General features: G+C 62.2%; 56 protein-coding genes and 1 pseudogene (1 of these 57 only partly in view). 25 read left to right on the top strand and 32 right to left on the bottom strand.

Translation table 11 applies throughout. The features are described from left to right. The coding region (locus QZ409_RS08545; RefSeq protein ID WP_296709395.1) for a hypothetical protein at nt 1–300 on the top strand (300 nt) is incomplete at its 5' end. 10 nt (nt 301–310) lie between these two features. Continuing rightward, entirely contained in the window at nt 311–760 is a 450-nt protein-coding gene (locus tag QZ409_RS08550; protein ID WP_296709398.1) for a MarR family transcriptional regulator, read from the top strand. Between the two features lie 149 nt (nt 761–909). Here QZ409_RS08550 and QZ409_RS08555 read toward each other — a convergent pair whose 3' ends face one another. The 3 genes from QZ409_RS08555 to QZ409_RS08565 all read right to left on the bottom strand — a co-directional run bounded on the left by QZ409_RS08555 (nt 910) and on the right by QZ409_RS08565 (nt 4,202). Beyond that, the gene (locus QZ409_RS08555; protein ID WP_296709400.1) at nt 910–2,271 is read right to left on the bottom strand and encodes a chloride channel protein; all 1,362 of its coding nucleotides are present in this window, start codon (nt 2,269–2,271) and stop codon (nt 910–912) included. A 75-nt stretch (nt 2,272–2,346) separates the two neighbouring features. Beyond that, complete coding sequence (locus QZ409_RS08560; protein ID WP_296709402.1) at nt 2,347–2,586, bottom strand: CDGSH iron-sulfur domain-containing protein; 240 nt, start codon at nt 2,584–2,586, stop codon at nt 2,347–2,349. A 14-nt stretch (nt 2,587–2,600) separates the two neighbouring features. Beyond that, entirely contained in the window at nt 2,601–4,202 is a 1,602-nt protein-coding gene (locus QZ409_RS08565) for an NAD(P)H-hydrate dehydratase (RefSeq protein ID WP_296709405.1), read from the bottom strand. Between the two features lie 88 nt (nt 4,203–4,290). On the opposite strand from QZ409_RS08565, the gene QZ409_RS08570 reads away from it, so the two are divergent. The 5 genes from QZ409_RS08570 (at nt 4,291) to QZ409_RS08590 (ending at nt 9,091) form a co-directional block, all read left to right on the top strand. Beyond that, nucleotides 4,291–5,337 (top strand): CoA ester lyase, encoded by a 1,047-nt coding sequence (locus tag QZ409_RS08570; protein ID WP_296709408.1) that lies wholly within the window; start codon nt 4,291–4,293, stop codon nt 5,335–5,337. 117 nt (nt 5,338–5,454) lie between these two features. Beyond that, the gene (hspQ, locus tag QZ409_RS08575) at nt 5,455–5,784 is read left to right on the top strand and encodes a heat shock protein HspQ (protein WP_283365481.1); all 330 of its coding nucleotides are present in this window, start codon (nt 5,455–5,457) and stop codon (nt 5,782–5,784) included. A 192-nt stretch (nt 5,785–5,976) separates the two neighbouring features. Further along, nucleotides 5,977–7,716, top strand: a complete 1,740-nt coding sequence (locus QZ409_RS08580) for a hypothetical protein (protein WP_296709415.1) — start codon at nt 5,977–5,979, stop codon at nt 7,714–7,716. A gap of 11 nt (nt 7,717–7,727) precedes the next feature. Further along, on the top strand, nt 7,728–7,940 hold the full coding sequence (locus QZ409_RS08585; protein WP_296709418.1) for a hypothetical protein: 213 nt from the start codon (nt 7,728–7,730) through the stop codon (nt 7,938–7,940). Nucleotides 7,941–8,278: 338 nt separating this feature from the next. After that, nucleotides 8,279–9,091 carry a sulfite exporter TauE/SafE family protein gene (locus QZ409_RS08590; protein ID WP_296709420.1) on the top strand — a complete coding sequence of 271 codons (813 nt, stop codon included), beginning with the start codon at nt 8,279–8,281 and terminating at the stop codon, nt 9,089–9,091. Nucleotides 9,092–9,131: 40 nt separating this feature from the next. On the opposite strand, the gene QZ409_RS08595 is transcribed toward QZ409_RS08590, so the two are convergent. Both QZ409_RS08595 and QZ409_RS08600 read right to left on the bottom strand, forming a co-directional pair. After that, nucleotides 9,132–9,338: a hypothetical protein gene (locus tag QZ409_RS08595; protein WP_296709423.1), complete on the bottom strand. Its 207-nt coding sequence runs from the start codon at nt 9,336–9,338 to the stop codon at nt 9,132–9,134. Nucleotides 9,339–9,644: 306 nt separating this feature from the next. Next, complete coding sequence (locus QZ409_RS08600) at nt 9,645–9,827, bottom strand: hypothetical protein (protein WP_296709426.1); 183 nt, start codon at nt 9,825–9,827, stop codon at nt 9,645–9,647. 176 nt (nt 9,828–10,003) lie between these two features. On the opposite strand from QZ409_RS08600, the gene QZ409_RS08605 reads away from it, so the two are divergent. Further along, on the top strand, nt 10,004–10,291 hold the full coding sequence (locus QZ409_RS08605) for a hypothetical protein (RefSeq protein WP_296709427.1): 288 nt from the start codon (nt 10,004–10,006) through the stop codon (nt 10,289–10,291). A gap of 174 nt (nt 10,292–10,465) precedes the next feature. On the opposite strand, the gene QZ409_RS08610 is transcribed toward QZ409_RS08605, so the two are convergent. After that, nucleotides 10,466–11,206 (bottom strand): invasion associated locus B family protein, encoded by a 741-nt coding sequence (locus QZ409_RS08610; RefSeq protein ID WP_296709429.1) that lies wholly within the window; start codon nt 11,204–11,206, stop codon nt 10,466–10,468. Nucleotides 11,207–11,447: 241 nt separating this feature from the next. Between QZ409_RS08610 and QZ409_RS08615 the strand changes: the two genes are divergently transcribed. The 5 genes from QZ409_RS08615 to QZ409_RS08635 all read left to right on the top strand — a co-directional run bounded on the left by QZ409_RS08615 (nt 11,448) and on the right by QZ409_RS08635 (nt 16,601). Then, nucleotides 11,448–13,319 carry an extracellular solute-binding protein gene (locus tag QZ409_RS08615; RefSeq protein WP_296709432.1) on the top strand — a complete coding sequence of 624 codons (1,872 nt, stop codon included), beginning with the start codon at nt 11,448–11,450 and terminating at the stop codon, nt 13,317–13,319. Nucleotides 13,320–13,800: 481 nt separating this feature from the next. Then, nucleotides 13,801–13,929, top strand: a complete 129-nt coding sequence (locus tag QZ409_RS08620) for a hypothetical protein (protein WP_296709435.1) — start codon at nt 13,801–13,803, stop codon at nt 13,927–13,929. Nucleotides 13,930–14,193: 264 nt separating this feature from the next. Beyond that, nucleotides 14,194–15,186 (top strand): patatin-like phospholipase family protein, encoded by a 993-nt coding sequence (locus QZ409_RS08625; protein WP_296709440.1) that lies wholly within the window; start codon nt 14,194–14,196, stop codon nt 15,184–15,186. Nucleotides 15,187–15,226: 40 nt separating this feature from the next. Further along, nucleotides 15,227–15,784 (top strand): NADPH-dependent FMN reductase, encoded by a 558-nt coding sequence (locus tag QZ409_RS08630; protein WP_296709442.1) that lies wholly within the window; start codon nt 15,227–15,229, stop codon nt 15,782–15,784. Nucleotides 15,785–15,851: 67 nt separating this feature from the next. Beyond that, complete coding sequence (locus tag QZ409_RS08635) at nt 15,852–16,601, top strand: haloacid dehalogenase type II (protein ID WP_296709445.1); 750 nt, start codon at nt 15,852–15,854, stop codon at nt 16,599–16,601. A gap of 70 nt (nt 16,602–16,671) precedes the next feature. On the opposite strand, the gene QZ409_RS08640 is transcribed toward QZ409_RS08635, so the two are convergent. The 3 genes from QZ409_RS08640 to QZ409_RS08650 form a co-directional block, all read right to left on the bottom strand. Beyond that, nucleotides 16,672–16,890, bottom strand: coding sequence for a type II toxin-antitoxin system HicB family antitoxin (locus tag QZ409_RS08640; RefSeq protein WP_296709448.1), 219 nt, complete (start codon nt 16,888–16,890; stop codon nt 16,672–16,674). Beyond that, nucleotides 16,887–17,129: a hypothetical protein gene (locus QZ409_RS08645; protein WP_296709450.1), complete on the bottom strand. Its 243-nt coding sequence runs from the start codon at nt 17,127–17,129 to the stop codon at nt 16,887–16,889. Before QZ409_RS08645 ends, QZ409_RS08640 begins: the two co-directional genes overlap by 4 nt. 81 nt (nt 17,130–17,210) lie before the next feature. Beyond that, a complete protein-coding gene (locus QZ409_RS08650) occupies nt 17,211–18,170 on the bottom strand; it encodes a PDR/VanB family oxidoreductase (RefSeq protein ID WP_296709452.1) in 960 nt (319 codons plus the stop codon). A 189-nt stretch (nt 18,171–18,359) separates the two neighbouring features. Between QZ409_RS08650 and QZ409_RS08655 the strand changes: the two genes are divergently transcribed. After that, nucleotides 18,360–19,190 carry a hypothetical protein gene (locus QZ409_RS08655; protein WP_296709454.1) on the top strand — a complete coding sequence of 277 codons (831 nt, stop codon included), beginning with the start codon at nt 18,360–18,362 and terminating at the stop codon, nt 19,188–19,190. Between the two features lie 5 nt (nt 19,191–19,195). Here QZ409_RS08655 and mfd read toward each other — a convergent pair whose 3' ends face one another. Then, nucleotides 19,196–22,708 carry a transcription-repair coupling factor gene (gene mfd, locus QZ409_RS08660; RefSeq protein ID WP_296709456.1) on the bottom strand — a complete coding sequence of 1,171 codons (3,513 nt, stop codon included), beginning with the start codon at nt 22,706–22,708 and terminating at the stop codon, nt 19,196–19,198. A gap of 39 nt (nt 22,709–22,747) precedes the next feature. Continuing rightward, nucleotides 22,748–23,044 (bottom strand): succinate dehydrogenase assembly factor 2, encoded by a 297-nt coding sequence (locus QZ409_RS08665; RefSeq protein ID WP_296709458.1) that lies wholly within the window; start codon nt 23,042–23,044, stop codon nt 22,748–22,750. A 125-nt stretch (nt 23,045–23,169) separates the two neighbouring features. On the opposite strand from QZ409_RS08665, the gene QZ409_RS08670 reads away from it, so the two are divergent. Continuing rightward, nucleotides 23,170–23,721 (top strand): hypothetical protein, encoded by a 552-nt coding sequence (locus QZ409_RS08670; protein ID WP_296709461.1) that lies wholly within the window; start codon nt 23,170–23,172, stop codon nt 23,719–23,721. Between the two features lie 13 nt (nt 23,722–23,734). On the opposite strand, the gene QZ409_RS08675 is transcribed toward QZ409_RS08670, so the two are convergent. The 4 genes from QZ409_RS08675 to QZ409_RS08690 form a co-directional block, all read right to left on the bottom strand. Beyond that, entirely contained in the window at nt 23,735–25,084 is a 1,350-nt protein-coding gene (locus QZ409_RS08675; protein WP_296709464.1) for a DUF2778 domain-containing protein, read from the bottom strand. 556 nt (nt 25,085–25,640) lie between these two features. Then, nucleotides 25,641–26,411 (bottom strand): ABC transporter permease subunit, encoded by a 771-nt coding sequence (locus QZ409_RS08680; RefSeq protein WP_296709467.1) that lies wholly within the window; start codon nt 26,409–26,411, stop codon nt 25,641–25,643. Next, nucleotides 26,408–27,166: an ABC transporter ATP-binding protein gene (locus QZ409_RS08685; RefSeq protein ID WP_296709469.1), complete on the bottom strand. Its 759-nt coding sequence runs from the start codon at nt 27,164–27,166 to the stop codon at nt 26,408–26,410. Before QZ409_RS08685 ends, QZ409_RS08680 begins: the two co-directional genes overlap by 4 nt. Further along, entirely contained in the window at nt 27,163–28,158 is a 996-nt protein-coding gene (locus QZ409_RS08690; RefSeq protein WP_296710213.1) for an ABC transporter substrate-binding protein, read from the bottom strand. The genes QZ409_RS08685 and QZ409_RS08690 overlap by 4 nt, the downstream gene beginning before the upstream one ends. 149 nt (nt 28,159–28,307) lie before the next feature. Here QZ409_RS08690 and recG point away from each other — a divergent pair, with 149 nt between their 5' ends. Next, the gene (gene recG, locus QZ409_RS08695; protein ID WP_296709472.1) at nt 28,308–30,401 is read left to right on the top strand and encodes an ATP-dependent DNA helicase RecG; all 2,094 of its coding nucleotides are present in this window, start codon (nt 28,308–28,310) and stop codon (nt 30,399–30,401) included. Between the two features lie 66 nt (nt 30,402–30,467). After that, nucleotides 30,468–30,815 (top strand): hypothetical protein, encoded by a 348-nt coding sequence (locus QZ409_RS08700; protein WP_296709476.1) that lies wholly within the window; start codon nt 30,468–30,470, stop codon nt 30,813–30,815. A gap of 133 nt (nt 30,816–30,948) precedes the next feature. Here QZ409_RS08700 and QZ409_RS08705 read toward each other — a convergent pair whose 3' ends face one another. Beyond that, nucleotides 30,949–31,695, bottom strand: a complete 747-nt coding sequence (locus tag QZ409_RS08705) for an NUDIX hydrolase (RefSeq protein WP_296709483.1) — start codon at nt 31,693–31,695, stop codon at nt 30,949–30,951. Between the two features lie 82 nt (nt 31,696–31,777). Here QZ409_RS08705 and QZ409_RS08710 point away from each other — a divergent pair, with 82 nt between their 5' ends. Continuing rightward, nucleotides 31,778–33,553: a cation:proton antiporter gene (locus QZ409_RS08710; RefSeq protein ID WP_296709486.1), complete on the top strand. Its 1,776-nt coding sequence runs from the start codon at nt 31,778–31,780 to the stop codon at nt 33,551–33,553. 18 nt (nt 33,554–33,571) lie between these two features. Here the strand turns inward: QZ409_RS08710 and QZ409_RS08715 are convergent, their stop codons facing one another. The 12 genes from QZ409_RS08715 to QZ409_RS08770 all read right to left on the bottom strand — a co-directional run bounded on the left by QZ409_RS08715 (nt 33,572) and on the right by QZ409_RS08770 (nt 44,732). Continuing rightward, on the bottom strand, nt 33,572–34,432 hold the full coding sequence (locus QZ409_RS08715) for a class I SAM-dependent methyltransferase (protein WP_296709488.1): 861 nt from the start codon (nt 34,430–34,432) through the stop codon (nt 33,572–33,574). Nucleotides 34,433–34,559: 127 nt separating this feature from the next. Then, the gene (locus QZ409_RS08720; protein WP_296709490.1) at nt 34,560–36,032 is read right to left on the bottom strand and encodes a DegQ family serine endoprotease; all 1,473 of its coding nucleotides are present in this window, start codon (nt 36,030–36,032) and stop codon (nt 34,560–34,562) included. A gap of 32 nt (nt 36,033–36,064) precedes the next feature. After that, nucleotides 36,065–36,958, bottom strand: a complete 894-nt coding sequence (hflC, locus tag QZ409_RS08725) for a protease modulator HflC (RefSeq protein ID WP_296709493.1) — start codon at nt 36,956–36,958, stop codon at nt 36,065–36,067. Continuing rightward, the gene (hflK, locus tag QZ409_RS08730) at nt 36,955–38,175 is read right to left on the bottom strand and encodes an FtsH protease activity modulator HflK (RefSeq protein WP_296709497.1); all 1,221 of its coding nucleotides are present in this window, start codon (nt 38,173–38,175) and stop codon (nt 36,955–36,957) included. Before hflK ends, hflC begins: the two co-directional genes overlap by 4 nt. Nucleotides 38,176–38,260: 85 nt before the next feature. Beyond that, complete coding sequence (locus QZ409_RS08735) at nt 38,261–38,854, bottom strand: dihydrofolate reductase (protein ID WP_296709501.1); 594 nt, start codon at nt 38,852–38,854, stop codon at nt 38,261–38,263. 98 nt (nt 38,855–38,952) lie between these two features. Continuing rightward, on the bottom strand, nt 38,953–39,255 hold the full coding sequence (locus QZ409_RS08740; RefSeq protein ID WP_296709503.1) for a plasmid stabilization protein: 303 nt from the start codon (nt 39,253–39,255) through the stop codon (nt 38,953–38,955). A 247-nt stretch (nt 39,256–39,502) separates the two neighbouring features. Further along, the gene (locus QZ409_RS08745) at nt 39,503–39,847 is read right to left on the bottom strand and encodes a response regulator (RefSeq protein ID WP_296709506.1); all 345 of its coding nucleotides are present in this window, start codon (nt 39,845–39,847) and stop codon (nt 39,503–39,505) included. A gap of 221 nt (nt 39,848–40,068) precedes the next feature. Then, complete coding sequence (gene egtD / locus QZ409_RS08750; RefSeq protein ID WP_342394832.1) at nt 40,069–41,031, bottom strand: L-histidine N(alpha)-methyltransferase; 963 nt, start codon at nt 41,029–41,031, stop codon at nt 40,069–40,071. Then, the gene (egtB, locus tag QZ409_RS08755) at nt 41,018–42,280 is read right to left on the bottom strand and encodes an ergothioneine biosynthesis protein EgtB (protein ID WP_296709511.1); all 1,263 of its coding nucleotides are present in this window, start codon (nt 42,278–42,280) and stop codon (nt 41,018–41,020) included. Before egtB ends, egtD begins: the two co-directional genes overlap by 14 nt. Before the next feature lie 392 nt (nt 42,281–42,672). Further along, nucleotides 42,673–42,867 carry a CsbD family protein gene (locus QZ409_RS08760; protein ID WP_296709516.1) on the bottom strand — a complete coding sequence of 65 codons (195 nt, stop codon included), beginning with the start codon at nt 42,865–42,867 and terminating at the stop codon, nt 42,673–42,675. 57 nt (nt 42,868–42,924) lie between these two features. Continuing rightward, complete coding sequence (locus tag QZ409_RS08765) at nt 42,925–43,077, bottom strand: DUF3309 family protein (protein ID WP_296710219.1); 153 nt, start codon at nt 43,075–43,077, stop codon at nt 42,925–42,927. A 518-nt stretch (nt 43,078–43,595) separates the two neighbouring features. Continuing rightward, complete coding sequence (locus tag QZ409_RS08770) at nt 43,596–44,732, bottom strand: putative zinc-binding peptidase (protein ID WP_296709518.1); 1,137 nt, start codon at nt 44,730–44,732, stop codon at nt 43,596–43,598. A 207-nt stretch (nt 44,733–44,939) separates the two neighbouring features. Between QZ409_RS08770 and QZ409_RS08775 the strand changes: the two genes are divergently transcribed. Next, entirely contained in the window at nt 44,940–45,428 is a 489-nt protein-coding gene (locus QZ409_RS08775; RefSeq protein ID WP_296709522.1) for a ferritin-like domain-containing protein, read from the top strand. 81 nt (nt 45,429–45,509) lie between these two features. On the opposite strand, the gene QZ409_RS08780 is transcribed toward QZ409_RS08775, so the two are convergent. The 3 genes and pseudogenes from QZ409_RS08780 to QZ409_RS08790 all read right to left on the bottom strand — a co-directional run bounded on the left by QZ409_RS08780 (nt 45,510) and on the right by QZ409_RS08790 (nt 48,600). Beyond that, on the bottom strand, nt 45,510–46,331 hold the full coding sequence (locus QZ409_RS08780) for a transglutaminase family protein (protein ID WP_296709525.1): 822 nt from the start codon (nt 46,329–46,331) through the stop codon (nt 45,510–45,512). Between the two features lie 158 nt (nt 46,332–46,489). Next, nucleotides 46,490–47,848 carry a PAS domain S-box protein gene (locus QZ409_RS08785; protein ID WP_296709530.1) on the bottom strand — a complete coding sequence of 453 codons (1,359 nt, stop codon included), beginning with the start codon at nt 47,846–47,848 and terminating at the stop codon, nt 46,490–46,492. 342 nt (nt 47,849–48,190) lie between these two features. Continuing rightward, nucleotides 48,191–48,600: pseudogene (locus QZ409_RS08790) on the bottom strand (DUF1236 domain-containing protein). A 378-nt stretch (nt 48,601–48,978) separates the two neighbouring features. Here QZ409_RS08790 and QZ409_RS08795 point away from each other — a divergent pair. The 4 genes from QZ409_RS08795 (at nt 48,979) to QZ409_RS08810 (ending at nt 52,271) form a co-directional block, all read left to right on the top strand. Beyond that, a complete protein-coding gene (locus tag QZ409_RS08795) occupies nt 48,979–49,146 on the top strand; it encodes a DUF1328 domain-containing protein (RefSeq protein ID WP_296709534.1) in 168 nt (55 codons plus the stop codon). A gap of 156 nt (nt 49,147–49,302) precedes the next feature. Further along, nucleotides 49,303–50,751, top strand: coding sequence for an ATP-binding protein (locus QZ409_RS08800; RefSeq protein WP_296709539.1), 1,449 nt, complete (start codon nt 49,303–49,305; stop codon nt 50,749–50,751). Then, the gene (locus QZ409_RS08805) at nt 50,744–51,190 is read left to right on the top strand and encodes a response regulator (protein WP_296709543.1); all 447 of its coding nucleotides are present in this window, start codon (nt 50,744–50,746) and stop codon (nt 51,188–51,190) included. The genes QZ409_RS08800 and QZ409_RS08805 overlap by 8 nt, the downstream gene beginning before the upstream one ends. Nucleotide 51,191: 1 nt before the next feature. After that, entirely contained in the window at nt 51,192–52,271 is a 1,080-nt protein-coding gene (locus QZ409_RS08810) for a response regulator (protein ID WP_296709546.1), read from the top strand. 35 nt (nt 52,272–52,306) lie between these two features. Here the strand turns inward: QZ409_RS08810 and QZ409_RS08815 are convergent, their stop codons facing one another. Then, complete coding sequence (locus QZ409_RS08815; protein WP_296709552.1) at nt 52,307–52,867, bottom strand: sigma-70 family RNA polymerase sigma factor; 561 nt, start codon at nt 52,865–52,867, stop codon at nt 52,307–52,309. A 345-nt stretch (nt 52,868–53,212) separates the two neighbouring features. Between QZ409_RS08815 and QZ409_RS08820 the strand changes: the two genes are divergently transcribed. Beyond that, the gene (locus tag QZ409_RS08820) at nt 53,213–54,079 is read left to right on the top strand and encodes a response regulator (RefSeq protein ID WP_342394833.1); all 867 of its coding nucleotides are present in this window, start codon (nt 53,213–53,215) and stop codon (nt 54,077–54,079) included. Between the two features lie 57 nt (nt 54,080–54,136). Further along, nucleotides 54,137–55,314 carry the 5' portion of an HWE histidine kinase domain-containing protein gene (locus tag QZ409_RS08825; protein ID WP_296709556.1) on the top strand. It continues 205 nt past the right edge of the window, so the window shows 1,178 of its 1,383 coding nt (coding positions 1–1,178); its start codon is at nt 54,137–54,139; its stop codon lies beyond the right edge, outside the window.

The raw sequence follows: 55,314 nt of genomic DNA on the forward strand, positions 1-55,314 counted from the left end.
CTGACCTGCGGGGAGCAAACTTTGAGAGCCGAAAGATCGGCTCAGGTGGCCGGCTTCATTTCGGAATGGTGGCCGACATCAAATCGGAAGCACGGCCGGCTTCAAATCGGAATCGGTGGCCGGATTGAATCGGAATTCGCAGCCAGGCGGGCTTCGATCGGCAAGCGAAAGACCGAGGCGCTCAATATAGAAGCGTTTGGAAGCTTCGAGGTCGCGCACCTGGAGCGCTATGAAGTCGGGTCCAATCAGCTTGGCCATGGTGATCTCCATCGTTATTATCAGGAGGCTGATATAATATAAGGAGCCTGATATGTCGAGCGAAAATATGCCAGAACCTGTCGCCAAGCGGCTGGGCTACGCGCTGAAGCGCGCACAGCAGGCGCTTCGCACACGCATGGATGAGGTCCTGCGCCCCTTGGGTCTAACGGTGGCGCAATATGCCGTTCTGTGCGCGATTGAGGCGGAAGCTGGCATCTCGAACGCCCGCTTGGCGCGAGCGGCTTTTGTTACGCCGCAGACGATGCAGGGCATTCTTGCAAACCTGCACCGGGATGGGCTCCTTTCGCGAGAGGCCGATCCATCCCACGGACGTATTCTGAGAAGCGAGCTGACACAGGCCGGGCAGAAAATCCTCGCTCAGGCGCATCGGGTCATCGGTGATCTGGAGGAGATTATGATTGAGGTCGTCGGCAAAGCCGATGCAGAACGCCTTGCGGAGCTTTTGTCGCGATGTGCCGATAATCTCACCTCGCGACAGTGAAACTGGAGCTCGAATATGCAGCTATCCACGCCGCAATTACGAGGCTGACCACTCAAATCCAGATGGCGCGCGCGGCTCGAAACGCGTCGGTCGTCGCCCAAAGAATTGTGGAGCGCTGAATCGAATGAACTTGAATCCACACGGCTGACTCAGGACGTTCCTTCCACAACGGCTTCGCCCCGCGCGCGAATATTCGGCTTGGCCTTGCTCTTCGCGGCCAGTCGACCGACTTGACCGAAAGCGGCCACCGAGCCGACGACGGCGATCAGAAGCGGTCCCCACATGTCGTGGCCGATCCTCGTGAATTCGATCGTCAACATGATGGCGCTGAGCGGCATCGATAGGGACGACGCCAGGAACGCCGCTGCGCCGCATATGGCGAGCGCCTCCACCGAACTGTTCGGAACGAGCGCGCCCCAAAATTGCGCGAAGAGTGTCGCCAGCAGAGCGCCGATCGCGAAACTTGGCGTCAACAGGCCGCCGGCCGCGCCGACGCGAAGGCTCAGGACGACAGCGGAACACTTGATCAACAGAAGCGCCGCGGCGAGTTCGAGGCTAAGGGACCCGTCAAATCCCAACTGCGCCGGCCCCTTGCCATTTCCGGGAATCTGGGGGAACCAGTAAGCGCTCATCCCGATCAGGGCAAACACCGCAATGGAGAGAGGAATACGCGTCCAGCCCTGCTGCGCGGCGCTCAAGCCCCATCGCGTCATTCGCGTGAAGACATAGGCCGTCAAGCCGCAAAGCGGCCCGACAAGAGCCGCCCCCGCAAATATGGACGCGCTGACATCAATCGATTCAACCGTATATTGTTGGACGTTGCCCAGTCCAATCCACGCGACCATCGATGCGATTGTCGAAGACAAGAGAGCCGAAACCAATACCTTCGGCGAAAGGTTTATAAGAACTACTTCGAGGACAAATATCGCGCCGCCGAGCGGCACGTTATAAACGGCGGCAAGGCCAGCTCCAGCGCCGCACGCGATCACAATTCTCGTGTCCTCAACTGTCAAACCCATGAGCGCCGCGAATTTTGTTGCGATGAGCGCTCCAATTTCGCGCGGCGCAACTTCGCGGCCAAGCGGTGAACCGAGTGCGACCGTGACGATTTGCAACAAGGCGTGAATTGTCGTCGAAAGTGGGGGCATTGACGGCGCGTGGCGCTCTGGCCCCACTGCTTGCTTGATGCTGACCAGCGGCTTGCCAAAATGGGCGAGCGCCCACCAGCCGATGCCCGCGACAAGACCGCAAACAGTCAGGGACGCGATACGGCGAAGCGGCGCTGCCGCAGTGATGCCTTCGAGGAAGCTTTCTGGCGTCGGCCGATGTCCGGAGCCGTAATCATAAGCAAGGTGCTGGACATGGTGAAGCAGCAGGGCGAGCGTCATCCCGCCGAGCCCGGCGACCACACCAGTCATCAAGATGGCAAGGGCGAAAGCCGCCGGGGCGCTCGACGGGAGTGGAGGGAGCTTTTCCGTCGACGCCACTCGGCCGCTTTGCGCGGATTCCATCAGATATCTCCCGACACTGTTTTCGCGGAAACTGTTAATAGACGACGCGATTGGCCAGCGCGATCAAATTCCACTTCACAATGTCGCATGCGTCCCGTCGCAAAACGGCTTGTCGCCTGAATGTTTGCAGCCGCAGAACCACACTTCGCCCGACGTTTCTGCTTTGTAAGCAATCGGCGTGAAGCCCGACCCCTTATGCGAACCGTCGCAGAAAGGCTGTTTGGCGGATTTGCCGCAGGCGCACCAGAAATAGGTTTTGCCGGCTTCGAGTTCGACGGGAAAAGGCCCCTTTTGGGCGATGACTGGTTCGGACATGCTTCCCTCCCTTTTCACCTCGGCACGAGATCAGCCAATACGCGCGGAAGAATCTCTGGCAAATCCTCGGCGATCAGCCCCGGCCCGAACAGATTCGCCGCCTCGCCATGCAGCCAGACCGCGCAGGCTGCCGCCTCGAATGTCGCCATGCCCTGCGCCAGCAGGCCGCCGATCAGTCCGGCGAGGACGTCGCCCGAACCCGCAGTGGCGAGCGTCGGCGGCGCGTTGCGGGCGATGGCCGCGCGGCCGTCCGGACTGGCGACAATCGTGTCCGGCCCCTTCAACACAACACAGGCGCCCAAGGCGCGGGCGGAGGCGCGAGCGCGGTCAATTTTGTAAGGAAATTCAGTCGGTTGAAGAGGCATATCGGATGCAGCTTCGTAAGCGCGCGCATCACCTTCTGGCTTTACCGGAGCTTTCCCGTCTTTCTTATTGAAAAGACGTGAAAATTCTCCTTCATGTGGCGTGACAACAACCTCGGCGCCACTCGCCTGGATCATATGAGACAGCCTATCCGACTGCGATGAAAAGGAAGTTAAGGCGTCGGCGTCCAGCACGAGGCCGAAGCGCCGCCCGGCGTCCTTCGCCACGGCGCCAAGAATGGCCTCCACCACCGCCTGTGTCGCTTCGCCCACGCCAAAGGCCGGCCCAAGCACTACGGCGGAAAAGCGCCTGTCGGCGAGCAGGTCGCGCCATTGCGCCGGGCCGTCCACGCCGCGCAGCATGATGGCGGTGAGATGGGCGGCGTTGACGGCCAGAGCCTCCTCGGGGCTGGCGATGGTGACGAGTCCGGCCCCAACGCGCAGCCCCGCCCGGGCCGCGAGGCGCCCCGCCCCGGTCCGGATCGCCGGCCCGGTAGCAACGACCAGGTGACCGCGCGCATATTTATGGCCATACGTTTCGGGCCAGGGCATATGGCCGCGCCAGAGCGCAGGCGCGTTGAGAAAGTTTTGCGGCCCTATTTGACGCAGAACCGCGTCTTCGATCCCGATCTGGGTCAGGCGCAGCTTGCCGCAGGCGGTTCGGCCCGGCAGCAGCACATGGCCAGGCTTGAGGCGGAAGAAGGTCACGGTCTCGCGCGCCCGCACGGCTAGCGAGCCAATCGCTCCATTGGCGCCATCGAGCCCCGAAGGCACATCCACCGCCAGCACCGGCGTCCCCGAAGCGTTGATGCGCTCGACGATCTGCAGGGCGAGGCCATCGAGCGGGCGCGACAGGCCGGCGCCGAACAAGGCGTCGACGACAAGATCGCAGGCGCGCGGATCGAGCGAATCCGCCGGCGCGATGGTCCCGCCCCAGTCCAAAAAGGCTTGCCCCGCATCGCCGCCCAGCCGCGCCGGATCGCCGAGCGCGCCGACGGCGACCTCAAAACCCTGCTCGCGCAGAAGCCGCGCCGCGACATAGCCGTCGCCGCCATTATTGCCGGGACCGCAAAACACCGCGACGCGCCGCCCCTCGCCCTCGCGCAGCATGTCGGCTGCGGCGGCGGCGACATTTTTGCCCGCGCGCAGCATCAGCCCATAGCCGGGGACGCCGCCAGCGATCGTAAGGGCGTCCGCCCGTCCCATCTCCGTGGGGGTCAGCAGTTCGATCGGATCGAGGTCATAGTCTCGCATGCCTGGATTTTGGGCTGTTACGCGAAAGAGTGCAATTGCGGCCAAGTTGGTTTTATCCTAGAGGCATGGCAGCCAATGGAGCCTGTTCATGAGCAAGAGCCCTCGCAAATTCTTTGAACCCCTGGCGATCGGCGCTCCCGCGCCTTATCGCGAATTGCCGGTGCGCGTCGAACGCATGATTCATTTCGTGCCGCCGCATCTGGAAAAGGTGCGGGCCAAGATGGGCGAGATCATCCCGACCGCCGACGTCATTCTCGGCAATCTCGAGGACGCCATTCCCGCCGACGCCAAAGAGGCGGCGCGCAAGGGCTTTATTGAAATGGGCCTCGCCAATAATTTCGGCACGACCGGCCTGTGGACCCGCGTGAACTGCCTGAACTCGCCCTGGCTGCTCGACGATGTCACCGAGATTGTCGGCGCGATCGGCAACAAGCTCGACGTCATCATGCTGCCCAAGGTCGAAGGCCCCTGGGATATTCACTATCTCGACCAGTTGCTCGCACAGCTCGAAGCGCGGCACGGCGTCACCAAGCCGATCCTGATCCACGCCATTCTCGAAACCGCCGAAGGCGTCAAGAATGTCGAGGACATCGCCCTCGCCTCGCCGCGCATGCATGGCATGAGCCTCGGCCCGGCCGATCTCGCCGCCTCGCGCGCCATGAAAACCACCCGCGTCGGCGGCGGCCATCCCGAATATAAGGTGCTGGCCGATCCGGTCGCTGGCGTATCCGAGCGGCCGGTCTATCAGCAGGATCTCTGGCATTACACCGTCGCCAAGATGGTGGACGCCTGCGCCTCGGCCGGCATCAAGAGCTTTTATGGCCCCTTTGGCGACATTGGCGACCTCTCCGCCTGCGAAGTGCAGTTCCGCAACGCATTCCTGCTTGGCTGCGCGGGCGCCTGGTCGCTGCACCCCAACCAGATCGCCATCGCCAAAAAGGTCTTCTCGCCCGATCCCAAGGAAGTGGCTTTCGCCCGGAAGATTCTGGAAGCCATGCCCGATGGCTCCGGCGTGGCCATGATCGACGGCAAAATGCAGGACGACGCGACCTGGAAACAGGCCAAGGTCATGGTGGACTGCGCCCGTCAGGTCGCCGCCAAGGACCCGGATTACGCCGCGCTCTACGGCTTCTGAAGGAGCCCGCATTATGGCCCGCCTCGCGCGCCTATGCGCCGAAAGGCGGGCCTGATTGACTTAAATGCGTAGCTGTGGAACTTTCTTTGCCCTGCTTAGCCTGACGGGGCCATCGAAATGAAACCGCGCGCGGCGAAATATGGCATTGGCGAAGTCGTCAAACACCGCAAATATCCCTTCCGCGGCGTGATTTACGACATCGATCCGGTTTTTGCGAACACCGAGGAATGGTGGCTCTCCATTCCCGAGGAAGTGCGTCCAGCCAAGGACCAGCCCTTCTATCACCTCTATGCCGAAAATTCGGACACTGAATACATGGCCTATGTGTCCGAGCAGAATCTCGAACGCGACGACAGCGGCGCACCCTTGCGCAATCCGCAGATCGACGAGGCCTTCGCGCGCTCCGACACGGGCCGCTATGTCGTCCGCTCGCGCGTCCTGAATTGATTTTCTGAATAAAAAAAACGCGCGGATCGCTCCCCAGCCATTCAGCAAAGGTGTTGATGCAAAAATATCACACCTAAATTCTTAGACACTGAGGCCGTGGCATCCCGCCACGGCCTTTTTCGTGCGATTCCGGGAAGACATGCTAAGACGAAATCTCTCGACGCCCTGCCAAGGTTGGCGTAAGAACGAAGCATGAACAATTCTCCATCATCGGCGCCCAAGTCGGAGATTTCTCCGACTTCGAAAATGAGGCCAATCCCGCCAGCGCACGAACATGTCCAAGTAAATGGCTGCAAAACGCCGGGATGCGAAAACTTCGGTGTGCCACCGCGAGAGGGGCGTTTTCTGAAAGGCCCCGGTGCCGCGTTGCGCGGTGACGGATATGCCGTGGTCGGCACAGGATCGACCGGCCTTAGCTGCAAGAAATGCACGAAGTTTTCGACCCTCAAGAGCAACAAGGGCGTCCACGAGGAATTGCAAAGGCAAGGCTCGTATCTATGGGTCCAAAGCCCCCTGATATGCGATTGCGGCAACACGACCCGGTTCCGAAAATACGGCAAGACGCGATCCGGCTCGGACCGCTGGCAGTGCCGCGACTGCAAGAAGACCATGTCACTGGGCAAACCGACGCGCAGCCAAAAGAAGCCTCACAAGAACTCATTGGTTTTCGATCTCCTCGTCAACAAATCGCCGATCAATCGGATGATGGAGATTGCGGAGTTGGGCGTCGCCGCCCTTTATGGGAAAATCGATTTCATTTACGAGCAATGCCGCTTGTTCGCAGCCGAACGCGAAATGAAGCTGCGCAACATGAGCTTTGAACGGCTGTATCTCTGCACTGATCGGCAGGACTATATGGTCAATTGGGGCGACCGGCGCGCACGCAAGACGGTCCAACTGACAGCAATAGCGACCGCCGACCTGAAAAGCGGCTATCTGTTCGCCATGTCGCCCAACTTCGACAAATCGATGCTGCCGGGCGATCTCGAAGATGCCGCCAAAAAGGCTGGTGATGCCGACAAGCCGATTCCGATGAGGGATTTCGCGCGGGTCTGGACACAAGATGACTACGCCGGATCAGTCCTCCGCACCGCCACAGGTTCGAACAAGGCGCGGGACGACCTCGACGCGCCGGAAGGCCTGACCGATGAGCAGCAGCTTCCGACGACGGGTGTGCAGGTCCATGCCGATTATCTGATGCACGGCCATTATTGGCTCCTGCGTTATCTGCTCCCGAATGTTGGAAAATATCGGTTCTTCATTGATGGCGATTCCGGCCTCTTGGGCGCCTGTATGGGCGCATTCTCCGGCGAGATCGCAAGCCGCAAGGCGGACATCGTGGTTGCCTACATCAGCAAGACGCTGAACACGATCCAACGGCAGAACAAGAATGCCGAGGCGCGGGCGTGGTTCAGAGACGAGCGGAAAAAATATCCGGACTTGTCGGACAAGGAGGCCAAGACGGCGATCATGGCCGCGCAGATCGCCGCCATTCGTGCCGCCAGCCCCACACCGAATACCGCTTTGCAGCAAACGACGATCACCCATCCGTTCCCGGATGCGGCTGAGCCAGAGAAGCGCGTTCGGTATGTGACCGACTACGGCGACTACGACGACGCCCATACGGCCAATCTGCTCATGAAGGCAACGCTCTGGCCGGTCGATACGGTGTTCAATCGTATCCGCAGGCGCATCGCGTTTTGTGAGCGGCCAATCCGGTCAGTCAGGCGCGCCAACGGCCTGTGGGATATTTACGCGCCATACGACCCGGCGATGATCGAGAAAGTTCTGACGATTTACCGGGTATGGCACAACTTCGTTTGGGTCAGCCCGAAAACAAAGAAAACTGCGGCGGAAGGCTTGGGCTTGGCCGCTGGCAAAATCCGGACGCAAGACATATTGTATTTCGACATCAGGGATTCGTTGAAATGAGGATTGATTAAATGAGCGTGTCAGCGAAGGTTGTTAGCGTATTCGCGCAGGATCAAGGGTATATTTTCGAAATTCAAGTGCTTTGCGATTTCGGAACATTCAAAATTTCTCACCTTTCGAAAAAGGAAAGCCTTGATGAGGGGCGTGAAGAGGCACGGAAAAAGCTATTTGCGTTGGGTAGCGATCTTTTTAAGACCTTCGACAAATCTGGATCGCTTCGATAAGATCAGAAGTCACTTGATATGATCGTGCCAAATCTGGTCTTTGAAAGTGAAGATTGTATGCAAATCCTGCACGGAGAGCGCATTTTTGGCCGTCATGAGTAAGTGAATTCCAAAATACGGTAAACTCACAAAGCTGTTCATATGACATATTAGATAATTTAAGCATATAACTATTTATTATTCGCGATTTATTAAAACGAATATTAATGAATTACATATTCCATGGCTATCACATACGGTTTATTCGGGTGGAAGGTCAGCCCATATGGATGTCGAAAATGAGGACGGCATAGATTTGGCATTGCGGTCACCATAAGCTCCGCAGCGAAGGAACGCGTATGTCCTTGGAAATCGAAGTCTCCGCCGAAAAATCCAGAAGTGCTCCGCGCGCCGTTGGTGGCGGCGCCCTCATTGGAATACTCGGCGGTTTGATCGGCCTTGGAGGCGCAGAGTTCCGTCTTCCCCTTCTGATCGGCGTGTTCGGGTTTGGCGCGTTGGAAGCCGTGATCGTCAATAAGGCGATGAGCCTCATCGTAGTTGCGACCGCTCTTCCATTCCGTGCGCGCAGCGTGCCTCTTGGTGAAATCGCGAGCCATTGGCCTATCATCCTGAATCTATTGGCGGGAAGCCTGTTTGGCGCTTGGTTTGGCGCGGGGTGGGCTACTCGGCTCGCATCGAGAACTCTCTTCCGAACCATCGCAGTCATGCTGGTCATGATCGCCGCGATCCTGTTGCTCGGCCACGATGTCGTTTCCACCGAAGCAATCCTGACTGGCGCATCTCAAATGGTCGCTGGCGTCATCGCTGGCTTTGCGATTGGCGTGGCGGCGGCCCTCATGGGCGTAGCCGGTGGAGAACTCCTAATTCCGACGCTCATCCTCCTATTCGGGGCGGACATCAAGCTGGCTGGAAGTCTGTCACTCGCTATCAGTTTGCCGACAATGTTGGTCGGTTTCGCACGATATAGTCAGGACCAAGCCTTCGCAGTTCTGCGAGGCAATGGCCGGTTCGTCCTGTTGATGGCCGTCGGCTCCATCATCGGCAGTTTCGTAGGTGGGCAATTACTCGGCCTCATCCCAACCTCGATTCTGCTGCCTGCGCTGGCCCTCATCTTGGTTCTGTCGGCCATCAAGGTCTGGCGACACGAATGATGGGCGCGCCATATATGAGAACGCAATACTTCGTTGCGTTCTATCGGTTTGCGGCCTCCATCAAAACCTCACGCATCTCATCCAGCGAAACCCGGATCAAAATCATGCGGCCTGCGACCGTCAGGTAGGCTTCCTCGCGGAACTCATCGACATCGCAGACCCGTTGAATCGCGGTGATCCGGACGAGATTGCGCATCCCGTCTTCGTCAATCACCTCGATAAACGCTCCGATCCGCTCGATGGCCATGGCATGCCCTCCGATGAGAACATATTAGGAACATCGTGGGGCTGAAGTCCAGTCCGACGGACCTTGGAATATTCCGATTACGGCTTTGGGGTGCGCGTAAATTCGATCTCAAAAATGCATTTTGCATTGTCGCATTCTGGATTTTTGATTTTGACCGCCATTTCATATGTATTTTCTGTCGTGTCCGCGCAACGGCGCATTCTAAGCAGCGCATTTGTTGCTAACTTTACAATATCTATTCCCTGATGTGAAGCGTCAGAAATAAAATCATCTGGAAAGATTATGATTGTATTGTTGTCCATGCTTCTATTTATGTTTTAATGAAGAGTCTTGTTCTCCGCAGCGCGGCAATTGTTGCCAAGGCGGTTGATAGCCTTGTGCCTCATAAAAATCCAAATCAACCTGATTTTCGATCATATTCCCATAATCGACTACGACGGCGTAAGGATCGCCGTTCTTATCGGTCATTAAACAGATGCCACGCGCCATCTCGTCCCCTCGACATTTCAGATCGAATGCATTGGCGAAAAATATAGCCAACTTCGAGGCGAATAAATACATACATGAGATATTACGAACTGCTCATTGAGACTGCCGTTGACCAACGGAATCCAGCCATCGCTCTCGCCCTTCACGCCATGACCGATTTACCCATCGTCGCGCTCATGATTGGCAACGACGGCCAGCGTCAGAGAGCCGCGTATGTCATGGTCCGGGCCTCGGATGACACCTTCTTCGACGCCAATGGCTCACGCGCCCTCGTGGAAATCATGGCCGATGCAGGCATCGATCCCCATGGCGATCAAAAATGGGAGGTTCGCGAGATCACGCCTGAATTGCTGCTGAACTGGTCCAACGGAAAGCGGTTTTCACTGATCACCAAGTCGATGGCGCGCGATGCCAAGGCGCAGGCGCAGGAGATCATGGCGCGGCTGGGGATTCCGGCGCGCTAAATTCGGCCACGCTTCCGATACTTCAGTGAAAAGGCCGCCTCGAAAGGCGGCCTCATGGTATTAGCGGTGTGATATTTTTGCATCAACACCTTTGTTGAATGGCTGGGGATCGCTCCGCGCGTTTTTTTGTTTTGCGACGGCGGCCGCCGGAGCGGCCGCCGATGCGCGAATAACTTACTTCGCCGGAGCGGCGGGGGCAGCCGGCGCGGCGGGCGCGGCCGGAGCGGCGCCGCCGCCCTGCTGCTCAAGCTTCTTGCGCTCTTCCTCGGCGCGCTTTTGCAGTTCGGCGGCCAGCTTCTTCTGCTGCTCTTCCAGAACCTTGGGGTCGACCGCCGGGCCGTCGAAGGCCTTGCCGAAACCCGCCAGCGGCACGTTGAACACGACTTCGGCATTGGCCTGGTTCTTGACCACGACGGTCATGGCCGTGCCCTTTCGGGCGGCGTCGACGACGTCCTTCTTCACCTTGGCCTCGGCGAAGCAGCCGTTCGGGAAGCAGATCTCGAAGGCGCCTTCGGTGACAGGACCCTTGTCGATCGAGAAACGGAAGCCCGGGCGCAGCATCAGGCCGACGGGCATCAGGAAGCGGACGATCCTGACGTCTTCGCCCTTCACGTCATAAACGGCGAGGGCGAGGACCGGGGCCTGGTCCTTCTGGGCGCCAAAATCACGCGTGGTGTAGCAGATGTCCTTGTTGGCGGCGTTGTCGTGGCCGCAAACCTTGGTCCAATCCGCCTGTGTGGGAATGAGATCAACCTTCAGCGGACCCTGCGGGGCGCCGCCGGGCTGGCCGGCAGGCGCCTGGCCGGGAGCCGGGGCGGCCGGAGCCGCCGGCTGCTGCGCGAAGGCCGGGGCGGAGCCGAGGAGGAGCGCGCCCGCCACCAGAGCGGCGCCAAAGCGGGACGAAGACAGCGACATTCGAAATCCTTTCAGCGGGGCGGCGGAACGCCTGGCCCGCGATATTGCGAGAGAACCCCTGATCGCCCCTTGGGAGCAAAACGAAGCGCTCATCGCCTTAAAATAAGGCGACAGATTGACGGCGCCTTCATATCGTCTTCGTCCGCGTATTTCCAGCAGAGAAAACTCCGGGGGCCTTCTTTTCTTGGTCCCACGGGTAAAATCGGGCGTCAAACCCATAAATTTGCTTTAGCATCCCGCCATGCGCCGCTTCCGTTCGTTTCCACGCCAGGTTTTCGCCGCCTGCCTCGCCGCCGCCTTGCCGTGGTTCGGGTCAGTTGGCGCGCGCGGCGCGGAAGAAAAGCCGCAGGGCCGAATCAGTCATTCCATCGCCATGCAGGGCGAGCCTGCGCTTCCGCCCGGCTTCAAATGCCTGCCCTACGCCGATCCCGCCGCCCGCAAGGGCGGAACCTTGCATCTCGGCGCATATGGCGCCTTCGACAATCTCAACCCCTATGGCGTCAACGCCGGGACGACCGCCGCAGGCATAGCGGGACCGGTCTATGAGAGCCTGATGGCCCGCTCCTATGACGAGCCCTTCACGCTTTACGGCCTCATCGCGGAGACCATCGAAACCAATGAAGCCCGCGATCACGTCGTGTTCCGGCTCAACCCCGCCGCGCATTTCTCCGACGGCGCGCCGATCACCGCGCGCGACGTGGTTTTTTCCTTCAACCTGCTGAAGAACAAGGGCCGCCCCCAGCAGCGCGCCGCCTATGGGCTGGTGCGCTCGATCGAGGCGCTGGACGATCGTACGATCCGCTATGACCTCGCCGGCGCCGATGACCGCGAACTGCCGCTAATTCTGGCCCTGATGCCCGTCCTGCCGGCCCACGCCATGACCGAGAAGCGCTTCACCGAGGAGGGTCTGACCGTTCCGCTCGGGTCAGGCCCCTACAAGGTCGCCGAGGTCAAGCCGGGCGAAAAGCTGGTCCTGCGCCGCGACCCCAATTATTGGGGCAAGGACCTGCCGATGGCCTGCGGGCTCTATAATTTCGACGAGGTCGTGTTCGATTACGGCCGCGACGACAACAGCCTGTTCGAGGCCTTCAAGGCGGGGCTTGTCGATTATCGCGAAGAGACCAACCCGCATCGTTGGGTCGGCGGCTATGATTTCGCCGCCCGCCGCGACGGCCGCGTCGCGCTGGAGACCTTGCCGCTCGGCGGCCCCAAGGGGCTGCGCGGATTCGCCTTCAACACCCGCCGAGCCCTCTTCGCCGACCCGCGCCTGCGCGAGGCTCTGGCTGCGATGTTCGATTTCGAATGGCTCAACGCCAATCTCTATTCAAACCTCTATACGCGGACCCGAAGCTTCTTCGACGAATCCGAGCTCTCGGCCTCGGGCCGCCCGGCGAGCGCGGCGGAGCGCGCTTTGCTCGCGCCCTTTCCGGGCGCCGTGCGCGAAGACATTCTCGACGGCCGCTGGACGCCGCCGCGCTCGGACGGCTCCGGCCGCGACCGCGCCCTTGCGAAAAAGGCGCTGGCGCTGGCGGAAAAAGCCGGATGGAAGCTGCAGGACGGCGTGCTGACGCGCGACGGCAAGGCGCTGGCCTTCGAGATTCTCGTCATCGACCGCGAGCAGGAGCGCCTCGCGCTCTATTATTCCGGCCAGCTGCGCCGGATCGGCGTGGACGCCCGCGTGCGGCTGGTCGACGAGGTACAGTTCCAGCGCCGCCGCCAGCGTTTCGAATTCGACATGATGATCGGGCTTTGGCAGGCCTCGGCCTCGCCCGGCAATGAGCAGCGCATGAGATGGGGCGGCGACAGCGCCGCACAGGAAGCGTCCTATAATCTCGCTGGGGCGAAAAACCCGGCCATCGACGCCATGATCGCGGCGTTGCAGGCGGCGGAAACGCGGGAGGATTTCGTTACCGCCGCCCGCGCGCTGGATCGCGTGCTTCTGTCGGGGTTTTATGTCGTGCCGCTTTACCATTCGCGGGCGCAATGGATCGCGTATTGGCGGCGGATCGCGCATCCAAAGGCTTTGCCGAATTACGCACAACCCTTATTTGGCGAGGCGCTGGAGAGCTGGAGCCTTGCGCCGGAGCCAGCTCGTCCCGATAAGCCGCATTGAGCGCGGCGATAAAGGAGCGCGGCGCATCTTCGAGCCATTCCGGCGGCGCGGCGGCGCGCGCCGCCGCCATTTCAGGCTGATCCCGCCGTGAGGGGAGCGTCTTCTCGTCGCCGCCCAGCTCCAGGGCGCGCGTCAGAGCCCATTCGAGCAGATGAGCGGCGGCCATGAACATCAGGAAAGAAAGCGCATAAACCCAGGCGTTGATGGAATTGGCGAAGCCAAAAGCGGCGGCCTGAAACAGCCGCAGCCTGTAGAGGTCGCGCGAGTCGTCCTCGTCCAGGGCCCCAGCCGCAAGTGAGTCCGCATTTTCCCAGGGAACGCGGTCGTCGACGCCGAAGCCCAGCGCGAAGATGCAGCAGGCTGCGGAAATCTCGACCCAGATGGAATCGACATACCAGTCAGCCGGCGCGAAAGCGGCCCATAGCCGCCCGAAGGCCAGCCCGGCTAGGGCGGCGGCGATTGCGAAGGTCAAAGCGCGCTGGTGTCCGGAAAATCGGCGATCAAGGCCGACCAAAGCGCCGAACAATACGGCGGCAAGCATATTGAGCGCCACGGCGGTAACCCCGCAGAAGAGGACGGCGACTCGATACAATTGAAGGAAAAGCACTAACGATTCGTTAAATTAAGGTTACGCGCGGCAATAGCGCCCAGCAAAATAAAATCCCCGTCGCGCGACCTTATCCACTGCTGCGGCGTTTAATCCTGTGCGGGGGCGCTGAGTCCGCCGCCGGCGCACTTATTCACCCCCAGGCGCTCTTAATCTGCCGCAGGCGCACTTAATCTGCCGCGGGCGCACTTAATCTGCCGCGGGCGCTTGCGCTTTGCCCGGCGGCGCTTAACTTCAGAGCAGGCGCCTCCGCGCCGGAGGTTCAATTTGGATATCGTCAAGGCCGCCCTCGATTTCCGCCCGCAAAGCGGAAACCGCCCCTGGCCCCCAAGCCGGCTCGCGCTCGCCCTTCAGGGCGGCGGATCCTTCGGCGCCTTCACCTGGGGCGCGCTCGAGCGCTTGCTCGAAGAAGAGAATCTTGTCCTCGACGCCTTTTCCGGCGCCAGCGCCGGCGCGGTCAACGCCGCTTTGCTGGCGAGCGGCCTCGCGGAAGGCGGACGCGAAGGCGCCCGGAAAAACCTCGAAAAATTCTGGACCCATGTCAGCAAGAGCGCAGCGTTCCTACCCAAGGCCGTGACCCTGCCGCTCGGCTTTATGGCGCGGGCGATGTCGCCCTATCAATTCAATCCCTTCGACCTGAACCCGCTGCGCGTGGCGCTTGAGGCCCATGTCGATTTCGAACGGCTGCGGCATCTTTCCAGCCCGCGCCTGCTGATCGCCGCGACCCGCGTCAGCACGGCCAGCCTGCGCATTTTCCGCAATGACGAACTGACGGTCGAGTCCATCCTGGCCTCGGCCTGCCTGCCCCTATTGCATCAATCCATCGAAATCGACGGCGAGCTTTACTGGGACGGCGGCTATATCGCCAATCCGCCGCTGACGCCGCTGGTGGTGGAGAGCGACGCCTCGGACGTCCTGATCATCCAGATCACGCCGAGTCGCTCGCAGGCCTCGCCGCGCTCGCGCAGCGACATCGAACGCCGCATCGAGCAGATCAATTTCGCCTCGACCCTCGACCGCGAAATCGAGGCGATCCGGCTGCTGGCGCCGCTCTGCGCGGGAGGCGACGCCTCGGGCAAATGGTGCAAGCTGCGGATCGACCGGCTCTCGGCGGAAGATACCGTGCAGTCGCTGGCCGAGCACAGCCCCGGCAATCTGGAATGGTCCTTCATCTCCCAACTGCGCGATGCCGGACGCGCCGCCGCCAATGACTGGCTGGACCAGACCGGCGATTTCGCACCGCATTTCCTGACCGGCTGACCCAGACCGGCCTTTTCCCAAGCCCACTACAGGAGACGACATGAGCGGAAAGAACCTGCATTTCGTGACCATGCTCGGCAGCCTGCGCAAGGCCTCCGTCAATGGCGGCGTGGCGCGCGCCCTGCCCGCCCTTGCGCCCGAGGGCGTCGCCATTTCGGCGCTGGGCTCGGTGGGCGATTTCCCGCTCTACAACGCCGATGTGCAGGCCGAAGGAATTCCCGCCGCCGTCGAAGCGATGGGCGCCGCGATCAAGGCCGCCGATGGCGTCATCATCGTCTCGCCGGAATATAATTATTCCGTGCCCGGCACATTGAAAAACGCGATCGACTGGCTGTCGCGCCTGTCCCCCAATCCGTTCAAGGCAAAGCCCATCCTGATCCAGAGCGCCTCGCCGGGCGCGCTCGGCGGCGCCCGCATGCAATATCACCTGCGCCAGATTTTCGTGTTTCTTGACGGCCGCGTCATGAACGCGCCGGAAGCAATGATCAGCGGCGCCTATGGTAAGTGCGACACCGCGACCGGCGACCTGACCGACGCGACGACCAAGGATTTTCTGAGCAAGCAACTCGCCGCCTTCGCGGATTTCGTGCGGCCGTAACAACTCTCGCTCGACAGCGTATTCCCATCGATCGGCGCGAACCGCCGTGTCTTCCGATGAGTCGACGATGCGCATCAGATCTTTTCTCGCCGCGGCGATCCTTCAAATGGCGATCGGGGCCACCCTTCCGTCGCCAGCGCAGTCGGCAATCCGAGCCATTGCTTTCGACTATTTCGTCCTGTTCGACGCCAATTCCGTGCTTCCTGCGGCGGAAGCGGCTTTTCCTGGCAAGGGCGCCGAACTGGTCAAGCTATGGCGCGGGAAATTATTCGAATATAATTTCGTGAGTTCAGCGGCTGGACGTCACGAGGATTTCGCCAAACTGCTCGAAGCATCGCTCGAATATTCCGCCGAGGCGGCGAAGCTCGACCTGATCGACGACCGCAAACAGGCGCTGCTCGACGCCTTCCGGCATCTCAAACCCTGGCCGGACACTGTCGATGGCTTGCGGAAGTTACGGCAGTCGGGCCTGCGCGTAATCGCATTGTCCAATCTGACTCCGGCCATGTTGCGCGCCAACGCCGAAAATGCGGGCTTTGCCGATCTGTTTGACGAGTTCATCAGCACCGAAGTCAATGGCTCGTTCAAACCGGAGCCGCGCGCCTATCGTCTGGGCATGGAAAAGCTTGATCTAAAAAAGGACGAAATCCTGTTCGTCGCGTTCGGCGGCTGGGACGCGTTCGGCGCGAAAAGTTTTGGCTATCGCACGGTCTGGGTCAATCGTTTCGGCCTGCCGGCAGAGCGGTTGCGGCCAGCGCCCGATGCAACCGTCAAAGATTTCGACGGTCTGCTGAAATTCGTGGGCGAGCCCCGCTGATCACCCCGTTCTTCTCTGCGATTCGCGCGAGAAATCGCGCCCCATGGCGCCCTATCGTACCGAGTATTTGTCAGCCTGGCGGCGCGGAGGGCGCAGGCGCAGGCCGCCCGACGGCCTTGAGCGCGTCAAGGCAGGCGAAGAGCGCCTTTTGCGCGTCGGCGACCGCCTCCTCTTCAGTATCGGCGACGCCAAGACAGCCCGGAATATCGGGGAAGCTCACCACATAGCCGCCGCCCTCCGCTTCAGGGAGGGGCGCCGTCTCGTAGCGATATGCGCTTGGTTCGGTCATGGGTCGAGTGCATCCATCTTGTCGATCAGGGCGACGAAGGCGCGGACGTGAACAGCCCGGATCTTTTGTTTCAATGGGACAGTGACGCAATCCGGCACGGAGGGATGAAGAAACACCTCGTGGGTTCCTGTGATCTTCCTGAATTTCACGGCATATTGAGACGCCGTGATCTCGATGTCGGCGGGGATCCAGTCCCCGCCCGGATTGCTGCGCAGGGCCTCAAGGCGCTTGTTGTGCATGGTCTTATGTCCTTTGTTCGACAAGCGACGAGGCGCATGCCTCCAGCAGGCGGTGCGAGGCCGCCCGCTCCTTAGGCATTGTCACAAATCCAACACAAGAAGAGGCCCCTTCGCCCGCGAGACGCAGGCGAGGAAATAGCCCTGGGCGCGCTGCTCGCCCGAGAGGCGCTTGTCACGGTGGTCCACCTCGCCCTCGAGAACCTTGACCTTGCAGGTCCCGCACATGCCCTGCTCGCAAGAGGTGGGAACTTTGACGCCCTTTTCTTCCAGAAACTCCGTGACGCTCTTGTCGCCGGGAATCTTGAAGACCGCGCCTGTGCTCGCGATCTTCACCTCGAATACCTTGTCGAGCAAGGGCGCCGAGGCCTTTGCCGTGAAGCGCTCGATATGGATGCGTTCCTCGGTCCAGCCGTTTTGCTTGGCGAAGGCAATAATGGGATCGAGCCACCAGTCCACGCCGCAAATGAAGAGTTGCGTATCGTCCGGCTGATCCAGAAGAACCGTTTTCGGGTCCAGCGCCTCGCCATTCGATTCCAGATAGGATGTCGTATTTTCCACGAAGGCGGAGCCCGCGATCATGGCGTTGAACGCCCCCGGCGATCCAAGCGCGTGGAGATAATGGAAAGCGAAGGGGATATCATGCGTCTTCAGATGATCGGCGATGCTCAGCATCGGCGTCGCGCCGATGCCGCGCGCGATCAGCAAGGCGCGTTTGGTTTGGCGCGGCACGCGGAAACGGTTGCGCGGCTGGCCGACTTGCAACACATCCCCTTCCTTCACCACATTATGCATGGCCTTCGATCCGCCGCGGCTGTTCGGATCATTCCACACGCCGATAATATAGCGATGACGATCGGCTTCGCTGTTGCACAGGGAATATTGGCGGACCAATCCCCCCGGGATCGTCACATCGATATGGGAGCCGGCCGAAAAAGCCGGAAGCTCCGTACCGTCAGGGTCGATCAGCTCGAAGGACAACACATTGTTGGCTTCAACGGTTTTCTTGGCCACAACGACCGAGCGCAAGGCATCGTCTGACATTTCGTTCTCTCGCAACATCTGATCCTGTCGCGATCCCATGCAAGTGAGAGACCAATTCGGGACGCCGTCGCGACGCTGAGCGCGCGTTCCATGGCGCGAATATTGCTGTCCTTTGGTTCACGCCTTGCTCGCTTTCTGCCGGAAAGCGGGACGGCGCAGCGCGATCATCATTCAGGAGCCAGATGCGCCATGGGTCTCGACGTCGTCCGGCTCGGCAAATTGCTTTCGCTCGCCGGCAGCCAGAACGAAAGCGAGGCGATGGTCGCTCTACGCAAGCTGCGCGAGCATCTCGACTCAGAGGGTCTGACTTTTACGGATCTCGGCCAAAGGCTGATCGGTCAGGCGCCGCGCGCCCAAAGCCCTCGCGCAAAAGAACCGGAGGCCGCGACCTATACCGACGAAACCGGCGTCAAATGGCCGAGCCGAGAATCCTACGACAAGCATCAAGCGGCGGTCGCCGCGCGCCAGGAGACAGAATGGCGTCAGACCGAGGGCGAGCGCGAAGAAATCATCGCGCGCTATGGCTCGCGCGAAGCGGGCCTTGCGCGCAACCCGCGCGAACAGCTGCTGCATGACGCCGTCGCCGATCTTTTGACGCCGCTGACGCCGGACCTCGACCCGCCCGGACGCTGGCACGCCAGCCTCGACGGCTGGGATCGCGGCAGCTTTGGTCCGCCCTCCGACAGAGTCGTAACCCGGATCGAACAGGCTTTCGCGTTGCCGACCAGTTTGCGCGAGGCGAAGGACGAATTCGACGAATGGAAAGCGCGATCACATGAACTCGAAATGCTGATGGGCCGTCCCGGCGACAGCCAGCTCGACCTTCCGGCCTTTTATCGAGCCCAGCGCGTCCAGGCGCTCTATGAGCATGAACTGCCAATCCGCTCGATCGACGATCTGCATTTACGCCTGCAATTCACGGTCGATCCCGAATGGAGCGACGACACCGGCAGAGCGCTGCCAGATATTTTGCAGGCCTTCGAGACGCTGGTCGTCACGCCCGCCGGCGCGGCGGATTGACGCTTTCACCCCTTCTTTTCCGCAATCGCCACCAGTTCGCGCATGATCGCGCGGGCGCCGCTCAACCGGTCCGCCGCCCGCTCGAATTCGCCGATGAAGACGATCTTCATGTCCGGCCGCACCTTGGCCTCCGAACCCTGCCGCGCGATAAACCGCACCAGCCCCGCCGGATTGGCGAAGCTGTTGTTGCGGAAGCCGATGATGATGCCCTTCGGCCCGGCTTCCAGTTTCTCGACATGGGCGCGGCGGCACAAAGCCTTGACCCCGACGAGGACCATCAATTGCTTGACCTCGTCCGGCATCGGCCCAAAACGGTCGATCATTTCGGCGGCGAAGCTTTCGATCTCGGCCTCGTCATCCAGTGTCGCCAGACGGCGGTAAAGCTGCAGCCTCAGGTCGAGATCCTCGACATAATGTTCGGGGATCGTCACCGGCGTGCCAAGCGTGATCAGCGGCGACCAGGTCTCTTCCACCGCCTCGCCGCCGCCCGCCTTCAGCGCCGCGATCGTCTCGTTCAGCATCTGTTGGTACAGCTCATAGCCGACCTCGCGGATATGGCCGGATTGCTCGTCGCCGAGCAGATTGCCGGCGCCGCGCAGGTCGAGATCGTGGCTGGCGAGCTGGAAGCCCGCGCCGAGCGTGTCAAGCGATTGCAGCACCTCCAGCCGCTTCTGCGCCTGCGGCGTGACGGTGCGGTTGAGCGGCGTTGTAAAGAAGGCATAGGCGCGCGTCTTGGAGCGCCCGACGCGGCCGCGCAATTGATAGAGCTGCGCGAGGCCGAACATGTCGGAGCGATAGACGATCAAGGTGTTGGCGGTCGGAATGTCGAGGCCGGATTCGACGATATTGGTCGAGACCAGCACGTCATATTTGCCGTCATAGAAAGCGCCGATGCGCTCCTCCAGTTCGGTCGCCGCCATCTGGCCATGGGCAATGGTGAATCGGGCCTCGGGCGTATTCTGGCGCAGCCAGGCCGCGACATCGTCGAGGTCTTCGAGACGCGGGCAGACGAAGAAGCTCTGGCCGCCGCGAAAACGCTCGCGCAATAGGGCCTCGCGCAGGATCAGGTCGTCGAAGGGCGTCACAAAGGTGCGCACGGCGAGGCGGTCGACGGGCGGCGTGGCGATGATCGAAAGTTCGCGCACGCCCGTGAGCGCCAGTTGCAGCGTGCGCGGAATCGGGGTCGCGGAGAGGGTCAGCACATGGACCGCCGCGCGCATCTCCTTGAGTCGCTCCTTGTGCCCGACGCCGAAATGCTGCTCCTCGTCGATGATGACGAGGCCCAGATTCTTGAAGCCGACGGTCTTGCCCAGCACCGCATGGGTGCCGATGACAATATCGATCGTTCCGTCGGCCGCGCCAGCCCGCGCCGCCTTCATATCCGCCGTGCCGACCATACGCGACATCTGCGCCAGCCGCACCGGCAACCCGGCGAAACGCGCGGAAAAATTCTTGAAATGCTGGCGCGCCAGCAGGGTGGTCGGCACGACCAGTGCGACCTGGACGCCGTTGATCGCCGCCGTGAAGGCGGCGCGCAGCGCGACTTCCGTCTTGCCGAAGCCAACGTCGCCGCAGATCAGGCGGTCCATCGGCTTGCCGGAGGCCATGTCCATCAGCGTCGATTCGATGGCGCCGAGCTGGTCCTCGGTCTCGTCGTAAGGGAAACGGGCGCAGAATTCCTCGTAAAGGCCCTCGGGCGGCGTCAGTCGCGGCGCCTCGTGCAGGGCGCGGGCGGCGGCGATCTTGATGAGCCCCTGCGCCATATTGCGGATGCGCAGCTTCAGGCGGGCCTTGCGCTCGCGCCAGGCGCTGTGGCCGAGCCGGTCAAGCGTGACCTCATTGTCCTCGGAGCCGTAACGCGACAGCAGCTCGATATTTTCCACCGGCACGAACAGCTTGTCGCCGGCGTGATAATGCAGCTCCAGGCAGTCATGCGGCGCGCCAGCGGCCTCGATCTGCTTCAGTCCGACGAAACGCCCGATGCCGTGATCGACATGGACGACGAGGTCGCCCGCCGACAGCGCCGAGACTTCGGCCAGAAAATTTTCCGCCCGTTTGCGGCGCTTGCGCTGCGGCGCGAGACGGTCGCCGAGAATGTCCTGTTCGCCGATTACGGCGAGGTCGCCCGCGACGAAGCCGGCTTCCAGCCCGATCACCGCCAAAGCGGCGCGGGCGTCGCGCAGGCTCAGGGCCTGGGACAGCGAGGAGACGATCTCCTGTTTCTTGAGGCCATGTTCGGCCAGAACCGAGCCAAGGCGCTCGCGCGATCCATCGGTCCAGCCCGCGACGATGACTTTCTTTCCCTCGCCCTGCAAGGCGCGGATATGATCGACCGCCGCCTGGAACACATTGGCGTTTTCGTCATTGCGCTCGGGCGCGAAATTGCGTCCCGCGACGCCGCCGCAATCGATCAGCGTTGTCGCCCCTTCCGGAGCGGCGAAGGGCGTGAAGCGCGCGGTCGCGGCCCTGGCCAGGGCCGCCTTGAATTCATCGGCCGAGAGATAGAGCTCGTCCGGCGGCAGCGGCTTGTAATTGCAATGCGCGGGGTCGCGCGCATAGACGCTGCGGCGCGCCTCGTAATAATCCTTGATCTGGTCGAAGCGTTCGCCAGCGGCGGCTTCCGCCTGCGCGTCGAGCAGCAGCGGCGCGTCGTCGATATAGTCGAACAGGCTGTCGAGCTTGTCGTAGAGCAGAGGCAGCCAATGCTCCAGCCCCGCCGGGCGGCGGCCTTCGCTCACCGCCTCATAGAGGGCGTCGCCGCGCGTCTGCGCGCCGAAATGCGCGATATAGCTTTGGCGGAAACGCTTGATCGTCTCGGTGAGGATCGGAGCCTCATTGACCGGCACGAGATCGAGCGCGCGCAATTGCGCGGTGGTGCGCTGGCTTTCCGGGTCGAAGGCGCGGATCGTCTCCAGCACGTCGCCGAAGAAATCGAGCCGCACCGGCGCGGGCAGGCTCGGCGGATAGAGATCGACGATGCCGCCGCGCAGCGCATATTCCCCGCTCTCCCTTACAGTGGAGGCGCGCATAAAACCGTTGGCTTCGAGCCAGGCGGCGAGTTCGTGCAGATCGACCGCCGCCCCCGGCGTCGCGGAAAAGCTTTTCGCCGCCATGTCCTTGCGCGGCGGTACGCGCTGGGCGAGCGCGGCGACGGTGGTGAGCAGCAGGCGCGGTTTTTCGAAGGACGAGCGCGTGCGGGCGAGGCGCGCCAGAGCGGTCATGCGCTCGGCCGCAACTGCGCCATTGGGCGAGACCCGGTCGTAGGGCTGGCAGTCCCAGGCCGGAAATTCCAGAATCTCGGCGTCAGGCGCCGCGAAAGTCAGCGCGTCGCGGAAGGCGCGCAGCCGCTGGCTGTCGCGGGCGACATGGACCAGCGCGCAGGAGCGCCCCTCCCCCGCCTTGGCCAGGCCACGCGCGAGATCGGCGGCGACGAAGGCGTCAAAACCCTCCGGCGCGCGCGAGAGGATCAGCGAGCGGCCTTTTTCCAGTTCGGCGCAGGCGCGGTGAAGATCATGCATCGGGAAGTTTCTGATTACCGGCTGGGCGCCAAGGCGGCCTCAAATATGGATCGGGCCGTTATGGGTGTGGAAGGCCTTGATCGTCAGGAAGATCGGCCGGTCATAGGCCGGATCGACCGGCTTGGAGCCCGCAAACCACGAGAAGATGTCGGCGTCCTGGGCATCCATGAAATGTTCGAGCTGGTCGAGTTCGTCCTCGCTCAGCTGGTCGATGCGGGCGTCGGCGAACTGGCCGAGCAGAAGATCGACCTCCCTCATGCCCCGATGCCAGCACCGGAACAGAATTCTACGCCGACGCGGGTCCAGCCCCTCGCTCGATCTTGTCGTGCCCGACATGCAGCCTCCACAAGGACGAATGGCCCGCGCCGGTTCCCGGCGCGGGCGGAAGGGGTCTTATAGGGCGGGATGACGCGGCTGTCAGCCATCGTCGTCGAGCCGAGAAAGAATTTGACTTTTCATTTATGTTCTCTATTTGTTCTATCAAAAGGTCTTGGCAGGATAGCCATTATGCAACCTCTTTTGTCTCCGAACCGGGCGACGTAATGCAATCGAAACGCCACTATCGATTTCGTATGAGCCTGCGGCTGTACAGCGACGGCAAGCCACTGGCGTCCTTGGCCGAAACGCTGAAATTTCCACGCGAACATTTGCACATCAAGGGCGAGCCCATGATTTTTACCGGCCCTTTGGCCGGCAGGTTGGCCAAAAGCCATTATGTCTCGTTCGTGGAAACGGCTACCGACGACGCGAACGACATTTCGCCGTGGATCGACCAAAACGTCGCCGCGATCGCCGCCGTTCCTGAGATCGTCGATGACCTTCGCTCGAAACGCGTGACGGCGACGCTGTGGATCGCGATGTTTGGAAGAGAGGAAACGCCTCTTCCGACGGTTCCGGCGGATGTCGTGCAAAGGGTCAGGGACTGCGGCGCGTCCCTATTCCTCGAAAATTACACCATCATGGACCCAGAGCACGGCAATCCGCTCAAGGTATGGCCAACTGGCGCGCCTTGAGCGGCGAGCGGGCTTACCGGCTCGCGACCACTTTCAGCTGGCGGATTTCGCCGCGCATATAAGCGTCGAGGAAGGCGCGGTAGTTGCGGAACGAGACGCAGCCGTTGGAATCGCCGCGCTGCCCGAGCATGAAGGTGTGCGCCAGCAGGCCGTTGCGGCCATGGACATTGCTGTCCAGCGGCGTCAGGCGCAAAGCCTGGACGCCGTGGAACAGGCTTTCGCGCAAGGTGAGCTGATAGGTCGCGGGCGGGGTCGAGCCGCGCATCCGTACGTGGACATAGCCCGGATGGTCGAAATAGGGGCCGAGGCCGGAATGGGCCTCGAGCGCCTGGCCGTTCGGCAGATAGACCGTATGCGCGGAAATGTCATAGACCGCCGTGCCGCCCGTCGCGACGACCGGCGAGGGCGAGGCCGACGGACCCCGCGACAGGTTGAACAACCCGCCGCCGCCGCCTTCCTGCGAGGCATAGGCGAGTTGCGGGCCCTTCTGCTCGGAATTGCCGGTGAACAACTTGTCGAACAGGGAGCGAGGGTCGTTGCGCGCGAAGGTCGTCGCCTGGGCACGCTCGCGCACCGAAGCGGCGGCGGCGGCGCGGGTCGGGGGCGCGGGCAGAGGCGTCGCCGGCGGCGCGATCTCGCGGCGCGGGGTGACGTCGACCGCGACGCGGGCGATGTTGGAAAGTTCGGACGGACGCGTTGGCGGCAGCGGATGGCCGTCCGCGACAGCCGCGGGCGGCTCGGCTTCTGCGACCTGAGCGGTCCGAAGGGGCGGCAGCGGAACATTGGCCAAAGCTTGAGCGATCGCCTGCCCCGCATTGGCTTGCGCGGAATCGGCTTGCGCGGGCTCCGCTTCCGCGACCTGCTGGTTGGTGTCCGCCTCGGCGATCTGGGACGCGCTGTCAGGCGTCTCGACGAGCACGAAAAGCGGCTCGGACTGCAAGGGCGAGAAGGAGGGCCCGACAGGATCGTTCTGGGCGGCCATGCCCGTCATGCCGGTGGAGGCGAGGTCCGGGTCGAACAGCCCGCCGAAGGGATTGCGCGGCTTGTCCATATCGGGTTTGGTCGGGCCGGATTCGAGCGCCACATGCGCGACCGCGACGGCTGCCGATTTGGCGAAGGCGCCCGATTCAGGCGTTTGGCCAGACGTTGTGGATTGGGGCCCGGCCGCTTGTGCGGCGGCGTGCAGGCCGACGTCCGAGGGAACGCCCGCATCGCCTGCCAAGCCGCCAGCCAGGCGCAGGGCGACCGCGGCGCTGAACGAGAAAGCGGCAAGGGCTGGAATCGTCCGGACGAACACTTTCCGGGTACGGCTCGAACGATCCTGATAGACCGGATCGCAGGTCTCGTAGCTCCAATCGGTCATACGCTGAATCCTGCATACACTACGCGGATGGCGCCGGGGCGCGGTTCGGGTTCAAGCTGAGCGACGCCGAAAGGCGCGGGTTGGCGAGCCGACGAATCGGTTGTGACAAGGCCGTCCGCTGAATGGGCGAGAACGCCGAACGTCCTTGAATCGAAACAAATTATCCCTAATTTCGCGTTAATGACTTCCGGCGGAAGCTGCATAAATCCTGCCTGGTCCCACCCGTTGCTGGCGCCGCGCTCAATGCGACGCCCCCGGGGGTACGACGTCGCGCAGCCGTCCATATTCCCCGAAGACGATTAGGTCCTCCGGGCGAATATGTTTTGAAACAAAGAATTAGCGTCCTTGCGTCACTCCCGTTCCGCAAATCCGCCCGGACGCCCGCCGTTGAAAATCGACTCGGCTAATGCGCCGCCTTTTGAGCACGCCCAAAAAAGGCGCAAAAAAAGGCGAAATTACGGATCACGAGAAATTTATTTGACAGTGATAAAAAAAACACGGGAAAAGGCGCCGAGGCGATTTGCCGCGCCCCGACGCCCTAACTTACGAAAAAGCCTTAGAATTTCGGCTCGTCGCGCCAGCGCCGCAGCAAAACATAGCCCAGCCCAGCTAAAGCTGCATAAAGCGCCAATCCGCATAGGCAAAGCAGCGCCACGGCGGCGTACATCATCGGAATCTTGAGTCGATAGCCCGCCTCGACGATGCGAAAGGCGAGCCCCTCGCCGCTTCCCGCAGCCCCCGCGGCAAGCTCGGCCGCCACCGCGCCGATCAGCGACAGGCCCCCTCCGATACGCAGGCCGGTGAAAATCTGCGGCAAAGCTGAAGGCAAACGCAGCAATAGCAAAATTTTTCCGGGCGACGCCCCTTTCAGCCGAAAAAGCTCGATCAGACCCCGGTCTGTCGCCTTGAGCCCGGCCGAAGCGTTGGAGAGAATCGGAAAAAAGGCGACGAGAAAAGCGCAGGCCAGCACCGCCGCCGGCGCCTCCAGATAGACCAGCAGCAGCGGCGCGACAGCAATGAGCGGCGTTACCTGAAGCGCGATGGCCAAAGGCAGGAAGGTCTTTTCCAGCCAGGGCGACCAGGCGAACAGCAGGGCGAGGGCCACGCCGCCGATAGCCGCCAGCGCCAGCGCCTCCAGCGCCTCACGCGAGGTTGTCAGCGTCGCCGCGAATAATTGCGGCGCATTGTCGACCAGCGTTCTGGCGATGAGGCTCGGCGCCGGAAGCTGGGCCGGAGGGATGTCGAAAATCGCGACCGCCGCCTGCCACAGGCAGAGAAGGGCCAAAAGGGCCAAGAAAGGCGCAATCCGGCCGAGCAACCCGTTCACGCCGCCCTCTCCATCGCGCCTTGAAGGCCCTCCGCGATGCGCGCGCAATCCTCCACGAAGCCGGGGCTGCGGCGCAGCTCCAGCCCGCGCGTGGCGCCACGTTCGAGGGTCAGGATGGAATCGATGCGACCCGGCTGCGCCCGCATGATCGCGACGCGATCCGCGAGATAGGCGCTTTCATAGACAGAATGGGTGACGAAGACGATGGTCGTCCCACTCTCGCGGCGCAGGTCGAGCAGGGAATCATTTAGTTGCCAGCGCGTGATTTCGTCCAGCGCGGCGAATGGCTCGTCAAGCAGCAGCAGGCTGGGCCGGTCCACCAGCGCGCGGGCGATGGAGACGCGCATTTTCATCCCGCCCGATAATTCGCGCGGCAGCGCGCGCAGGCGGTCGCCGAGGCCGACGCGCGCCAACGCCGCCTCCACCAGAGGCGCCGCCCGGCTCCGCGACACGCCGGTGAGGCGCAGCGGCAAATAGACATTGGCGAAGAGGTCGGCCCAGGGCATCAGGTTCGGCTCCTGGAAGACGAAGCCGATCTTCGGCGCCGCCCCGCCTTGCCAGTTCACGTCGCCGGAATCGGGCCTTTCCAATCCCGCGATCAGCCGCAGCAGAGTGGATTTGCCGCAACCGGAGGGGCCGAGCAGGCAAAGCGTTTCGCCGGGGAAAAGGTCCAGCCGAACGCCGTCGAGCGCCGCCGCGGCTTGCCCCGGAAAGGAAAGGCACAGGTCGCGCAGGCTGGCGAGCGGCGCGGTCAATTGCGGCTCTGCCCTTCCAGACCCAGCCCCTTGTTAACGAAGCGGAAATCGAAGCCGCGCGCGACATCGAGTCCCGGCGGCGCGGCGCCCGTCGCCGCCATGTCGCGGTAATGGCGCTCGATGCGCTCCTTATCCATCGCCCCGATGCCGAGCGTGAGGGCGTCGCCCGATTCGACAATGCCGAAACCTTTCATCTGGGCGATGGAAAAGGCGATCTGGGCGTCGTCGAGATCCGGATTTTCGCGCTTGATCAGCGCATTGGCGTCGCGATTGTCGCCGTGAAGATAATGAACCCAGCCGAGGATCGACGCCTCGACGAAACGCCGCACGAGATCGGGGTTTTTCTCCAGCAGGTCGCGGCGCGTCTCGATGGTGGTGGAATAGGTTTCATAGCCGTAATCGGCCAGCAGGAAGACATTGGGCTTGAAGCCGCCCTCGCGCGCGATGACAAAAGGCTCGGAGGTCGCATAGCCCTGCTGAATCGCGCTTTTATCGGCGAGGAAAGGCGCGGAATTGTAATTATAGCTCGCGACATTGGCGCGCTTGAAACCCCATTTCTGCTCCATCCACGGCCAGACCGTGGTGAGCGTCGCCAACCCGACGAAGGCCTTGGCCTTGGGCAGGTCTTCGAAACGGTCGAAGCCCGCGCCCGGATGCGACATAAAGACAAGAGGATCCTTCTGGAAAATTGCGGCGACGGTGACAATCGGGACATTCTCGGCCAGCGCCGAAAACTGGCCGATCAGATTGTCGCCCATGTAGAAATCCGCCTTTCCGGCGGCGAGCAGCAGACGGTTGTTCTTCTGCGGACCGCCGGGGAGAATCGTCACATCAAGGCCATAGCGGGCATAGGTTCCGTCCGCGAGCGCCTGATAGAAGCCCCCATGTTCGGCCTCGGCCAGCCAGTTCGCGGCGAAAACAACCTTGTCGCCCGCCCGCGCCGGCAGGCAGCAGACCAGAAAGACGAAGGCGGCGCGAAACAGCGAGAACATGTGGGCCAAAAGAGTCTCCTTGCGGCCGTGATCTTTGCCGCGCCGCAGCGCCAGCGCAAGGAATTTTCGTGCAAGCGCTTTTCGCGGAAAGGCTTTTCGAGGCCGGGCGCGGCCTTGCCGGCATCCGCCGGCGCGGCTAAACACGAGTCATGCGGCCCTCGCTCCTCGATCCTCTCTTCGCCAGCGCGAGCGCCCTGCCCGGCGTCGGCCCCAAGACGGGCAAATTGCTCGACCGGCTGCTCGGCGAGACGGACCGTCCGGCCCGCGCGCTCGACCTGCTGCTGCACCTGCCCCTGTCTGGCATCGACCGTCGCGCGCGGCCCAAGGTCGCGGAAGCGCCGATCGGCGCCGTCTCGACCATAAAAGTCCGCGTCGCCGAGCATCGCCCCCCGCGCGGCAAGGGGCCCTATCGCGTCCTGACCGAGGACGAGACCGGCGACCTGACGCTGATCTTCTTTCGCGCCAATGCCGGCTGGATCGAGAAACTGTTGCCGCTCGGCGAGACGCGCTGGGTCTCGGGCCTGGTCGAACTGTTCGACGCCTACCGCCAGATGGTCCATCCCGACCGCATTCTCGACGAGGCGGGCCTTGCCTCCCTACCGCCGGTCGAGCCGATCTACGGCCTCACCGAGGGGCTGTTTCCGCGCGTGCTGGCCAAGGCGACGGCGGGCGCGCTGGCCCGCCTGCCGCAATTGCCCGAATGGCAGGACGAGAAATTTTTACGCGCAGCGGGCTGGCTTTCCTTTGGCGACAGCCTCGCCCGCCTGCATCATCCGCAAACGCCGCAGGACCTTGCGCCGGAAGGCAAGTTTTTCGCCCGGCTCGCCTATGACGAATTGCTGTCGCACCAGCTCAGCCTGCGGCTGGTGCGCGCCAAGGCGCAGGTCTTGCGCGGGCGTCCCCAGATATCCGAAGGCGCCCTTGCGAAGAGGATTCTCGACGCCCTGCCCTTCGCTCTGACCGGCGACCAGACCAGTGCCGTGGCTGAAATCTCCGCCGACCTCGCCAGCGACAAGCGAATGTTGCGGCTGTTGCAGGGCGACGTCGGCTCCGGCAAGACCGTCGTCGCCTTGCTGGCCATGGCCCATGTGATCGAGGCGGGGCGGCAGGCCGCGCTGATGGCGCCGACGGAAATTCTGGCGCGCCAGCATTTCGCCACGCTCAAGCCGCTGGCCGAGTCCGCGGGCCTGACAATCGCGCTGATGACCGGGCGCGACAAGGCGGCCGAGCGGCGTGCGACGCTTGAAGGGCTGGCGAGCGGCTCGCTCGACATTGTGGTCGGCACCCACGCCCTCGTGCAGGAGGACGTGGCCTTCGCCCGGCTCGGCCTAGCGGTGATCGACGAGCAGCACCGCTTCGGCGTGCATCAGCGTCTGGCTCTGGGCGAAAAGGGCGAGGCCGTGGACGTGCTCGCCATGACCGCGACGCCGATCCCGCGCACGCTGGCTCTGGCCTATTTCGGCGACATGGAGCTGTCGTCGCTGCGCGAGAAGCCGCCGGGCCGGCAGTCGATCGACACGCGAGCGATCAGCGTCGAGCGCATCGATGAAGTGGTCGCCGGGCTGGCGCGGGCGATCAAGACCGGGGCGCGGGTCTATTGGGTCTGCCCGCTGGTCGAAGGCAGCGAGGACAGCGACCTCGCCGCCGCCGAGGACCGCGCGGAAGACCTGAGAAAGTTCTTCGGCGCGCAGGTCGGCCTCGTCCACGGTCAGATGAAGGGCCGCGGCAAGGACGCGGCGATGGAGGATTTTTCTCGCGGCGTCACCAAAGTGCTGGTGGCGACGACCGTGATCGAGGTGGGCGTCAACGTGCCCGAGGCGACAATCATGGTGATCGAGCATGCCGAACGGTTCGGCCTCGCGCAATTGCACCAGCTGCGCGGGCGCGTGGGGCGCGGTTCGGCGAAATCATCCTGCATCCTGCTCTATTCCGGCCCGCTGGGCGAGACGGCCCGGGCGCGGCTGGAAATTTTACGAGAGACCGAGGACGGGTTTCGCATCGCGGAAGAGGATTTGCGCCTGCGCGGCGAGGGCGAAGTGCTGGGTGCGCGTCAATCCGGCGCGCCAAGCTTCAAGATCGCGCGGCTAGACCTCCACCCGGACCTATTGCGCGCCGCGCGCGACGACGCCGAAAAAATTCTTGCCGCCGATCCAGACCTGACCGGCGAGCGCGGCCGGAATTTGCGTCTTCTGCTCTATCTGTTCGAGCGCGACACCGCCCTGCGGCTGTTGCGCGCTGGCTAAAATCTTGACCCCTGCGCCCGTTTGACCAAGGATGTGAAGCGAAGAGTCGAGATTGCGAGTCCGATCATGCGTCTCATCTCCCTCGCGCCCGTTCTGGGCGCAAGTCTGGCGCTCGCCGGCTGCAACGCCAACCGGCAGCAGCCCCCGATCGAGGCGGTTCAGCCCCTGCCGTCGCAGGAAGCGGTCCGCGTCACGCCGCGCGCTCTGCCGGATGGCGGCTGCGCGGCGGAAATCGCGCGCTATCGCACGATCCAGGACAATGACCTTGCCATGGGCCATGTCGAGAAGGGCGTCCACGCCCAGATCCAGACCGAAATCGCCGAAGCCGAGCGCGCCTGTTCCGCCGGCGACGCGCTGCGCGCGCAATATCTGCTGCGCGCGAGCAAGGAGCGGCACGGCTATCCGGCCGGCTGATGCCAAGTCTCACAGGTGAGAACCTGTGAGACTTGGTTAGGCGCGACTGCGCCCCATAGCCCGTCATAAGACGGGCGTCTTGCGACGCCCTTCCGGCTTATGCGAGGGGTTCCTTAACCGCGATTCATCGCGGTTAAGGAGAAATGGTATGAGCCAAAGCGTCGCGTAAGTAAGTCTGGATGAAATCCGGCATCCGCGCCGGATCGATATCCTGCGCCCCAGCGACAATATGGAAGCGCGCGAATTCCGGCTCCGGGTCGCGGGCGATGAAGGCGTTCATGCGCGCCTCCGCCTCCGCGGCGGAGAAGGGCAGACGCCTCTCCTGAATACAGGCGATTTTCATGTCCGAGACGAGTACGCTCCAGCCCCGCGCGGGCGGCGCCTGTTCGGGGGCGAAGCCGGTCTCCTCCTCCAGTTCGCGCGCCACGCTGGCGGCGAGATCGACGATGTCGCCGAAAATATCGTTCCGGTCAGGCGTGCCGGCGGCAAAATAGATCTGGCCGCCATTCATCGTGTGGTCGCCCATTTCGCCGAGCAGGAAGGCTCCGTCGCGCGCGCGCAGGGCCGCCATCGCGAAGCAATTATGGACATCGCTGTCGGGGCAGCCGAAACCGAACCAGGCGTGAAAATTGCGGAACGAGGTATCGAAGAAACTGCCGCGAAAGACGTCGCCTTCCGGCGTCGCGACGATTTCGGCGTCGCGCAGCATCAGCACCTTGCCGTCGAATAGTTTCGGCTTTTCGGCGAGCGCCTGGGCCCAATGCGCGTCGATCCGCGCTGCCTCGCGTTCGGCGAAATCCCAGCGCGCGGCGCGATAGGCCGTTTCGAGCCGGACGACACGGTAAAGTCCGTTTGGCAGCGAACTGGGAATGCGAGGCATGTCTGGCCCGGAGCTTGCGTGAGACGGAGCGCGCTTGGCGCGATGCGCGAATCCGTTATCCTGTTTTGTCTGGAGAAATCAATTGATCGCGCAATTCGACATGGAGCCCTACAAGGCGCCGCTGCTCTTTCTGGGCGTGGCCGGCGTCGCGGTGCCGCTGTTCCGGCGTTTGCGCGTCAGTCCGGTGCTGGGCTTCCTCATCGCGGGCATGGTGATCGGCCCGCATGTGATGGGCCGGCTCGACGCGCTGCTCCCCTTCAATTTGCCTTTCCTCGCCAATAGCGAGGGCGTCGCGGCTGTCGCCTCCTTCGGCATTGTCTTCCTGATGTTCAACATCGGACTGGAATTGTCGCTGGAGCGCCTCGTGCTGTTGCGGCGTTTCGTCTTCGGCCTCGGCGCCCTGCAGGTCGCCCTTTGCGGCGGCGCGCTCTATCTGGTCGCGCGCGCCTTCGGCCTGGCGCAGCCCGCCGCGATCGTGCTGGGCGCGGCGCTCGCGCTCTCCTCCACCGCCATCGTCGTGCCGGTGCTGGCCGAATCGCGCCGGCTCAATACCCTGTCCGGACGCGCGATCTTCTCGGTGCTGCTGTTTCAGGACCTGCTGGTGGCGCCGCTGCTGTTCATGGTCTCGATGTTATCGGATACGGCGGAACAGGCCCATCCCTTCCTCGCCTTCGCCCCCGCGCTGATCGGCGTGGCGGCTATTGTGGGCGTCGGGCGGCTTGTGCTGCGGCCCATGTTCCAGCTCGTCGCCGCCGCCGATTCGACCGAACTCTTCATGGCCGCCTGCCTGCTGGTGGTGATTTCTACGGCTGTCGCCGCGGCTTTTGCGGGATTGTCCATGGCGCTCGGCGCCTTCATCGCCGGCCTGCTGCTGGCGGAAACGGAATTCCGCCGCGCCGTCGAATTGGCGATCGATCCGTTCAAGGGCCTGCTGCTCGGGCTGTTTTTCGTCTCGGTCGGCGCCAGCCTCGACCCGATGGAGGTGGTCCGGCATCCGGGCGCGACCATCGGCGTCGCCGTCATTCTGACCCTGGTGAAAACGCCGCTTCTGATCGGGCTCGCGCGCTTGTTCGGCCTGCCCTGGCGCAAGGCGCGCGAGGTCGGCCTTTTGCTTGGGCCGGGCGGCGAATTCGCCTTCGTCATCCTCTCGACGGCGGTCGCGGCCCATATTCTGCCAGCGGATCTCACCAGCGAAATCCTGATCGGCGTCACCTTGTCCATGACGCTGATCCCGTTTTTCGCCGCGCTGGCGGCCCGTTCCCTCCCGCCAAAGGAAGTCTTCCTGCCGGGTCCGCAGCCCACGGATTTGTCGCCCGTGTCGCGCGTCATCATCGTCGGCTATGGCCGGGTCGGGCAGATCGTCGGAGAGCTGATGCGCGTCCACAAGGTGGAATATCTCTGCGTGGACGGCGACCCCGGCATAGCCGCTCAGGCGCGGTCGCGCGGGGAGCCGGTCTATTGGGGTGACGGCACCAACAAGGATTTTCTCAATATTTGTGGCCTCGCCAACGCCCGCGCATTGGTCGTGACCATGCATGCCCCGAGCGCGGTTGACGCCGTGGTGCGGCAGGCGCGCGAGGCCCGCGACGATCTCACCATCGTTGCGCGCGCCCGCGACGCAGCCCACGCCCGCGCGCTCTACAAGCTCGGCGCGACGGACGCCGTGCCGGAGACCATGGAGGCCAGCCTGCAATTGTCCGAAGCCGCGCTGGTCGATATCGGCGTGCCGATGGGGCTGGTCATCGCCTCCATCCATGAACAGCGCGACATCTATCGCAAGGCGCTGATCGCGGACGAAAGCCAAGCCAGCCCGCCGCGCCCGTTCAAGGCACGACGGCAGAAGCGGACGGGCAAGTAGAATTCAGACGCGGCGGCTTCAATCGACCGCTGCGGTCACCTTCAAAAAATTCGCCTCAATCGAGGTGGCGTCCTTGCTCACGCTCTTGTTCTGGCTGTTGAACAGGTCCTCCAGCTCCCTTTGCAGGTCCTGAGCGCGGCCGTTCTTGTCCGCTGCGTCGAAGGCGTTCATCGTCGGCGGGTAATATTTTCGGAATAGATCGACGAAGGCGGACGGCGCGCCCGGAAAGTCGAATGTCCATATCTCCCGTGCAAAGGCGATGTTTTCTTTCGGGACGCCGGCGCCTGCAAAGCGCTCGATCACATGGCCCTCAACGCCCCATGTCATCGGACTGACGAAGCCTTCAGGGGGCGGCGGGCTATAAGCAGAGCTGATCTTCAGGAGCTGCGCGACCAGGGTCGGATCATTCGGGATCCAGTTGCCCATCACGATCCGGCCGCCGTGCCGGGTCACGCGCACCATCTCCCTGGCCACATCGAAGGGCTTTGGCGCGAACATGGCGCCGAAAATGCTCACGACCAGATCGAAAGAGCGGTCCGCCAGCTCGTGCAGATCGGAGGCGTCGCCCTCCTCAAATCGGCAATTCGCGAGGCCTTCCGCCTTGGCGCGCCAGTTGCCGGCCGCGACCAGATAGCCGGAAATATCGACGCCCAGAACATCGGCCCCAAGCCTCGCCTCCGGCAAGGCGGTCGTGCCGTCGCCGCAGCCGAGATCCAGAACCTTGAGCCCTTTCGTGACGCCAAGTCCCGCGACGAATGCCTCCCCGCTCGCTCGCATGCTCTCGGCGATACGGGTGAAATCGCCCTTTTCCCACAGGGCTCTATTTGGGTTCGCCGTGTTTGGGTTCGCCGTATTCGCATAGGCTGGATTCGGACTCATGGCGCAATCCTCCGCTCTCATGCAAGTTGATCTCGCGCGAGGGAAGTTTGTTCCAATGGCCAAGCGAAAATTTCTTCGCCCGCGCCCGCCGTCCGGGACGAGCGCGGGCGCGGAGCCTGTATCGGGATCAGTCCAGCGCCAGCGCCACGAAGCGTGACTGCCCCTGGGCGGTGGCCACCAGCAGCAGCGCCGTCTTGCGGCCGTCGGCCTTCAAAGCCTTGGTCTGGGCAAGAATCTCTGCGGGAGCGTTGACGGCCTGCCGATTGATTTCGAGGATGACGTCCCCGGGCGAAAGGCGCTGTTCGGCCGCGGGCGTATCGCCGTCCACCTTGACGATGGCGACGCCAGTCTTGACGCTGTCCTTGATCTTGAACTTTTCGCGCAACACGTCATTCAACGCCGCGACGTCCATGCCGAGGACATGGGTCTTCTCCTCGCGCGGCGGGGCCTTTTCGGCCAGTTCCGGCTTGTCCTTCTTCGCCTTGGCTTCGTTCTCCTCGAGCCGCCCGAGCGTCACCTTCCGGATCTGCTCCTTGCCGTCGCGGATCACTGTGACCTCGACTTCCTTGCCGACCGGGGTCGCGGCGACGATTTTCGGCAAGGCGCGCGCATCGGCGACCGGCTTGCCGTCGAAAGTCACGATGACGTCGCCGGCCTTGAAGCCCGCGCTGGCCGAGGGGCCTTTTTCGTCAATGCCCGAGATCAAGGCGCCGCGCGCCTTGCCGATGCCGAGGCTTTCGGCGATGCCGTCATCGACGTTCTGGATGCGGACGCCGAGCCAGCCGCGCCGCGTCTCGCCAAATTTGAGCAATTGCTCGATCACAGGCTGGGCGTTATTGGCCGGCGTGGCGAAACCGATGCCGATCGAGCCGCCGGACGGCGACAGGATCGCGGTGTTCACGCCGATCACCTCGCCCGCCATGTTGAACAGCGGGCCGCCGGAATTGCCCTTGTTGATGGCGGCGTCGGTCTGGAGATAATTGTCATAGGGTCCGCTGTCGATATTGCGGCCCTTGGCGGAAATGATGCCCGCTGTCACCGTGCCGCCGAGCGCGAAGGGGTTGCCGACAGCAATGACCCAGTCGCCGACGCGGGACTTGTCGCTGTCGCCGAATTTCACCGACGCCAGAGGCTTGGGCGGCTTGACCCGCAGCACCGCGAGATCGACCTTGGCGTCCTTGCCGATGACCTCGGCCTTGAGCTTGGAGCCGTCCGTGAAAATGACCTCGACCTCATTGGCGCCGTCGATGACGTGATTATTCGTCACCACGATGCCCGACGGATCGATCACGAAGCCCGAGCCGAGCGAATTGGAACGGTGGGAGCGGCCCTCGCCGTTCTGCTGGCGGCGGCGCTTGAGATATTCCTCGAACATGTCGTCGAGCGGCGAGCCCGGCGGCAGCTTGGGCAAGTCAACCGTCTTGTCCTCCACGACCTGCGTCGCGGAAATATTGACCACGGCCGGCGTCACGGTCTCGGCGAGATCGGCGAAGGAATCCGGCGCGGGCGCGGCCAGAACCGGCGCTGGCGGCAGCACGGCCAGGGCGCCGGCGATAGCGAGCCCCGCCAGCAGGCGACGCGCGGAAAGCTTGTTGGTCATGCTCGAATTCATGTCAGCCTTACCTCATCGCTTTACGGCTTCGCCGCCGCCTTGCCGGACGCATGGTCGAAGAAACGGAAGAAATCCGAGCTGGGCGATATGACGAAACGCGAGCCCTTGGTCTTCAGCGCGGCGTCATAGGCCTGCATCGAACGATAGAAGGAGAAGAAATCCGGATCCTTGTTGAAGGCGTCGGCGAAAACGCGGCTGCGCTCCGCCTCGCCTTCGCCGCGCATGGTGTCCGCCTGCTGTTGCGCCTCGGCCACGATCACGGTGGCGTCGCGCTGGGCGCTGGAGCGGATCTGCTGCGCCTCCTGCTGGCCCAGGGCCCGGAATTCCGCCGCCTCGCGCGCGCGCTCGGTGCGCATGCGGTCGAACACTTTTTCGGAGATCTGGCGCGGCAGGTCGACGCGGCGCATGCGCGCGTCAACAATGGAGACGCCGAACCGCTCGGCCTCGGCATTGACCTGGTCGCGAATTCGCGTCGTCAGCGGCACGCGCTCGTCGCGTACGATCTGCATCTGGTTGGCCTCGCCGAGCACGCGGCGGACGGCGGAATTCAACACCGACGCAAGCTGATTGTCGGCGCGGGCGACGCTGCCGACGGTCTGATAGAATTTCAGCGGATTGACGATCCGATAGCGCACGAAGGCGTCCACCTCCAGCCGCTGGTTGTCCGAAGCGAGAATTTCCTGCTTCGGCGATTCCAGATCGAGAATGCGCTTGTCGATATAGACGACGGACTCAATGAAGGGCAGCTTGAAATGCAGGCCCGGCTCGGTGACGAGGCCGCGCTCCGGCACCGGTTCGCCGAAACGCAGCAGCAAAGCCTGTTGCGTCTGGCCGACCTCGAAGGTCGAGGCCAGCGTGACAATGACGAGGAAGGCGGCGCTGGCGAGCAGCGCGATCGTTTTCGACGAGATCATTGCTGGCCTCCCGCGGCGGGCTTCGCCGAGCTGTCAAGCGGCGCGAAAGGCGCCAGCGGCAGCAAGGGAGTCGCCCCGGTCGAGCGGTCGAGAATGACCTTTTCGCCCGCACCAATCACGCGCTCCATGGTTTCTAGATAGAGCCGTTCACGCGTCACGTCAGGCGCCTTCTTATATTCCTCGAAAACCTTGAGATAGCGCGCCGCCTGGCCGCGCGCCTCGGCCACGGTCTGCTCGCGGAAGGCCTCGGCGTCGCGCAGGATGCGGGCGGATTCGCCACGCGCCTGCGGCACGATGGAATTGGCGACCGCCTGAGCCTCGTTGACAAAGCGGCTGCGGTCCTGCTGCGCCGCCGTTACGTCGCGGAACGCCGCGATGACGGTTGGCGGCGGATCGACCGAGAGAAGTTGCACCTGCAGGACCTCGACGCCGGCGTGATAGGAATCCAGCACCTGCTGCATCGCGGCCTGAACCGCGGGCTCGATCACCTTGCGCTCGGCTGTCAGCAGCCGCTGGATCTGGGTGCGGCCGACGATCTCGCGCATGGCGCTTTCCGCCACGGCCTTGATGGTCTCGACCTGGTTCTTGATGTTGAAGGCGTAAAACTCCGGATGAGCCGGATCAATCTGCCAGATCACCCGGAACTTGACGTCGGCGATATTTTCGTCGCCGGTCAGCATCAGGCTTTCTTCCGGCACCTCCGTCGCGCCGGCCGTATCGGCGCGGCCGACGGTGCCCACGTCAATCGAATTGCGGTCGGTGACATTGAGCCTGAGGATCGAACCGACCGGTTCGGGCCAGTTGTAATTCAGGCCCGGCCCTGTCTTGCCGACATAGCGGCCGAAGACGAGATTGAGGCCAACCTGGTTGGGCGCAACTGTATAGAAGCCGCTGGCGAGCCAGAGCAGGGCGACGGCGACGACCAGCAGGAGAATGCCGCGCGGCGAGAAATCCCCCGACGTCAGGTTCTGCGCCTTTTCCTGCGCCCTGCGCACCCAGGCTTCGAAATCCGGGCCGGGCCCGCCAGGCCCCCCCAATGGACCGCCGCCGAATGGGCCGCCGCCTCCGGGCGCGCCCCAAGGGTTATTCGGGCCATTATTGCCGTCGCGTGGCCCGCCTTTCGGGCCGGCGCCCCAGGGATTACGCTTGCCGTCGGACGAAGGATCCGTACCTTCCGGCTTTGGCGGCTGGTCGCCGCCCTGATTGCTCCACGGCATATAGTCCTCAATTTCCTCGCCGCCGCGCAATCCGCGCTTCGACCGCTCCTATATAGGATGCGGCCGGATTGCGCACAATCGCCGATCAAAGACGTTGGTAATCGACATATTCGAGCGCGACCTCGTCGTTCGGGCCGCGCTCAGGGCGTTCGCGCCAGGTCTCGCGCCATCGCTCCCAATCGACCTCGGGAAAAAAGGCGTCGGCCTCGGGCGCGCAATCGACCAGGGTGAGGCGCAGATAGGAGGCGCGCGGGAGGCCAAGGCGATAAAGCGCCGCGCCGCCGGCGAGGATGACCTCGGCCGCGTGCATGGATTTGGCGAGGAGCGAGGCCTGCGCCATGGCCGAGTCGAAATCGCCCGCGACATGCAGATGATCGGGCCTTTCGCCCGCCAGAAAATCCGGATCGCGCGTGACCACCAATGTCTCGCGCCCTGGCAGCGGCTTGCCGATCGACTGATAGGTCTTGCGCCCCATGATGAGCGGCCGCCCCCAGGTGATCTCGCGAAAGCGTTTGAGATCACTTGGCGCGCGCCACGGGATGGCGTTGTCCTTGCCCAAGGCGCCGTTGCGCGCCACGGCCGCGACCAGAGTGAGAGGAACCGTCCCTGTCATACCGCCCCAGATGTCGAAATTGAGAAAGGCGCGAACTCCAGAATCGCGCGCCTTTTCGAGAGGCAAGCTACGGTCTTTTGACGACAAATCCTATAGTGGCGGGCGTCAGGCGATTTTGACCTGTGGAGAAATCGCGCATAAGGCCCACGGCCTTTCGCGCCGCTTCATCCATTCCGCTTCCTCGTGGCGGCCGCCTTTTTCGCCGAGGCGGCTCGCTCTGACGCAGGTCTCGCGGCGGCCGCCGCTCCCCCCAGCGCCCCGCCCCTGTGCGCGGCCGGATGGCCCGTGTCTTTGCCGCGTCCCGAACCGCCCGGCTTCTTGCCGCCGCCATCGTCCTTGTTGACGGTGGCCCAGGCGCGCCGCTCGGCTTCCTTGGAGGGAACGCCGCGGCTTTCATAGCTGGATTCGATATCCTCGGCTTTCCGGATCTGCTTGTCGGTATATTTGGACTTGTCGCCGCGCGGCATGGCTCGTCTCCCTGTGCTGGCGCCATCGATCGTCGAAAAAACCGGGGGCGATAGGCTTTGTTCCGACGGCTCGGGGAACAGTGGCGGGAGCGGGGCGTAGAAGTTGATCGGAGTCTTTTTGCCGACGAATTCGGAGATTGTGATGTATCGACCCACCCGGAAAAGCGGGGATGGACGGTCGCAACAACTGACGGGAGACACTCGCCGCCAGGGTCCAAGCGGCAGGCGCGATATTCCGTCGCTCGCCTTACTGTATGAGCAGCCGCACTTCCCGGATGAGATCCAGGTCGTTGAAGGGCTTATGCACGATCACCAATTCCCTGTAGGCGGCAGGCAGGTTGTCGCGCGCGGAAGCGGTCACGAAAATGAACGGGATATGGCGACCCGTCAGAATATCGGCGACCTCGTCGATGCGGCCGTCATCCAGATTGACGTCGAGCAACGCGCCGTCGAGTTCTTCCGAGCGCGCCAAGGCCCTGGCTTCATCGAGCGTTCCGACTGGCCCGATAACTTCATGACCGTCGTCGCTCAATACGTTTTCGATATGGGCCGCGACAAAAAACTCGTCCTCGATCACCAGTAAACGCGACATATGATTGGCTCCATCGAGTCATTGTTGGTGAAGCCGTTCTGGCCCGGCCGGATTACTCGTGACGGGCGGCTTAATCTTTGGGAAGAACGAGCAGCTCGGCTCATCGTTCCATCGCGGGCGTCGTTCTTGACAATCATCGATCTTGCCAATGGCCATGCGCTCATGGGGACTGCTCTCATGGGGCCATGCGCTCACGGGGCCTGCGCTCACGGGGCCTGCGCTCACGGCGACGCTTCGAGACCGAGAACGGCGAAGCGGTCCTCCTCGTCCAGCCAGGCTCTGGAAAGCCGCCATCCGCCTGTTTTCGCCAGGGAATGAAATGAGTCGAGCGCATATTTGCGCGAACTCTCGGTGTGGATCGTCTCGCCTTCGCGAAATGCGAATTGCTGGCCGCAAACGGAAACCACGCGCCCATCGAGGCTGACCAGATGCATTTCGACGGCGGATTCGGTCTCGTTCCAGCGCGCCTGATGCACGAACCGGTCGAGCGGAAAATCTCCGTCAAGTTCGCGGTTGATCCGCGCCAGCAGATTGAGATTGAACGCCGCTGTGACGCCGGCGCCATCGTCATAGGCGGTTAGCAAGGTTCCGAGATCTTTCTTCAGGTCAACGCCGACGATCGCGGTCCCACGACCCTCGACATGCCCGTGAAGTCGCGACAGAAAGGCGATGGTCTCGCTCCGGTTCAGATTGCCGATCGTCGAGCCGGGAAAGAAAGCCGTTCTCGGCCCCGGCGGCAGATCGGCCGGAAGTTCGAAATCGCGATTGAAATCTGCGACGATCGGAAGCGTTTCCAAACCCGGAAAGCGATCCCGGATGCGGCTTGCCGTCTGTGCAAGCACGTCTCCCGCGATATCGATCGGGACATAAAGACGCGGTCTGTCCAAAGCCTCGATCAAGATCTCGGTCTTGATCCCCGCCCCCGCGCCATATTCGAATAACAGCACGTCCTCGCCGCAAAAGCAGGCCATTTCACCGGCCCAGCGCAACAGAATCTCCGTCTCCGCGCGCGTCGGATAATATTCTTCAAGCCGCGTGATCTCGTTGAAGAGTTCGGAGCCGCGCTCATCATAGAGCCAGCAGCAAGGGATAGATTTTTGCGCGCGCGAAAGGCCGGCGACCACCGCCGCGCGAAACGCCTCGTCCCATCTTGTTTGCAATTCGAAGCCGTCAAGCATCATCATCGTCTCCGGCCAGCCGCAAACCGGAGAATTGCCAGCGGGCGTCGGGTGGAAAGAAATTGCGATAGCTTGCGCGAATGTGACTGGCGGGGGTCGCGCAGGATCCGCCGCGCAGGACAAATTGGCCGCACATGAACTTCCCGTTATATTCGGCCGCTGCGCCCTCGGCGGGCCTGAAGCGCGGATAAGGCGCGAAAGCGCTGCTGGTCCATTCCCAGACGTCTCCGAACATCTGGCGCAATCCGTTTTCGCCCGGCCGCGCGGGCGCGGGACGCAGCAGACCGGATTCGATGAAATTTCCGCCCGGCGCGACGGATTGCGCGGCGTGCTCCCATTCGGCTTCGGTCGGCAGGCGCATCCCCGACCAGCGCGCAAAGGCGTCGGCCTCGAAAAAACCGACATGGACCACCGGCGCCGCCGCGACGACGCGCCCCGGTCCCGCCAGCGTCATGGTCCAGAATTCGCCGTCGCGCTTTTCCCAGTAAAGCGGTCCAGACCAGCCGCCGTCGCAACATTTCGCCCAGCCCTCGGACATCCAGAGCAAGGGCTGTCGGTAGCCACCGTCCGTGATGAATTCCATCCACTCCGCATTGGTCACCAAACGATCGGCAAGCCGATACGGCTCGATCACGACGCGATGGCGGGGACGTTCACAGTCAAAGGCGAAGCCCATGTCGCGCGCGCCGATTTCGACGATGCCGCCCTCGAACTTCAGGTAACTCACCGGCGTGGGCATCCCTGCCTCGAAGTCGCGCGAAAACTGGGCACAATAGGCGGGGCGCAACGGATTTTGAGCGAAGAGATGCAGGATATCGGTCAGCAGCAGCTCCTGATGCTGCTGCTCATGATGGCATCCGAGGGCGATCATCGCGCTGATGCGGTCCGAGGGGGTGAGGCCGCACAATTGCTCGACCGCCGCGTCAACACGGTCGCGATAGGCATAGATCGCCTCGAGCGTCGGCCGCGTGATCATGCCGCGCCGGGGGCGCGGCTGACGGACGCCGAGCGCTTCGTAATAGGAATTGAATAGATAATTGAAGCTCGGATCGAAGACGCGATAGCCGGGCAAAAAAGGCTCAAGGACCATCGCCTCGAAAAACCAGCTGGTGTGCGCGAGATGCCATTTGGCCGGACTTGCGTCTGGCATGGACTGAACCGTCGCATCGGCGTCCGAAAGTGGAGCGGCGAGCTTGCGGCTCGCCGCTCGGACGGCGCGAAACGATGCGCAAGTTGCTGATGGTGCAGCCAACACCCGGAAACTGCTCCCGCCTGGAACGATGTTCTCCCTTCCAACGCCCAGGTCAAGAAATGTTTCCGCTGACGACGCCGATCGCCGCCGACCTGAGCTCAGGCGTTCAGCAAGCGGCGTCAACAGCCCGAAACCTTCGTTTTGACGCGCGCCGAAATTCCCTTTGAGGTCAGGGGCTTCGACGACTGGTCATGCCGCGACTGCGGCGGGAGGCGAGCCATCTCCGGGAAAAGGCAACCGACGCAGCCGTACGACAGGTGAAAAGGGGGGAATATTGTGCTTGCGGAAGTCGCCGCCATGGTCTGGTCCCCGCAAAAAAAGCGCTTAGCCTATGCAGACTGGCGGCCGGCGCCGCTCGCGGCGCCGGCCCGTGTCTCGTTGGCATTGTGCGGCGACTAAGCTTTGTCGACCGTATTCTTGACCGCATCCTTCACGGCGCCGCGCGCCTTTTGCGCGGCGCCCTTGACCTCTTGCGCTGCGCCCTTGGCGCGAAGGGATTGGTCGCCCGTCGCCGAGCCGATTCCCTGTTTCGCCTTGCCAATGACTTCATTGGCCGCGCCCTTGATCTTGTCCGATGTGCTGCTTTTCATGTGATGCGCTCCTGCGGTTCGATATCCTCCGGAAAAAGGCGTCCGAAGGCGCGCGCCCTATGCCCGCCCTGTCGCCAGGAGGACAATCAGAACAAGGATGACGAGGCCGATGCCGCCGCTCGGGTAATATCCCCAGCCGGTGCTGTAGGGCCAGCTGGGTAACGCCCCGAACAATGCAAGGATCAGCAAGATCAGTAGTATCGTCACCATGGATTCCCCCCCATTTGGTGATCGACGCGACCGGATTTCGAGGCTCGCGAAAGGGCGGAAAATCCTTCTTTCCGCGTCGACTTCGTTCGCAAGGCGGAAGTATACGGCGGCGCCAAATTCCGAGAATTTCAGCTTTGCCGAACCGTCCTGTCTGGCGAAACAATGTCTGTTCATCATGATTGTTCCGCCCGGCTTTCATTCCGCAGCGGGACCGTCAACACCGGCCGGCGCACGACCAGAAAGCTCAGTGGTGGTAAAACAGAGCGAGCAAAATGATGATTGGAATCGGCACGCCTAGCAGCCAGAGCAAAATTCCTCTACCCATGATCCATCCTCCAGTTTTCGTTCAAGGCGCCTGTTCTGGCGCGATGACCGGTTGGCGCGCTTTGACAAAAGATGTCGGCGCTCTTCGTCGATAGAGTCGCATCCTCGCGCGGCCTCGCCGTCGCAAGACGGTCAAGCCGGGTTTCCATTTTGAGGGCGAGGTCGCGATTGCAAATGCTTATCGAGACAAGGATTCAACGCTGGCCCTGGAGTGAAGTTCCAGGCTCGCTCTCGCCTATATTGGCGAAACCGGTCTTTGCGTCGTTGGATGACCGCGCGTCGCGGATCAGGTGGTGAATGAAATTCAGCTTTTCGATCACCGTATTGGACAGCACGAAGGGATAGATATCCGGCTGGCCAAGGCTGCGGTTCAGGCCGTTCAGCGCGACAGTGACCGGAACCCAGGCCGCGATCAGATCGTCGATATCGCCCGCGCAATAGGGATCGAATGGCGCCGGCGCGCTTGCGCCCGTCTGTTCCGGCAAGGCAAATCCAATCGCCAGGCCGAAGGCGCGCGCGGTTTCAAGCGCGTCCACCATATGCGTGTAATGCGCCCAGGTTTCTGCGAAATCCTCCCAGGGGTGCGACGTCGCATAGGCGCTGATGAAGCGCAGCTCCCAATCGATGGAAGGGCCAGACTGGTAATAGCGTTGCAGCGCCTGCGCATAATCCTCGTCTTCGTCGCCGAATAGCGCACGGCATTGTTCGACGCAGCCGCCGTCGCGCACAAGCAACTCCCAGTAATAATGGCCGATCTCATGGCGGAAATGCCCGAGCAGCGTGCGATAGGGCTCGCCCATCGACAGCCGCCGCGCCTCGCGTTCGGCGTCATGGGCTTCAGCGATATTGAGCGTGATCAGCCCATTTTCATGGCCTGTCAGAACGGGCGCCACGCCGTTGGCGGTCGGCATGTCGGCGAGCAGATCGAAGGCGAGGCCATTGGAATTTTCGACGTCGCGTTCATGCGTCGGAAGCCCCCATCGCAGCAGCGAATAGAACAGGCGCCGCTTTGCCAGTTCAATCTTGCGCCAGGCGAACAAATTCGCCGCCACGCCGAGGTCAGGCAGCGTGCGATTGTGCCGGCACGAATGGCAGAACGCTTCGCCCTCGTCCGCGGCCACCAACCAGTTGCAAGCTCCGAATTCCTCATTGGCGCAGAATAAATAACGTCGCGACGGATCTGACAGCGTCACCCAGAAATCGCCGTCCAGCTCGAGGGCGGAAAGGACGCATTGATCCGTTGCGAAGCCAAGACGATGGTCGCATCTTACGCAGATCGTGTTCTCGAAATGCACCGCATTTCCGCATGCCTCACATTTGAAAATCTTCATTTGGCGCATTCCATGGACGAGAGCGTGGCGCGCAGGCGCGGTCGTGCATAAGCGCAACATTTCTCGGCGGTTCTGGTTCCAACAAGACCTCCAGCTCCGCCGCGAGATGCTGCTGGCAATTGCCTTTGCAGGCGGAAATTATCACGAGCGCGAGGACTTTGACGGAATCGCGACGTTGCCTAGCGCCAAACCGCAACGGAGGATTCCATGCCTGATAAAACGCTCAACGATCTGTTCTTCGACAATCTGAAGGACATCTATTTCGCGGAACGGCAGATTTTGAAAAATCTGCCGAAGATGGCGAAAGCAGCGCATTCGGAAGAACTCAGGAACGCCTTCCTGAAGCATCGCGACGAAACGGAAGGCCAGATCGAACGCCTGCAACAGGTCTTCGAAATGCTCGGAAAGCGCGCGCAGGGAAAGACCTGCGAGGCGATCTACGGCATCCTCGAGGAGGGTGAAGAAACCATCGAGGCCTACAAGGACAGCGACGCGCTCGACGCGGGCCTTGTCGCCGGCGGGCAGGCCGTCGAACATTACGAAATGGCGCGTTACGGCACTCTGAAAAACTGGGCGATGCAGCTTGGCATGAAGGATGCGGCCAACCTTCTCGACCAGACGCTTCAGGAAGAGAAAAAGACGGACGCCTTGCTCACCAAGCTCGCCGAGTCCCAGGTCAATCGCAAGGCCGCGTGAGCGCTTTTCAAGACAGATGGAAGGCCGGAGCTTCGCCGCTCCGGCCTTTCCGTTTTCACGGCTGCGGTCTTGCGTCTGTTCCTATAAAATCCCATCCACCACCAGCTCGAATGTGGTCACTTCGAAGCGCATGAGCTGGGCGGGGCCAAAGGCGGTGGAGATCGCGACATCGGCCGCGTCGCGGCCTCGTCCCATGACGACGCGTCCGATCCTCGGGTGGTTGTGACGGGCGTCGAACGTGTACCAGCGGCCATCGAGAAAGACCTCGAACCAGGCGCTGAAATCCATCGGATTGGGATCCACCGGCACGCCAATGTCGCCGAGATAACCCGCGCAATAACGCGCGGGAATGTTCATGCACCGGCAGAGCGCAATCGCGAGATGCGCGAAGTCGCGGCAAACGCCCGCGCTTTCGTGCAGCGAATCGCTGGCGCAGCGCGTGGCCCGCGCATCCGCATAGCTGAAACGAATTTTCGAATGAACGAAATCGCATATCGCCTGAACCCGCTGGTAGCCGCCGGCGATGGCGCCGAAATGCGACCATGCGAAATCCGCGAGCTTGTCGCTGTCGCAATAGCGGCTGGAAACGAGATAAAGCAGAACGTCATTGGGCAGGCGCGCGATTGGAGTCAGCTCGGTATCGGGCGGCGTCTCTTCCGGCTGGCCCGAATCGTAAATGATGAAGCGGTTCTTGAATGTGATGAGACCGGCCGGCGCGACAAGACGCGTGACGCAATTGCCGTAATGGTCGAGATAGCCGCTTGTGGGAACATAGGGATCGGCGACGACCATGTCTCGTGAGCGAAGATCGGCTTCACGCGAGGGATGGACGTTGAGCTGAAGCAACATCGGGGTCGGATTCGGGCACTGAAAGGCGATTTCAAAGCCGGCTTCGATAAGCATATGACGCCTCAAGTTCTGGCGCCATCGGCGCAGGGCTGCAATCTTGCGATAGCTGAAAACGAACCTCTCGCGCTTCTGTTCCGTCCCCTTTCGAAAGCATCGCGAACCCGTCAGGTCTGGCGCGCGGCCCAAGGGGCCTGAATGGAAGGCGCGCCGCGTCAGGCCATCTCCATTGGCGCAATGCGGTCGGCGTCGATCGAGACGTGAATAGCCAGGCCCTCCGGCTTCCATTCTCGCCTGATGCTTCCGTTCAGGCGTCCCTCCACCGTCGCATTAACGAGACGAGAGCCGAAACCTTCGGCGCCGCTCGGGATCGAGACCTTCGGACCGCCGATCTCCTGCCAGTCGATGACGAAACGGCCGTCATGTTCGCCGCAGTTGATTTCGACCCTGCCGTCGGGCGCCGACAGCGAGCCATATTTGGCGGCATTGGTCGCCAGTTCATTGATGAGCAGGGCGAAGCTCGTGACCGCCTCGCCACTGATGGGCGTGTCACAACATTTCACGCGGATTCGCGGCCGCGGCGCGCAGAGGTCTTGATAAGGCGCCATGACCGTTTCGATCAACGATTGCAGGGTCGCGCGCGCGCCAGTCGCGCGAAAGGCGTCGGTGGGAATTGTGAGTTCATGCGCCTTCGCCAAAGCGCGCAAACGCTCTGACACCGCCGAAGCAAGCTGCGACGCCGAAGCCGCCGAGCGCGCGCTCAAAGTCACGATGCTGCCCGCGAGCGAAAACAGATTTTTGATCCGGTGGCTCATTTCCGCCAGCAACAAACGCTGCTGTTGTTCCGCCCGCCGTTTCACCGTGATGTCTCGGGCGATTTTCGAGGCGCCGGTAATGCGGCCCGCCCGGTTTCTAACGGGCGAAACCGACAGCGATATCTCGATCAGGCTGCCGTCCTTGTGGCGGCGGATCGTCTCGTAATGGTCGATGCGCTCGCCCCGGCGCAGCCGCGCCAAAATTGCCGGCTCCTCGTCATGACGATCCTCGGGAATGAGCATGGTGATCGAGCGGCCGATCGCCTCATCGGCGCTGTAGCCAAACAGGCGTTCCGCCCCCCGGTTCCAGTCCGTGATCACGCCGTTGATGTCCTTGGCGATAATGGCGTCATCGGATGATTCAACAATGGCGGCCAGTCTCTCTTTCGCCTGTTCGACGAGCGTACGATCGGTCATGTCGAGCATCAGGATCACGGCGCCGACCGCAGCGCCATTTTCCATCAGCGGAGACGCAAAAACGCTGAAGGCGATGCGACGGCCGTCGGATCGCTCTCCGATCGCTTCGAGCCCACGAATGGCGCAGTTTTTTTTGAGCGCCAAAGCGGTCGGAGTCTCGTCTTCGGAGAATGGGAGACCGTCCGGCCAAAAAACCTTCCAGACGCCCTGGAATTCGCGCGTTCCCAGGTCGGGAGCGACGCCCCACATCTGGGCTGCGGTGCCATTGAAGAAAGTGATCCGGCCCTTGGCGTCGGTCGCGTAAACAGCTTCCGATAACGCTTCAAGCAATGCAGGAAACATGAGCGGCTTCCTTTTGGTGGGCAGCCCGCGAAGGCGGCGTCCGGGGCAACCGATGCCGCCACGTTCCCGTTTAGAAAATTGATAAAGACCGGCGACCTTAACGTCGCGGTTTCATCAACAAACAGCCCGGACCAATTTTAGTTCCAAGGGCCGCGCCAAAATGGCGCGGCTTAAAATGATGCTCCTTCAAGTAATCGCGGGCGAGCTTTAAAACTAAGGAGAGAGCTGCGAAGCTCTCTCCAAAGTAATTTACTTGTTCTTGTGGCCTTGCTCTCCGACTTTGACATGCTGCTCATGCGAGCCGCCGCGCGAGGACGCGCCAGAAAGCAAGCCCGCTTTATGTCAGTCGATGACCTCGACAATCGTGCGTGACCGCGGATCGACCGCACTGGCGTTCCATCGATCACCGTGTAGCGATATCCCTGGACGTGATATTCCTCGGGAACATCGTAATAGCTCACGCCGCTTTCCGGCAGGACTGCGCCAACCACGACCCTGCCGTTGTAGTGATAGGAAGGACGGCGCTGTTCAGTAACGTAGCGGTGGAAACGCGGACGATCGTCAGTGCCGAGCAGACCGTTGACGCCGCCAACCACCCCGCCAACAACTCCGCCCACGGCGGCGCCGACCGGGCCAGCATCTTGGGCTCCGCGCCGCGCTCCCTCTTCCGCGCCGCGCGGAACGCCTTGTGCGTTCGCGGACGCGGCGGCCATTAGCGCCAACGCGCCAAACAAAAGGCTTTTCTTCAACATTTTATCTCTCTCCCGTATAGCAATGAATAACATACCGCGCCGCCGCTTTGAGCAGGCGCCGGTTGCTAGACTTTACATTATGGATTGCGCCGCTTTCGTTGACGCGATTGGACAACGTCTCTTGAGGACTAATGTTCCGAATTATCGGCCAATTTCATTTGGCACTGCGACTCTAAACTTCGCAATAGTGAGACGATGCAATGGCTGCGCTTGAAGATTGAAGCGACCAACGGCAGGGCAACAGGACGCGCCTCGCTCTGTTCCGGTTAAGGCGTGAAAATATATTGCCGTCGCGGGGCTTTGCTTTCGGAACAAGAGCTTCAATGCGGTGTTTCAATAACGCCTCGTTTAAGGCCCTTATTTTGAGGAGATCTTGCCATGCTATACTGGACGGTGATTTTTCTTATTATCGCCCTGGTCGCAGGCGCTCTCGGCTTCGGCGGCCTTGCGTCCACCTCCGCGGGCATAGCCCGGGTCCTTTTCGGAATCTTCCTGGTGCTGTTCATCGTTACCGCCATCATGCAGCTGATGGGCGGCCACGCTTGAGAAAAAATCGGCCAGGACAGACGGCGCGGACTTGAGGACTTGCAAGAGTTCGGTCGTCCGCGCCGATTTCGACCAGCCTATCGCGTCCACGCCAACGACAAGCCGGACATGCCGCGACCGCGCCGAAAAGTTCTGAGCCTCACCAGCGCGATAGTCGTGGCGGCTTCCTTGATTCTCGTCGCCATTGTTTACGGCGCCCACCTCTTTTCGCAGAAGACCGGGCAGCTCGCATCTGCGGCGCTCGACGTCAGTCTCGCCGAATTGAAGTTAAGTCGCGCCTTCAATATTTTGCTCGAAGCTGAATCAAGCCAGCGCGGATTCCTGCTCACCCATGACGAGGCCTATCTTGAGCCTTTCAAGGCCGCGCGCGACGCAATGAATTCGCATCTGGCCGGCGCGGAAATTCAGATGAAAAGTCTCGGCATGGCGACCGCTCCGGTGGCGATGGCCGTATTGGGAAATGCGGCGGATCAAAAGTTTTCGGAGCTCGAACGGACCATCTCCCTGGTAAAGCAGGGCCAGACAATCGACGCCGCAACGATAAATGGCGGGCGCGATTTGATGACCCAGGCCCGGGACATCGTGATCGCGCAACGCGCCGCTCTGGCGGCGATCCGCGCCGACAAGATCGACCAAGCCCAGCGGAGCGCGGAGCGTCTCGCCCTGTTGACGATCCTTGGCGTGGCGGCGGTCGTGATCTTATCCTTGATCGCCCTTGCGCAGTTTATGTCTCGCAGCAAGGAGCTTCAACTCGCGCATGAAAAGCTCGCCACCGCCAAAGAAGCTCTCGAAGAGCGCGTCCGCGAAAGAACGCGTGATCTCCAGACGGCCAATGACGAAATTCAACGCTACGCCTATATCGTCGGCCATGACCTGCGCGCGCCTCTCGTGAATATCATCGGCTTCGCCAGGGAGCTCGATATGGCGGCCAACGCCATCATGCCCCTCTTCGCCCGGCAGGAACTCCAGCGGGACGATCCGGCGATCGTCAAAGCGCGGCGCGCCATCGACGAGGACATTCCGGAGGCGTTGAAATTCATCCAGGCCTCCGCAACGCGCATGGACAGTCTGATCAACGCCATTTTGAGCGTGTCCCGGCTGGGCCGCCTGCCTCCGCAGCCGCAGAGCATCGACCTGGCGGCCCTGACGATGAATTGCATCGCGTCCCTTCAGCACAGCCTCAACGAGGCGGACGCGTCGATTTCCATCGAAGGCCGGCTTCCGTCATTTGTCAGCGATGCGCGAGCGATGGAGCAGATCATGACGAACCTGCTCGACAATGCGGTAAAATATCTGTCCAGCGAACGCGCGGGACGCGTGGTCGTGCGGGGCTCCCGGATCGGATCGCAGGTCCGGATCGAAGTCGAGGACAATGGCCGGGGCGTCGCGCCGTCGGATCATGAACGCATTTTCGACCTCTTTCGCCGTTCCGGCAAACAGGATCGTCCCGGCGAAGGCATTGGCCTGGCGCATGTCCGGCGGCTGGTTCGCCGATTGGGCGGCGACATAAGCGTAAGATCCGACGGAAAGACCGGCAGTGTTTTTTCGGTTATGCTTCCATCTGATTTGCGTGACGCAATTTCGAAAGGCGCCGTCCATGGATGATCGCCACCAGACCGTAACGATCGTCATGATCGAAGATGACGCGGGTCATGCGCGCCTAATCGAAAAAAACATTCGGCGCGCGGCCGTCTGCAATGAAATTGTGGGCTTCAACAATGGCGCCGAGGCTCTCGAATATTTGCAGCCCAATGGGACCGAACCGCATCCGGCGGCCCATCGACCTCTTTTGATCCTGCTCGATCTCAATCTTCCTGACATGAGCGGATTGGATATTCTCGCGCGGCTGAAAGGCAACGAGCACACGCGCCGTTTCCCGATCATCGTGCTGACGACGACCGACGACAGCCGCGAAATCGAGAAATGCTACGATCTCGGGGCCAATGCCTATATTACCAAACCTCTGGATTATGATAATTTTAGCACCGCGATACGGCAGCTCGGACTGTTCCTGGCCGTGATCCAGATTCCGGAGATGGCTTGACATGCCCTATGGTACGGAATTCCGGACGGCGCTGAGCATTCTGTTTATCGACGATGACGAGGCCTTTGGCGTCCTCGTAAAAAAAAAACTAGCGGAGCGCGGCCATATTGTCGAGGCGGTGACGACCGGCGACGCCGCCATGAGGCGTCTTGAGCAGGGCGGCGTCGATGTTATCGCGTTGGACCATGCTCTGATCGGGGAAACCGGCTTTGACGTCCTGGAGCGACTGGGCCCGCGCGGCCCGAGGCCGCCGGTCGTCTATGTCACGGCCGACGCCGATGCGCGAACCGCCGTCGCCGCATTGCGAGCGGGCGCGGATGAATATGTCGTCAAGGACATCGGGCAGGAATTTTATGAATTGCTGATCGCGGCGGTCGAGAAGGTCTACGAACGCTGGCGGCTCAAGAAAATCCGCGACGAACAGGCTAGAGAGGTGCGCGAGGCGCGCGACCGCGCCGAGGCCCTGTTGCGCGAAGTCAATCATCGCATCGCCAACAGCCTCGGCATGGTCGCCGCGATGGTGCGGATGCAGGCCAATGGCCTCGCCGACCCGGTGGCTATTCAGGCGCTCCAGGAAACCCAGGCGCGCATCACGGCCATCGGCGGGGTCCATCGCCGCCTTTACATGCACAACAAGATCGGTCTCGTCGCGCTCGACGACTACCTGCAATTCCTGACCGATGAATTGCAGAACACCCTGCACGATCAGAAGCGTCCCCACCGGATCGCCTTCTCGGCGGATAACATCACCATTACTACGGATAAGGCGATTTCAATTGGCGTCATCGTCGGCGAACTGGCCACCAACGCCTTCAAATATGCTTATCCCCCGGGCGAGGCCGGAGAAATCAGGGTTTCACTGCGTCTGGAGCCCCCCTCGCGCGCGGTGCTGTGCGTCGCGGACGATGGTGTCGGATTCGACCCGAACGGGGCCGCGCGCGGAACCGGACTCGGCTCCAAAATCCTGCGGGCCATGGCCGTGAATCTTCGCGGCGAGATTCTGAAAGATGACGCCGCGAAAGGCGCGTCCATCTCCATCACCTTCCCGCTCGACGAGAAAGATCTCGGCGAAAGTTCCTGAAACCCGCGGAAGCGCGACGATCGAAGGCGCGCCAGCTAAGACGTCGTCATCAGGTCGGAGTTCCGAGCCTCGGCGGCGTTCAGATAGTCGCTGCCAATCTCATCGGCGGATTCGATGCCCATCAGCTCCATCAGCTTCTGGCGGGCGCGATTGACGCGGCTCTTGATCGTTCCCACCGCACAACCGCAGATGGCCGCCGCCTCCTCATAGGAAACCCCGGACGCCGCCACGAGCAAGAGCGCCTCGCGCTGGTCGGCGGTGAGTCCCTTCAGCGCAACTTTCAGGTCCTGAAGATCCAGATGGCCTTCCTGCTCCGGATGAGACACCAGACGTGCGGCCTGGAAGCCGTCCGTGTCCTGAACCTCGCGCCTCTGCTTGCGATAATCGGAATAGAAAACATTCCGCATGATCGTGAACAGCCAGGCGCGAATGGATGAATTTGGCTCAAAGCGATCCGCCGCCGCCCAGGCCTTGATCAGGGTCTCCTGAACAAGATCGTCGGCGCGATCGGGAAGCCCGGTGAACGACAGCGCGAAAAAGCGCAATTGCGCCACCTCCGCGAGCAAGGCGGCTTTGAATTCGGAATTGGGCGTCATTACTTGACCTCGTTCATTCGCGCGGAGCCGGTCCCGTCGGCTTGGTGACCGGCGCGGTCGGGGCCTCCACCGAAATGCAGCTGATCGAGAAGATCTGAAAACCGCGCGGGAATAGGTTGATGGGCCGTTTCCGCGAACAAGCGTTGCAGTTGAACCCCCAGATGGCGTTGCAATTTGGAATTGATTGGTGGCTTTCTGGGCGGAAATCTGTGGGAATTTTCCATTTTTGCTCGCCGTATGTTCGTTATGTTGACGCTGATCTGGGCGGACGCGGACTGCGAACTTATTACCAACGCGGCGACCGGCCAGCTGTTCCAATTTTTAATTTGCTCAGGAACTCTTGCCGTGAAGCCACGTTTACTCGTCACATTCCTCTATGGACGAGCGGTTCAGCGCACGGAGACCTTCGCCATGACTATTTCCGCGATTATCGCCCCACAACTGCCTTACCTGCGCCGATACGCGCGTGCTGTGAGCGGGAGCCAGGCAAGCGGCGACGCCTATGTCGTCGCGATGCTGGAGGCGATCATCGAGGACCCCTCCCTTTTCGCCGGAAATTGCGACGCAAGAACAGCGGTTTACAAGGCTTTCTCACGCATCTGGAACGCCATGCCGCTGAATAAGGCGCCGGGCGGCCCAAAGGGCGCTTCGGCGGCGGAGCGAAGGCTGGAAGAGATAACCCCCATGCCGCGGCAGGCCTTTCTGCTCACTGCGGTTGAAGGCTTTTCGCCGGAGCAGGCCGCCGAGGCGCTTGGAGTGTCCGCGCCAGTTTTTTCGAAGCTTATCGACGACGCCGGCCACGAGATCGGCATTCAAACCTCGACCTCCGTCCTCGTCATTGAGGACGAACCGATCATCGCGATGGATCTCGAACGCCTTGTCACCGAATTGGGCCATACGGTCGCTGGAAACGCCCGCACGCGCGAGGAAGCGGTGCAGATGGCGCGGCGCACCCGGCCGGGACTTGTGCTCGCCGACATCAAGCTGGCCGACGGCAGCTCCGGACTCGATGCGGTGCAAGACATCCTGAAGTCTTTCGAAGTCCCGGTGATCTTCATCACCGCCTATCCTGAAAGTCTCCTGACCGGCGAGCGGCCCGAGCCCGCCTTCCTGATCATCAAGCCGATCGAGGAAGATATGGTCCGCGCGATCATCAGCCAGGCGCTTTTTTTCGACGCCAAAGCGTCGAAGGGAGCCGCGACGGCCGCGTGAGCGCGGGTTTTTTTATCGATCGCCCGTTTTATCGGCCGCCATTAAGAAGTAGGGACGATGCGCTTCGTGTCGGACATCGCCGTACCGTTGGCTTGTCTGTCCGCGGCGCTGGCTCTTCTGCTTTACCACGGAAAGCGCAGGCGCGTTTACGCCGACGACTTCCGGCCTTGCTGGCTCGCGGTCGTCGGCCTCCTCGCCTATGGAGCGTCGCGCGCCGCCGACCTCCTGCTGAGCTGGGCGCCGGGGACGAATGGCGTCCAGACGCTCGGCGCCGTCGCGCTGGGGCTCGCCGTGATGGCGGGCTTCGCCATCTGGGGCCTGTTGCCCTCCATGCTCGCCCGCCCCTCCCCCAGCGAACTCCTGAAGGCCAATCTCGCCTTGAACGGCGTGGTCGCGCGGGGCGAGGCCGAGATGGCGCAGCTCGGCGAAGCGAAAGCCGCGCTGGAACAAGCCGTCGCCGACCGAACCCGCCAACTCGACGAAACCAATCGCCGTTTCGTCAATGCGTTGGAAAACACCGGGATTGCGATGGCGCAGCAGGACGCGGATCTGCGCTATGTCTGGGTTCACAACCTCCCCGACGGATTGTTGTCGGAAAATGTCGTCGGCAGGCTGCAGAAGGATGTGCTGCCGGCCAGCGCGGAGCCCCTGATCGCCGAGGCCAAACGAAGGGCCATGGCGAAAATGGAGCGCGTTGTGCTCGAAGTGCCCGTGGAATTGGAGGGCGAGATCCGCTGGTTCAATGAAAGGATCGAACCGATCTGGCGCGACGGCCATGTGGGGGTCCTGACGACCGCCATCGACATGACCGCTCAAAGGAGGCAGCAGGAGGAATTGCGCGGCCTGCTGCGCGAGCTGACTCACCGCACCAAAAACCTTCTTGCCGTGATCATGGGGATCGCCCGCCAGTCGAGCCGATCGACAGCGGATATCGACACCTTCGTCTCCCGCTTCAATGGCCGCATCCAGACGCTCTCGGTCGCGCACGACCTTCTGCTGGATGCTCAGTGGCGCAATGTCGATCTCCGGGAATTGATCGAATGCGTCTGGAAAAAATCGGCGCCCAACGCTATCGACCGCCTGACGCTGGCGGGCGGCGACATTAGTCTGGGACCGGAGTCCGCGCAGAACCTGGCCCTTGCCATCCATGAAATGGCGACCAATGCGGCTGAACATGGCTGCATGCGCGGCACGGACGGGAAGGTTGCAATTTCGTGGGCGTCCTCGGTCGAAAA

Origin of the sequence: Rhodoblastus sp., assembly GCF_019449565.1 — a bacterium.
GTDB lineage: Bacteria > Pseudomonadota > Alphaproteobacteria > Rhizobiales > Beijerinckiaceae > Rhodoblastus.

Excerpts from the sequence above, each read along its gene's own strand:
- QZ409_RS08550 (WP_296709398.1), top strand. The coding sequence starts at position 311 with ATGTCGAGCGAAAATATGCCAGAACCTGTCGCCAAGCGGCTGGGCTAC.
- QZ409_RS08555 (WP_296709400.1), bottom strand. The coding sequence starts at position 2,271 with ATGGAATCCGCGCAAAGCGGCCGAGTGGCGTCGACGGAAAAGCTCCCT.
- QZ409_RS08560 (WP_296709402.1), bottom strand. The coding sequence starts at position 2,586 with ATGTCCGAACCAGTCATCGCCCAAAAGGGGCCTTTTCCCGTCGAACTC.
- QZ409_RS08565 (WP_296709405.1), bottom strand. The coding sequence starts at position 4,202 with ATGCGAGACTATGACCTCGATCCGATCGAACTGCTGACCCCCACGGAG.
- QZ409_RS08570 (WP_296709408.1), top strand. The coding sequence starts at position 4,291 with ATGAGCAAGAGCCCTCGCAAATTCTTTGAACCCCTGGCGATCGGCGCT.
- hspQ (WP_283365481.1), top strand. The coding sequence starts at position 5,455 with ATGAAACCGCGCGCGGCGAAATATGGCATTGGCGAAGTCGTCAAACAC.
- QZ409_RS08580 (WP_296709415.1), top strand. The coding sequence starts at position 5,977 with ATGAACAATTCTCCATCATCGGCGCCCAAGTCGGAGATTTCTCCGACT.
- QZ409_RS08585 (WP_296709418.1), top strand. The coding sequence starts at position 7,728 with ATGAGCGTGTCAGCGAAGGTTGTTAGCGTATTCGCGCAGGATCAAGGG.
- QZ409_RS08590 (WP_296709420.1), top strand. The coding sequence starts at position 8,279 with ATGTCCTTGGAAATCGAAGTCTCCGCCGAAAAATCCAGAAGTGCTCCG.
- QZ409_RS08595 (WP_296709423.1), bottom strand. The coding sequence starts at position 9,338 with ATGGCCATCGAGCGGATCGGAGCGTTTATCGAGGTGATTGACGAAGAC.
- QZ409_RS08600 (WP_296709426.1), bottom strand. The coding sequence starts at position 9,827 with ATGGCGCGTGGCATCTGTTTAATGACCGATAAGAACGGCGATCCTTAC.
- QZ409_RS08605 (WP_296709427.1), top strand. The coding sequence starts at position 10,004 with ATGATTGGCAACGACGGCCAGCGTCAGAGAGCCGCGTATGTCATGGTC.
- QZ409_RS08610 (WP_296709429.1), bottom strand. The coding sequence starts at position 11,206 with ATGTCGCTGTCTTCGTCCCGCTTTGGCGCCGCTCTGGTGGCGGGCGCG.
- QZ409_RS08615 (WP_296709432.1), top strand. The coding sequence starts at position 11,448 with ATGCGCCGCTTCCGTTCGTTTCCACGCCAGGTTTTCGCCGCCTGCCTC.
- QZ409_RS08630 (WP_296709442.1), top strand. The coding sequence starts at position 15,227 with ATGAGCGGAAAGAACCTGCATTTCGTGACCATGCTCGGCAGCCTGCGC.
- QZ409_RS08635 (WP_296709445.1), top strand. The coding sequence starts at position 15,852 with ATGCGCATCAGATCTTTTCTCGCCGCGGCGATCCTTCAAATGGCGATC.
- QZ409_RS08640 (WP_296709448.1), bottom strand. The coding sequence starts at position 16,890 with ATGACCGAACCAAGCGCATATCGCTACGAGACGGCGCCCCTCCCTGAA.
- QZ409_RS08645 (WP_296709450.1), bottom strand. The coding sequence starts at position 17,129 with ATGCACAACAAGCGCCTTGAGGCCCTGCGCAGCAATCCGGGCGGGGAC.
- QZ409_RS08650 (WP_296709452.1), bottom strand. The coding sequence starts at position 18,170 with ATGTCAGACGATGCCTTGCGCTCGGTCGTTGTGGCCAAGAAAACCGTT.
- QZ409_RS08655 (WP_296709454.1), top strand. The coding sequence starts at position 18,360 with ATGGGTCTCGACGTCGTCCGGCTCGGCAAATTGCTTTCGCTCGCCGGC.
- mfd (WP_296709456.1), bottom strand. The coding sequence starts at position 22,708 with ATGCATGATCTTCACCGCGCCTGCGCCGAACTGGAAAAAGGCCGCTCG.
- QZ409_RS08665 (WP_296709458.1), bottom strand. The coding sequence starts at position 23,044 with ATGTCGGGCACGACAAGATCGAGCGAGGGGCTGGACCCGCGTCGGCGT.
- QZ409_RS08670 (WP_296709461.1), top strand. The coding sequence starts at position 23,170 with ATGTTCTCTATTTGTTCTATCAAAAGGTCTTGGCAGGATAGCCATTAT.
- QZ409_RS08675 (WP_296709464.1), bottom strand. The coding sequence starts at position 25,084 with ATGACCGATTGGAGCTACGAGACCTGCGATCCGGTCTATCAGGATCGT.
- QZ409_RS08690 (WP_296710213.1), bottom strand. The coding sequence starts at position 28,158 with ATGTTCTCGCTGTTTCGCGCCGCCTTCGTCTTTCTGGTCTGCTGCCTG.
- recG (WP_296709472.1), top strand. The coding sequence starts at position 28,308 with ATGCGGCCCTCGCTCCTCGATCCTCTCTTCGCCAGCGCGAGCGCCCTG.
- QZ409_RS08700 (WP_296709476.1), top strand. The coding sequence starts at position 30,468 with ATGCGTCTCATCTCCCTCGCGCCCGTTCTGGGCGCAAGTCTGGCGCTC.
- QZ409_RS08705 (WP_296709483.1), bottom strand. The coding sequence starts at position 31,695 with ATGCCTCGCATTCCCAGTTCGCTGCCAAACGGACTTTACCGTGTCGTC.
- QZ409_RS08715 (WP_296709488.1), bottom strand. The coding sequence starts at position 34,432 with ATGAGTCCGAATCCAGCCTATGCGAATACGGCGAACCCAAACACGGCG.
- QZ409_RS08720 (WP_296709490.1), bottom strand. The coding sequence starts at position 36,032 with ATGACCAACAAGCTTTCCGCGCGTCGCCTGCTGGCGGGGCTCGCTATC.
- hflC (WP_296709493.1), bottom strand. The coding sequence starts at position 36,958 with ATGATCTCGTCGAAAACGATCGCGCTGCTCGCCAGCGCCGCCTTCCTC.
- hflK (WP_296709497.1), bottom strand. The coding sequence starts at position 38,175 with ATGCCGTGGAGCAATCAGGGCGGCGACCAGCCGCCAAAGCCGGAAGGT.
- QZ409_RS08740 (WP_296709503.1), bottom strand. The coding sequence starts at position 39,255 with ATGCCGCGCGGCGACAAGTCCAAATATACCGACAAGCAGATCCGGAAA.
- QZ409_RS08745 (WP_296709506.1), bottom strand. The coding sequence starts at position 39,847 with ATGTCGCGTTTACTGGTGATCGAGGACGAGTTTTTTGTCGCGGCCCAT.
- egtD (WP_342394832.1), bottom strand. The coding sequence starts at position 41,031 with ATGATGATGCTTGACGGCTTCGAATTGCAAACAAGATGGGACGAGGCG.
- QZ409_RS08760 (WP_296709516.1), bottom strand. The coding sequence starts at position 42,867 with ATGAAAAGCAGCACATCGGACAAGATCAAGGGCGCGGCCAATGAAGTC.
- QZ409_RS08765 (WP_296710219.1), bottom strand. The coding sequence starts at position 43,077 with ATGGTGACGATACTACTGATCTTGCTGATCCTTGCATTGTTCGGGGCG.
- QZ409_RS08770 (WP_296709518.1), bottom strand. The coding sequence starts at position 44,732 with ATGAAGATTTTCAAATGTGAGGCATGCGGAAATGCGGTGCATTTCGAG.
- QZ409_RS08775 (WP_296709522.1), top strand. The coding sequence starts at position 44,940 with ATGCCTGATAAAACGCTCAACGATCTGTTCTTCGACAATCTGAAGGAC.
- QZ409_RS08780 (WP_296709525.1), bottom strand. The coding sequence starts at position 46,331 with ATGCTTATCGAAGCCGGCTTTGAAATCGCCTTTCAGTGCCCGAATCCG.
- QZ409_RS08785 (WP_296709530.1), bottom strand. The coding sequence starts at position 47,848 with ATGTTTCCTGCATTGCTTGAAGCGTTATCGGAAGCTGTTTACGCGACC.
- QZ409_RS08795 (WP_296709534.1), top strand. The coding sequence starts at position 48,979 with ATGCTATACTGGACGGTGATTTTTCTTATTATCGCCCTGGTCGCAGGC.
- QZ409_RS08805 (WP_296709543.1), top strand. The coding sequence starts at position 50,744 with ATGGATGATCGCCACCAGACCGTAACGATCGTCATGATCGAAGATGAC.
- QZ409_RS08810 (WP_296709546.1), top strand. The coding sequence starts at position 51,192 with ATGCCCTATGGTACGGAATTCCGGACGGCGCTGAGCATTCTGTTTATC.
- QZ409_RS08815 (WP_296709552.1), bottom strand. The coding sequence starts at position 52,867 with ATGACGCCCAATTCCGAATTCAAAGCCGCCTTGCTCGCGGAGGTGGCG.